The organism is Parashewanella sp. 2210YD4-3 (genome assembly GCF_056591735.1).
The window spans coordinates 57,672-115,342 of the sequence record NZ_JBWQOG010000005.1 but is presented as its reverse complement, the minus strand read 5'-3'; the positions used below and the strand labels follow the sequence as shown (position 1 = coordinate 115,342).

The 57,671-nt window shown below is 39.6% G+C and carries 46 protein-coding genes (2 of these 46 cut by a window edge); 32 read left to right on the top strand and 14 right to left on the bottom strand.

All coding sequences use genetic code 11. The annotated features are described in order from the left end of the window. The 3 genes from AC1EU0_RS09410 to AC1EU0_RS09400 form a co-directional block, all read left to right on the top strand. Nucleotides 1-7,518 carry the 3' portion of a hypothetical protein gene (locus tag AC1EU0_RS09410; protein WP_480302141.1) on the top strand. The gene continues 390 nt to the left of window position 1, outside the view, so the window shows 7,518 of its 7,908 coding nt (coding positions 391-7,908); its start codon lies beyond the left edge, outside the window; the stop codon is at nt 7,516-7,518. Between the two features lie 409 nt (nt 7,519-7,927). Next, nucleotides 7,928-8,533, top strand: a complete 606-nt coding sequence (locus AC1EU0_RS09405) for a hypothetical protein (protein WP_480302140.1) — start codon at nt 7,928-7,930, stop codon at nt 8,531-8,533. 269 nt (nt 8,534-8,802) lie between these two features. After that, the gene (locus AC1EU0_RS09400) at nt 8,803-9,123 is read left to right on the top strand and encodes a hypothetical protein (RefSeq protein WP_480302139.1); all 321 of its coding nucleotides are present in this window, start codon (nt 8,803-8,805) and stop codon (nt 9,121-9,123) included. A gap of 173 nt (nt 9,124-9,296) precedes the next feature. On the opposite strand, the gene AC1EU0_RS09395 is transcribed toward AC1EU0_RS09400, so the two are convergent. From AC1EU0_RS09395 to AC1EU0_RS09385, 3 genes are all read right to left on the bottom strand, one after another. After that, nucleotides 9,297-10,355, bottom strand: a complete 1,059-nt coding sequence (locus AC1EU0_RS09395) for a M28 family metallopeptidase (RefSeq protein ID WP_480302138.1) — start codon at nt 10,353-10,355, stop codon at nt 9,297-9,299. A 103-nt stretch (nt 10,356-10,458) separates the two neighbouring features. Beyond that, a complete protein-coding gene (locus tag AC1EU0_RS09390) occupies nt 10,459-10,974 on the bottom strand; it encodes a GNAT family N-acetyltransferase (RefSeq protein WP_480302137.1) in 516 nt (171 codons plus the stop codon). A 10-nt stretch (nt 10,975-10,984) separates the two neighbouring features. Then, entirely contained in the window at nt 10,985-11,410 is a 426-nt protein-coding gene (locus AC1EU0_RS09385) for a hypothetical protein (RefSeq protein ID WP_480302136.1), read from the bottom strand. Nucleotides 11,411-11,662: 252 nt separating this feature from the next. On the opposite strand from AC1EU0_RS09385, the gene AC1EU0_RS09380 reads away from it, so the two are divergent. Continuing rightward, nucleotides 11,663-12,520, top strand: a complete 858-nt coding sequence (locus tag AC1EU0_RS09380) for a phytanoyl-CoA dioxygenase family protein (RefSeq protein WP_480302135.1) — start codon at nt 11,663-11,665, stop codon at nt 12,518-12,520. Nucleotides 12,521-12,536: 16 nt separating this feature from the next. On the opposite strand, the gene AC1EU0_RS09375 is transcribed toward AC1EU0_RS09380, so the two are convergent. After that, nucleotides 12,537-12,770, bottom strand: coding sequence for a DUF2789 family protein (locus AC1EU0_RS09375; RefSeq protein WP_480302134.1), 234 nt, complete (start codon nt 12,768-12,770; stop codon nt 12,537-12,539). Between the two features lie 258 nt (nt 12,771-13,028). Here AC1EU0_RS09375 and AC1EU0_RS09370 point away from each other — a divergent pair, with 258 nt between their 5' ends. The 8 genes from AC1EU0_RS09370 (at nt 13,029) to AC1EU0_RS09335 (ending at nt 22,356) form a co-directional block, all read left to right on the top strand. Continuing rightward, on the top strand, nt 13,029-14,222 hold the full coding sequence (locus AC1EU0_RS09370) for an acetyl-CoA C-acyltransferase (RefSeq protein ID WP_480302133.1): 1,194 nt from the start codon (nt 13,029-13,031) through the stop codon (nt 14,220-14,222). Nucleotides 14,223-14,314: 92 nt separating this feature from the next. Then, on the top strand, nt 14,315-15,808 hold the full coding sequence (locus tag AC1EU0_RS09365) for a CoA-acylating methylmalonate-semialdehyde dehydrogenase (protein WP_480302132.1): 1,494 nt from the start codon (nt 14,315-14,317) through the stop codon (nt 15,806-15,808). A 249-nt stretch (nt 15,809-16,057) separates the two neighbouring features. After that, the gene (locus tag AC1EU0_RS09360; protein WP_480302131.1) at nt 16,058-17,215 is read left to right on the top strand and encodes an acyl-CoA dehydrogenase family protein; all 1,158 of its coding nucleotides are present in this window, start codon (nt 16,058-16,060) and stop codon (nt 17,213-17,215) included. A gap of 13 nt (nt 17,216-17,228) precedes the next feature. Next, entirely contained in the window at nt 17,229-18,002 is a 774-nt protein-coding gene (locus tag AC1EU0_RS09355) for an enoyl-CoA hydratase (RefSeq protein WP_480302130.1), read from the top strand. Beyond that, nucleotides 18,002-19,123: an enoyl-CoA hydratase/isomerase family protein gene (locus AC1EU0_RS09350; RefSeq protein WP_480302129.1), complete on the top strand. Its 1,122-nt coding sequence runs from the start codon at nt 18,002-18,004 to the stop codon at nt 19,121-19,123. The genes AC1EU0_RS09355 and AC1EU0_RS09350 overlap by 1 nt, the downstream gene beginning before the upstream one ends. A gap of 13 nt (nt 19,124-19,136) precedes the next feature. Next, a complete protein-coding gene (gene mmsB / locus AC1EU0_RS09345) occupies nt 19,137-20,033 on the top strand; it encodes a 3-hydroxyisobutyrate dehydrogenase (RefSeq protein ID WP_480302316.1) in 897 nt (298 codons plus the stop codon). 218 nt (nt 20,034-20,251) lie between these two features. Beyond that, nucleotides 20,252-21,007, top strand: coding sequence for an SDR family oxidoreductase (locus AC1EU0_RS09340; protein WP_480302128.1), 756 nt, complete (start codon nt 20,252-20,254; stop codon nt 21,005-21,007). 386 nt (nt 21,008-21,393) lie between these two features. Next, nucleotides 21,394-22,356 carry a hypothetical protein gene (locus tag AC1EU0_RS09335; RefSeq protein WP_480302127.1) on the top strand — a complete coding sequence of 321 codons (963 nt, stop codon included), beginning with the start codon at nt 21,394-21,396 and terminating at the stop codon, nt 22,354-22,356. Here AC1EU0_RS09335 and AC1EU0_RS09330 read toward each other — a convergent pair. Continuing rightward, on the bottom strand, nt 22,353-22,571 hold the full coding sequence (locus AC1EU0_RS09330; protein ID WP_480302126.1) for a DUF1289 domain-containing protein: 219 nt from the start codon (nt 22,569-22,571) through the stop codon (nt 22,353-22,355). The two genes, AC1EU0_RS09335 and AC1EU0_RS09330, sit on opposite strands and share 4 nt — an antisense overlap. A 53-nt stretch (nt 22,572-22,624) precedes the next feature. Between AC1EU0_RS09330 and AC1EU0_RS09325 the strand changes: the two genes are divergently transcribed. From AC1EU0_RS09325 to ndk, 7 genes are all read left to right on the top strand, one after another. Next, on the top strand, nt 22,625-23,848 hold the full coding sequence (locus AC1EU0_RS09325) for a methyltransferase (RefSeq protein WP_480302125.1): 1,224 nt from the start codon (nt 22,625-22,627) through the stop codon (nt 23,846-23,848). Between the two features lie 43 nt (nt 23,849-23,891). Continuing rightward, complete coding sequence (locus tag AC1EU0_RS09320) at nt 23,892-24,227, top strand: hypothetical protein (protein ID WP_480302124.1); 336 nt, start codon at nt 23,892-23,894, stop codon at nt 24,225-24,227. Nucleotides 24,228-24,250: 23 nt separating this feature from the next. After that, complete coding sequence (locus tag AC1EU0_RS09315; protein WP_480302123.1) at nt 24,251-25,300, top strand: 3-oxoacyl-ACP synthase III; 1,050 nt, start codon at nt 24,251-24,253, stop codon at nt 25,298-25,300. An 8-nt stretch (nt 25,301-25,308) separates the two neighbouring features. Beyond that, nucleotides 25,309-26,217 carry an alpha/beta fold hydrolase gene (locus AC1EU0_RS09310; RefSeq protein ID WP_480302122.1) on the top strand — a complete coding sequence of 303 codons (909 nt, stop codon included), beginning with the start codon at nt 25,309-25,311 and terminating at the stop codon, nt 26,215-26,217. 3 nt (nt 26,218-26,220) lie between these two features. Next, nucleotides 26,221-27,885: an olefin beta-lactone synthetase gene (gene oleC, locus AC1EU0_RS09305; protein WP_480302121.1), complete on the top strand. Its 1,665-nt coding sequence runs from the start codon at nt 26,221-26,223 to the stop codon at nt 27,883-27,885. Beyond that, nucleotides 27,864-28,922, top strand: a complete 1,059-nt coding sequence (oleD, locus tag AC1EU0_RS09300; protein WP_480302120.1) for a 2-alkyl-3-oxoalkanoate reductase — start codon at nt 27,864-27,866, stop codon at nt 28,920-28,922. The genes oleC and oleD overlap by 22 nt, the downstream gene beginning before the upstream one ends. Nucleotides 28,923-29,102: 180 nt before the next feature. After that, nucleotides 29,103-29,534, top strand: coding sequence for a nucleoside-diphosphate kinase (ndk, locus tag AC1EU0_RS09295; protein WP_480302119.1), 432 nt, complete (start codon nt 29,103-29,105; stop codon nt 29,532-29,534). Between the two features lie 45 nt (nt 29,535-29,579). On the opposite strand, the gene AC1EU0_RS09290 is transcribed toward ndk, so the two are convergent. The 4 genes from AC1EU0_RS09290 to AC1EU0_RS09275 form a co-directional block, all read right to left on the bottom strand. Then, nucleotides 29,580-30,977: a hypothetical protein gene (locus AC1EU0_RS09290; protein ID WP_480302118.1), complete on the bottom strand. Its 1,398-nt coding sequence runs from the start codon at nt 30,975-30,977 to the stop codon at nt 29,580-29,582. Between the two features lie 40 nt (nt 30,978-31,017). Further along, entirely contained in the window at nt 31,018-32,409 is a 1,392-nt protein-coding gene (locus AC1EU0_RS09285) for a leucine-rich repeat domain-containing protein (RefSeq protein WP_480302117.1), read from the bottom strand. A 289-nt stretch (nt 32,410-32,698) separates the two neighbouring features. After that, the gene (locus AC1EU0_RS09280) at nt 32,699-33,637 is read right to left on the bottom strand and encodes a metallophosphoesterase (protein WP_480302116.1); all 939 of its coding nucleotides are present in this window, start codon (nt 33,635-33,637) and stop codon (nt 32,699-32,701) included. 64 nt (nt 33,638-33,701) lie between these two features. Beyond that, nucleotides 33,702-34,355: an arylesterase gene (locus AC1EU0_RS09275; protein WP_480302115.1), complete on the bottom strand. Its 654-nt coding sequence runs from the start codon at nt 34,353-34,355 to the stop codon at nt 33,702-33,704. On the opposite strand from AC1EU0_RS09275, the gene AC1EU0_RS09270 reads away from it, so the two are divergent. Both AC1EU0_RS09270 and AC1EU0_RS09265 read left to right on the top strand, forming a co-directional pair. Next, complete coding sequence (locus tag AC1EU0_RS09270; RefSeq protein WP_480302114.1) at nt 34,324-35,022, top strand: ABC transporter ATP-binding protein; 699 nt, start codon at nt 34,324-34,326, stop codon at nt 35,020-35,022. The genes AC1EU0_RS09275 and AC1EU0_RS09270 overlap by 32 nt on opposite strands. Continuing rightward, nucleotides 35,022-37,484 (top strand): ABC transporter permease, encoded by a 2,463-nt coding sequence (locus AC1EU0_RS09265; RefSeq protein ID WP_480302113.1) that lies wholly within the window; start codon nt 35,022-35,024, stop codon nt 37,482-37,484. Before AC1EU0_RS09270 ends, AC1EU0_RS09265 begins: the two co-directional genes overlap by 1 nt. Before the next feature lie 10 nt (nt 37,485-37,494). Here AC1EU0_RS09265 and AC1EU0_RS09260 read toward each other — a convergent pair whose 3' ends face one another. Continuing rightward, entirely contained in the window at nt 37,495-38,388 is an 894-nt protein-coding gene (locus AC1EU0_RS09260; RefSeq protein WP_480302315.1) for a TIGR01777 family oxidoreductase, read from the bottom strand. 182 nt (nt 38,389-38,570) lie between these two features. On the opposite strand from AC1EU0_RS09260, the gene AC1EU0_RS09255 reads away from it, so the two are divergent. Together AC1EU0_RS09255 and AC1EU0_RS09250 are read left to right on the top strand one after the other, a co-directional pair. After that, on the top strand, nt 38,571-39,602 hold the full coding sequence (locus AC1EU0_RS09255) for an AI-2E family transporter (RefSeq protein ID WP_480302112.1): 1,032 nt from the start codon (nt 38,571-38,573) through the stop codon (nt 39,600-39,602). Nucleotides 39,603-39,667: 65 nt separating this feature from the next. After that, a complete protein-coding gene (locus tag AC1EU0_RS09250) occupies nt 39,668-40,450 on the top strand; it encodes a TatD family hydrolase (RefSeq protein ID WP_480302111.1) in 783 nt (260 codons plus the stop codon). A 232-nt stretch (nt 40,451-40,682) separates the two neighbouring features. Here the strand turns inward: AC1EU0_RS09250 and rsmF are convergent, their stop codons facing one another. Continuing rightward, complete coding sequence (gene rsmF, locus AC1EU0_RS09245) at nt 40,683-42,098, bottom strand: 16S rRNA (cytosine(1407)-C(5))-methyltransferase RsmF (RefSeq protein ID WP_480302110.1); 1,416 nt, start codon at nt 42,096-42,098, stop codon at nt 40,683-40,685. A 154-nt stretch (nt 42,099-42,252) separates the two neighbouring features. Between rsmF and AC1EU0_RS09240 the strand changes: the two genes are divergently transcribed. Next, entirely contained in the window at nt 42,253-42,615 is a 363-nt protein-coding gene (locus tag AC1EU0_RS09240; RefSeq protein WP_480302109.1) for a diacylglycerol kinase, read from the top strand. A 109-nt stretch (nt 42,616-42,724) separates the two neighbouring features. On the opposite strand, the gene AC1EU0_RS09235 is transcribed toward AC1EU0_RS09240, so the two are convergent. Genes AC1EU0_RS09235 through AC1EU0_RS09225 form a run of 3 tightly spaced genes read right to left on the bottom strand, consistent with a single transcriptional unit; the run spans nt 42,725 to nt 46,596 of the window. Then, nucleotides 42,725-45,340 (bottom strand): MlaD family protein, encoded by a 2,616-nt coding sequence (locus AC1EU0_RS09235; protein ID WP_480302108.1) that lies wholly within the window; start codon nt 45,338-45,340, stop codon nt 42,725-42,727. Beyond that, nucleotides 45,309-45,971 carry a paraquat-inducible protein A gene (locus AC1EU0_RS09230; RefSeq protein WP_480302107.1) on the bottom strand — a complete coding sequence of 221 codons (663 nt, stop codon included), beginning with the start codon at nt 45,969-45,971 and terminating at the stop codon, nt 45,309-45,311. The genes AC1EU0_RS09235 and AC1EU0_RS09230 overlap by 32 nt, the downstream gene beginning before the upstream one ends. Then, nucleotides 45,958-46,596, bottom strand: a complete 639-nt coding sequence (locus AC1EU0_RS09225) for a paraquat-inducible protein A (RefSeq protein ID WP_480302106.1) — start codon at nt 46,594-46,596, stop codon at nt 45,958-45,960. Before AC1EU0_RS09225 ends, AC1EU0_RS09230 begins: the two co-directional genes overlap by 14 nt. 159 nt (nt 46,597-46,755) lie before the next feature. Here AC1EU0_RS09225 and AC1EU0_RS09220 point away from each other — a divergent pair, with 159 nt between their 5' ends. The 8 genes from AC1EU0_RS09220 to AC1EU0_RS09185 all read left to right on the top strand — a co-directional run. Further along, nucleotides 46,756-47,031 carry a YebG family protein gene (locus tag AC1EU0_RS09220; RefSeq protein ID WP_480302105.1) on the top strand — a complete coding sequence of 92 codons (276 nt, stop codon included), beginning with the start codon at nt 46,756-46,758 and terminating at the stop codon, nt 47,029-47,031. Nucleotides 47,032-47,065: 34 nt separating this feature from the next. Then, nucleotides 47,066-47,524, top strand: coding sequence for a GAF domain-containing protein (locus tag AC1EU0_RS09215; RefSeq protein WP_480302104.1), 459 nt, complete (start codon nt 47,066-47,068; stop codon nt 47,522-47,524). A gap of 247 nt (nt 47,525-47,771) precedes the next feature. After that, the gene (gene proQ, locus AC1EU0_RS09210; RefSeq protein ID WP_480302103.1) at nt 47,772-48,440 is read left to right on the top strand and encodes an RNA chaperone ProQ; all 669 of its coding nucleotides are present in this window, start codon (nt 47,772-47,774) and stop codon (nt 48,438-48,440) included. A 24-nt stretch (nt 48,441-48,464) separates the two neighbouring features. Then, a complete protein-coding gene (prc, locus tag AC1EU0_RS09205; protein ID WP_480302314.1) occupies nt 48,465-50,510 on the top strand; it encodes a carboxy terminal-processing peptidase in 2,046 nt (681 codons plus the stop codon). A 132-nt stretch (nt 50,511-50,642) separates the two neighbouring features. Continuing rightward, entirely contained in the window at nt 50,643-53,195 is a 2,553-nt protein-coding gene (gene pepN, locus AC1EU0_RS09200) for an aminopeptidase N (RefSeq protein ID WP_480302102.1), read from the top strand. A gap of 10 nt (nt 53,196-53,205) precedes the next feature. After that, nucleotides 53,206-53,427, top strand: a complete 222-nt coding sequence (locus tag AC1EU0_RS09195) for a hypothetical protein (RefSeq protein ID WP_480302313.1) — start codon at nt 53,206-53,208, stop codon at nt 53,425-53,427. Between the two features lie 13 nt (nt 53,428-53,440). Then, nucleotides 53,441-53,656 carry a DUF2835 domain-containing protein gene (locus tag AC1EU0_RS09190; RefSeq protein ID WP_480302101.1) on the top strand — a complete coding sequence of 72 codons (216 nt, stop codon included), beginning with the start codon at nt 53,441-53,443 and terminating at the stop codon, nt 53,654-53,656. A gap of 355 nt (nt 53,657-54,011) precedes the next feature. Continuing rightward, a protein-coding gene (locus AC1EU0_RS09185; protein ID WP_480302100.1) for an NAD-glutamate dehydrogenase crosses the window boundary here: on the top strand, nt 54,012-57,671 show its 5' portion. 1,173 nt of this gene lie beyond the right edge of the window; the window shows 3,660 of its 4,833 coding nt (coding positions 1-3,660); the start codon lies at nt 54,012-54,014; its stop codon lies beyond the right edge, outside the window.

Below are 57,671 nucleotides of genomic sequence, written 5' to 3'. Positions count from 1 at the left end.
GCAAAAGATTTGGCCCAACCAACCTCCAGTAATGATCCTATACGTAACGATGTTTTGGCTGAACTTAACCGTCGTAATTTAGCACCAGACTTAGGTAATTCCATTGAAGACCAGGCGCATAATTTAAGTGACTATTTTAGTGGTACTGGCTCAAATTTAACGGTGATTAAGGATGAACTGCTTCAGCTTCCAAGCACTTTATCAAGTATTGATAACCTCAGAGGTATCAGTAATTTTGCAGTATTAAATAAATACCGCAAGCTCGTCGGTGATTTGCCTATGGGTCATGGCCTGAGGCACAGTAAAATTTTAAAAGAGTTTAGTAATTCTGAATTAAAAAGCCTTGCTAAAATCACTAAAAATCTAAACAGCACCTCAAAGCTTTCCGCTGTGGCAAGTACAATCCAGTCTGGAACAACTTTTGTTGGCTTTGGGTTTGGTGCTGTATCTTCTGGTCTTGGCTTTTTTGCTGCAGCGCAAAAAGCGGCTGAGGGTAATCAACAAGCAGCAGATGTGCGATATGCTGGCGCAGCCTTAGGTACTGCTAAGCTGACTTACGGTATCTATCGATTTATTGGCAGTAAAATCGCGAGTCATGTGAGCAATGATGTCGCAAAGGCACTTTTAAACCCGAAAACGGCATTGCAGGCTGGTCAAAATGCGACAGCAGGGGCTACGCATGCAGCACGATTTGTTAGTGCAGTCGGGGCTATTTTGGCAATTGGTGTTGGTGTTCATAGTTTAACCAAAAATGCCATTGCAGCAGATAATGCACGAAAAGAAGGCCAGCATGGTCAAGCCGCTATTTTAGGTGTTCAGGCTGCGCTCGATGGTGTGTCAATTGTTCTGGATGCAGCAAGTTTTGTTTTAGATTTTGTTCCCATTATCGGTACCATTATTTCTGCGGTATTGGATGTAATTAATGTTGGTGTTGGACTATTAAATACTGCCATTGGTTTCCTTATTCCACTTGCTACTGATGCTGGTGCAAGTTTTCAAACTTTCCTTAAAAGTGACGCTTTTAAAGCGCAATACGATAAGCTTGTTCAAGATCTAACCGCACAAGGGTATGACACGCTAGAGTATTCTATTGATGGTAAATCAGCTGGCATTGATCAAGATACAAAAGGCACAAATCTACGCGCATTGCGACAAGAGTTCATTACTAACCTCAGTCATGCAGCCCCTCATCTCATTAAGAATATTGCCAAAATCGATAATACCTCTGTGGGTAACCTTATTGAAGGAGGTGCAGGTAATGACTTACTTCAAGGTCGTGCGGGTAATGATATTTTAAGAGGCGGTGCTGGTAACGATATTATTGATGGTGGCGCGGGTGCTGATATTTTGGAAGGTGGAGACGGTGATGACCGCTTGATCTCAGAAATTGGCATCGATATACGAGCAGACGGTGGTGCAGGTGATGACACTCTCGTCGCTGATCAATTACCCGATTTCATGGTGTTTAATGAATGGGGCCACAAGATCTACACCCGATTACCTAAGCTTGGTTTCAAATTAGTGGGTAACCACGGTGAAGCCATATTGCGTCCTCATGGCTCTAATAGCACGATTAGCAGTGAAGATTTCAGAGTAACCACGACAAACAATCACAATATTCGGGCTCATGGACGTAATGACGATCGAGGGTTATTTTCCTTTTTGATTGAAGATTTTAATGAGCATGCAATCAATAGCAATACCACCAATCATATTAACTGGCGATTTGGCGGACGTTTACTTGATAAGCTTACGCGTATTTCTCAAGGTCGAACGGATGGTGACTTACCAGGCGTACAAGGTACTGGTACTTTAGCTGTTGCCGATCGTAGCCAGTTATTTACCTCTCATTTTGAGACGACTAATCCAACCTTGCAACACGCTGCCCTTATTAGCTGGATCAATAATAATCTTAATGTGAAAAACAAGCAGGTCTATCGCTTAAGTAAAGATGTTTTCAGTAATGGCGATGAGCTATTCGTAAAAATTCGTAACAGCCCAACCACTTATAGCGGTCATATTATTGTTAATGGCTCAATTCTCGAGAAGCTCGATTTTCAATCTTACAATGATGTCAGTGCACCTGAACTGCTTTTACTATTCCATCGCATTATTAAGGGAACGGATGTTCAAAACATTGAACACTTTATTGGCTCAGAGGAAGTCGACACCATTGTCGCCAATGCTAAAGATAATGTGATCAAAGGCAAGGGTGGAAAAGATACCTTAGATGGTAAGGCTGGAACCGATACTTATGACATCAGTGATGCCGATGTTGCGATTAAAGTCACCTTAGACGGACCTTATCAATGGTCGGTAAAACGTGATCGAACCAGTGAGCATATCGATAAAATTGCAGGTTTTGAAAATGTCATTGCAGGCAAATACGACGACATTATCGTTGGAAATTATTTACAAAACATTCTTGAAGGTGAAGCGGGTTCAGACACGCTGGAAGGAAAAAATGGCGATGACATTCTTTCTGGTGGTGAAGGTAATGACACGTTAGATGGTGGTGAAGGTTATGATATAGCCGATTTTAGTCGTAATAATCGCGATAGAAATACTGGCTGGGATATCACTCTAAAAGATGACACAAACGAAACCCATGCTTATCGTCGTCATTGGGATACAAAGCATCATTTTAGATCAAAAGGAAACGTAGCTTGGACTGAACCCTATCAGGTCTATGCACCCGTCCAAGAAGACAAGCTTATTGGCATTGAAGGACTTATTGGTGGGAACAAGGCTGATCTTTTACGCGGAAACAGTGCCAATAACCGCTTATTCGGCCGCGGTGGTGATGATCAAATTTGGGGCAATGCGGGCCACGATGTCATTTATGGTGGTAGTGGACTGGACACGCTTGATGGTGGTGCGGGCAATGATACCTTTGGTGTTAGCGTTGAGCGAGATCTTGCGCAGATTAATAGTGCAACCAAAAATTACCCATTTACGTATCTTGATGTATTCCGCGTAAATAACAATGGCAGCATCAACAATCCAGACTCTCCATTACGTTTAAAAGTAGGTGGTCGACAAGTTTTTGCCATTAATAAAGTCATTCGCACCAGCAATAATCAAGTGTCTCAGTTACAAATCGAAGTCTTGGGCAAGGTTATTACGGTAAATCGCAACGGTAGCGATAACACCAGCAGAAAGCACCCGTTACATTGGGATATTCTTAAAAACACCTTCAATTTTAATGGTCGATATATCGATCTGCCTTTTGATGGTAATAAAAATAAATCTTTGATGGTAATGTTTGAAAGCGATGGCAGCATTAAGTTTAGGTTGTTTGGTGATTTTGATTATACACGTTTAAAATCTCATAAAGCAGAAGTGGATATTGCCAGTAATACCAACAAAGTTACTGTTGTTAGAGAAAGCAATATCACCATTGATGGCAGCATTCCTAACTCACAACTGCTTAATTCAGAAGACAGAACCTTTGTAAGAAACGAAACCATTACGGGTTTTGAAAATGTTACCGGAACGAAATACAAAGACATCATTAAAGGCACCGATGGCATTAACCGTTTAAGTGGCGGTGATGGTGATGATACTTTAGAAGGGCGTAAGGGGGATGACATCCTCATCGGCGGCCGAGGACTTGATAAACTCAAAGGAGGTGCTGGATCAGATACGGCATCCTGGAGAGATTTACAAACCCCAGCAAATGGCGTCCATAGTGGTGTTTCAGCCAGCCTGTTAGTCAATCATTCTGTAATTAACAATCAAGTAGATGCGACGTTTGAAAGTATCGAAAACCTTGAGGGATCAAAATTTGATGACCATTTACAGGGTGATAATAGAGCGAACGTACTTGATGGTGGTGAGGGTAAAGACCACCTAGAGGGTCATGGAGGCAATGACACCTTTATTATTCGTGATTACTCTAAAACCAAAACGTCAGCTAATGCCTCATTAACTGTAGCGGGTGATATTATTGATGGTGGTGCAGATACCGACACTCTTGATTTCAGACTCTTTGAGCCTGAGCACGGTGTCAAAATCGATTTAACCCATAACATCATCAGAGGGCTTAAATCAGGTGATAATCAGTTAGTCTCAAGTTTTAGGAATATAGAGATCTTTAGTGGGTCACAGCATAGCGACAAGCTCTTTGGTAGTAGTGGTGCTGACACTTTCATTGGTAATGGTGGTGATGACCTTATCATCGCAGAAGGAGGTGACGATCAGCTTATTGGTGGGTTAGGTGCCGACAGCATTGATGGTGGTAAAGGTATCGATACCATTCATTACTCTGAGGCTGAGCGTACGCAAGGTGTCACTGTTCGTTTGAAAAACTACATTCTCCCATATAGCAGATTGCCAGATCCTCTCGTCAATACGGGCTTGTCAGCTGAGCAGTTTACCGATAGATATTTTGAGCAACTAAACCTAATTGCTAAGCCAAGTGATGCAGAAGATTTACTGCTAAACATTGAAAACGTTCAAGGTAGCCGTTTTGGGGATAAAATCTATGGTAGCGAAACAGCAAACACCTTAATTGGCTTAGGTGGTTCTGATTCGTTATATGGTGGCGATGGTAACGATGTGCTTACGGGTGATGGAAAGACAGGTCTTACCGATAATGATTACCTTGAAGGCGGTAAAGGTAACGATACTCTTTTTGCCACTGGTGGTACAGACGTTCTAAAAGGTGGTGTAGGTCGCGACACTTATCTGATCACGTCTAGTTCAAACGCTAGTATCATTTCTGAAGTTGATACTGGTAATCGTATTGTGTTTAGAGGGCTTAATGAATCGCAAGTAAAACTTCGTATTCAGGGTGGAAATGTAGAGTTTTTTATCACCGGAAAAGTGTTGGCTAAAATTCCGTTAAAAACGCTTGGTGGAAGCGTAAATGCTCAAGGCCGTTGGGATGAAATAGACCTTAATTTACTCGCTAGTAATCTGATAACTCGTTTTCCTGCAATTAGCTTTAGTGATGCTCAATTAACATCATCAGATTTACTTTCATACATTGTCGGTCAGTTGAGATCAACGGCTGGAAATAGTGATGGAAATACCATTCAAGGAACAGTACTTAATGATCGAATTGATGGCGGTCATGGTAATGATAAAATCACTGGTGGTAAGGGTGATGACACCCTAATCGGTAATCATGGTAATGATGCATTAGTTTCCTACGAAGGTGATGATCGCCTAGAAGGTGGGCATGGCAACGACATACTCTCAGTTGGTAATATTGACAATACTGGTCATGACTCGTTTTTTGGAGGTTCTGGTACTGATACTGCTACGTGGAACCTATTACAAGATAAGCATGTTGAAACTACCTATGCTAATGGTGCTGTTGAAGCCGTCGTGAAAAACGCTAAAGGTGAAGTTACTGGGCGTCAAACGATTCGTGAAGTCGAAAATTTCATTGGTACAGAAAAAGATGATGTACTTCGTCTTGGCGCAGAAAATAACCAGCTCGTGGGTTTGGGAGGTAACGACACTTTAGATGGCGGCTTAGGTTCTGACTTCTATTTAGTGGGTGATGGTCATGATGTAGTCCAAGATTCAGGTACTGACAGCAGTACAGATACTATTGCATTAAAGGTTGATCGTGCTGAAAAACTCTTTGTTGTTAAATCTGGAGATGACTTAAAGATTTATATTAATGACAGTGAGGCAAGCACACTTGGACAGCTTAAAAACACTATTGTATTAAAAGGTTGGGCACAAAATAAGGCTGGGATTGAAAAGCTACGTTTCAGCGACGGGAGTTTACTATCTGCGAGTGAACTTGGTGCTCTTGCTTCAGTTACTCATCTGCGCTTCGGTGGTGTAATTAATGATTCAACTGCCATAAACAGCCAGCAATCTATACCCACTCTAAGAGTAAATAGAGGTGATCAACTTACACTTGAAACGGGACCGCTAAAAATCGTTGGCTCTGAATTTTTGACAAAAGATTTAAATATTAGTTTAGGTAAGCTGAATATTGATGACGTTCAGTTTGTTCGTAATGGGGATAGTTTATTAATTCAAAACAATGGACAAAATATCGTATTACTCAGTGAATGGTTTAATACATCAACCCCATTAGGTAAGTTTAACTTAGGCAACGGTTCTAGTGTTGATGGCTCTGCCGTTAAATCAGTCGTAAGTAATCTAATAGGTAATCAATCCTTCTCGTTAGATAGCATTCCAAATGTAGCAACAGGTGGTAATGATGAACTACAAGCCAGTGGGGGCAATATTAATGGTGGTAAGGGTAACGATACATATCTATTGAATGACTTTACTGGCAATACTGTGATTGAAGATTCTGATGGTGAAAACGTTCTTAAACTCAACGGTAATTTAGCCAATCTTGTTACTTCGAAAGAAGGTGATGACCTTGTTATTATCCGTAAGGGCTCAACGGATACTGTACGTGTAAAAGGTTTTTATACGGCAGGAAGCACTTTCACATTAGATTTAGGAGAGCATCGCCGCACGGACAGTGGTCGTTTCAGTCGAAAAAATGTACGTCATGTTACGGTCGACAGTGAAAATGCGTTACGACTTGGGGCATTATCAGGAATTTCATTACAAGATATAGCCGATATTTTTGAAACCAATAGAGCTCAACTCGAGTATTCGATACTGTCACATCAAGGAGAAGGATTCGAAGGCAATCATTACAGAGTTAAAGATTTGATTGCTGTTGATGACTTTGGAAAACAGCATACTGGTAGTAATAGCTTTGTATTAAGAAATGCTGCCGTTTATACAATAGACAAAACTCAGTTGCAGAGCCATCGACATAATGTTGTTGTATATGAACATACAACTTATAGAAATGAATATGTTGCGGCCAGAAAACCGTATCAGTCAGTACATTCTGAACACTGGTTTGTACAGCCGACTTCATTCCGAGCAGGTGTTTTAGACGGAACTACTGGAAATGACGTTATACAAGTGACTAACGCTCACATGGGCTTCAACATACTTGCTGGTGAAGGTAATGATGTTGTCAAAGGCACTTTAAGGCACAGTAACCTACTGGACGGTGGTATAGGTAACGATGTTCTTATCGGTGGCGATAAAAAAGACATTCTTGTCGGCGGGCAAGGGGCTGATGAACTCACTGGTGGTAAGGGCAATGATGTATTAGTTGGTGGGGAAGGTAATGACACCTATATTTTCCATGAGAATGGTGGTCAAGATACAATTACTGATAGCCAAGGAACAGATACACTTAAGCTTGAAGGTGTAGATTTAAATCATGTTGTCTTTAGACGTACAGGGAACGATTTACGTGTGTTGGTGTTAGGAGATAATGACCACGATAAGCTCGGCAGTGTAGCTGATCAGCTAACTATTAAAGATCATTTTGGTGACAAAGCTGTTGAGCATGTTCAAGTTGGAAGCAAAGATCTACAGGCAGCTGATATCAGCAAATTGGTACAAGCTACTGCAACTTTCCTTGCTGAAAATGGTGGCAATGTAGATGCTGTTGATATTGATGATAAACGTAATGTGTTATTAAACTTGAGCGTTAATGCTTTAGGTTAATTTAACTATTTGTTTGAGGACATCCCACATAGAGGGTAAGCATTTGTGCTTACCCTCTGTATATAAGCTATTAAAATTGAGTGTGTTGGTATAAACGTCACCGGCAGCAAGCGATCCAATAAAAACAGCAACCCCTGCAATTCCACCAACAACTACTGCTCCTAAAACTAATCCTCTGCCCATTAGAATGTAAAGACAAGCTTTTACTGCGCAGCTCTTATTACAACAAGATGGTTCAGATTGAGATGTGGAGTTATGAAAGTTATTGGCTAGAGTAGAGCGTGTAGCTGAATTTATCCCTGTAAAAACGAACAAAAAAGAGCAAGATACTCTTGAAATATTTACATTCACCTTATATTCAGTTGATGCTTGTAAGATACTAATTTTAATGACGTCAATTAAGATTGAGATGATTGAAGCTTCATTTAGTACAGATACAAACCTAAATAGTGAGCACTGCCTAAAGCTTCAGAGACTAGATTGTCAGGCATATATAAATGGTGTCGGTTATCAAGTTTTCCTAACTACTGAGACCAGCATTATTCACAACTATTTACTAATGCCAAATACTTTGCTTGTAGTTTCCAAATGCCAAAAATCGAGAGATCAAGATACCAGAATGCATGACTCTATTTCTCAGTCATTATATTCACTAAATAGAACAGAACTACTTCAAATAAGTCCGTTTCTTCACGAACTAATTTCTGATCTGAAACACAGCCAACAGTTAAGTTTCACCGCGAAAGATGAAGGTTTTTTATCAGGGGAATTTGCTGTTCATCTCAAGGTAAACTTTATCATTGATAAAATTATCGAAAGAGCAGCCCAAAAATCATACGGTGCGTACTTTTCATTTCTGAAGATTCTTGAAAGCAAACAGAATTTAGCAACTGCTTGTACAAAAATGCGCCAACAATATCAAGCTGTACCTTTATCAAAAGAAATATATACAGCACATGTTCTCTGCAAAGTATTTCTATTCGAGCCACATAATTTTTTTGTAAACCCTGAGTGATTTATAGTAAGTGGATTTATAATTAAATTTACACATTTATTTTTTATAATATATAGATATATTATATTTTTTTGTTATTAGCTTGAGATTATAGAATAGCTTAAAAGTTAGTTAAATTAGTAAGTTGTCATGGTGAAAATAAATAACATTTTTTAGTCGTATTTTCAATATCAAAAGCTAGATTTTTGACCGATTTGTAAAGAGTTATAGATTTTTTACTCTACGTCTTTGTTGCTAGAATTTCACCGTTCCACAACAAGAGATAGCAAATGATAACTTTTACTTTAGACTCAATTGAGTCTGCATGTACCTTATTACAACAAGGAAGTCATTTAGAAAGGAATCTCATTTATATTAACAATGGACAAGAATTACTTCGCGTTACTGGCATCAAAGAAAAACAACAAAATTTTGAATGTGACGGGGGGGACATCTCCAGCACAGTCGGTTTTTCCATTCAACTTGAAAATAATAGAAAAATAGAAGTTTCAATTGATTCGGATAGATATGTTATTAATAATTTTCCTGATATAGCAAAACCTTGCAAGGATTTTGGGATAAATAATAAAGCGACCAGTTATATGTTTTAATAAAAGGCTCTGTTGCATTTTAGAAATGAATTACCGTAAGCAAATGCAGCAGAGTTCGTAATAGCCAGCCTATTATGGACTGTTCTAATACAGAAATACGCATAAGTAGCTGTGCTTAGAAGTTGTTATGCAGAGCAGAGCAGAGCAGAGCAGAGGTTAATATAGGCTACAAATCATTTTTGAGGCGTACTTAACAAAAACTGAGTTAATAAAGTAACATTTGATTGAATTTGTAGCTTAATGTGGGATTCCAGCTTAGGAATTAATTGCTCTGCTTGATCAAATTTAGTGTGCCAAATTTTCCCCCACTGCTTCTCTTTATTGCGGTCACAACTGGCCATGCTGCTATTATCGAAACACGTCCAGTAATCTGGGTGAGAAGTTTGAGAGTAGCCGTCTTTGCCTGATTCACCATCAATTGAAAAATTGGTTGCTTCGATATAGGCGATTGGGACACCAATACAAGCGAATGGAGAATGATCTGACCAACTGCCAGTTTCACCCTCAGGAAACTCAGGAGTTTTTGGGTGTAAATCATAGCCTCTAGCTAATTTTACACGTTTTGATTGTTTAATAAGTTCATCTCTTAACCAAGAATCAGAGGCATATTTGGAGTTATCACCACTACAGTGATAAGGCTTAGAGTGAGCACTATGGATGTATAAGTGATCACCGCCTGCCACCGTATCTAAGTTAATCATTCCAGTAATCTGATTAGGTTTGAGAGTTTCAATGTAAGCTCTAGAACCATTAAGACCGACTTCTTCTGCGCCAAATGCTACAAACTTAACGCTGTAATATGGCGTTGTTTTTTGCAGTGCTTTTGCTACTGCCAATAGGGTAGCTATACCTGATGCATTATCAGTAAAGCCTGTAGAGCCAGTATTATGTCCTATTGCATCGAAATGGGCACCAATTACTATGGTTTTAGGCGAGTTTCCTTGCTTAAATATTTCTAAGTTCATTGATGAAAGAGATTGCTTTCTGAGCTTGAAATCAAATGATTGCTCTTTTACTTGGTAACCTAACTTTTCAAATTCACTTTTTAACCAAAAAGCGGCTTGTTGCTCACCTTTGCTACCAGCGAATCTATCACCGAATTGTTTAGTCAGTGTTAGCATAGAATTCCAAGCGTAGTCATTGGCAATTACTTGAGGTGAAATGGCCATTAGTCCAGTTGCAATAACACCAACAATAGAGCCTTTTAGACTCAATTTATTTTTTATATGCATTGTACCTCTCACATGCTTTTTAGTTTTTGTTCTTGTGGGATGTTGGAGTCAATACTCCATTGGTGCGGTACAATACTACATAGTGCTTTAAAATCGAATTAATTTATAAAGTAAGCAAGTATCGATTATGAAGTACGCCATCATGATCAACTTGAGTCTGAAACTCAAAGCCGAGCTTTTGCAAGACATTAGAAGAGCCAGTATTCTGAACATCTGCATCACCTAACACTTCCTTAAAAGGTAAGTGATGTTTAGCGTAGTCAATACAAGCTTTACCGGCTTCAGTAGCAAGCCCCTTTCCCCAATATTCAGGCAATAGACGATATGCGATATCATTGGCTTGAACTCCTGGATGAGTTTCAAATTTAAAACCACAAAAGCCAATCACTTTACCTGTGGCTTTTAATTCTAAAGCCCAGCGTGCGTAACCGCGGCTTTTATAGTCAGCAAGCCACACATCTTTGATAATTTGTTCTGCGTGTTCGATAGAAGTTAACTCATCATCAGGAACAAACCGAATTACATCTGCATTACTGTTAAACTCGAAAACATCGGCTGCATCACTTAAACAAAACTCTCGAATGATTAGTCTTGGAGTTTCGGTGATTATTCTTGTCATAGTAGTCCTATTATCTTTGGTCAAGTATTATCTTGGTAACTAGCCATTTATTACTTTCTTTATTGACGGCCAATAAACGAGTATCAAACCATGGCCTATCATTTCTCGTTCCTGTCATTTTCATACGAATTTTTACTTCACCGTCCATTTTACGGAAAAAATCGATATCGACTTCTTGTACTTCAAGTTGGACATCATGAAGTGGGAGATTAAGTACATGCCGTTGAACGGCAGAAGCAATGTGGTAGTGTTCCAGTAACTGTTTCAAGTCGTGTCCGGAGAACTTTTTTGTCTCAGTTACACTCTGATCAATATAAATAGCCTTTAAAAAATGGTATGCGGCATATTCAGGGTTGTTAGAGTTATAGATAGCGCTTTCTTTGTCTGGGCTACAAGCACAGATCAAAAAGACTACAAAGATCGAGATCCATCGCATGATAAAACTAGAGCGTCCTTAGGAAAACTACCGTTATATTACATAGCGTACGTTAAGGCAATGTCCGTTTATGTGTAATTTTTGAAAAACAGAAGTTATCCACAAAACCTGTGAACAACTTTGTTGGTTACTTTTAATAACTTTTCTAAGTCGTTAATGTCGTTATGATTATAAAGCTGGTTAAAATTTGTCACCTTGGCTGTGATAGCATAGAATCTGTGTCATAGAACGAAGCAGTAATCAGAGGCCTTCATGTCATTTCAATTGTTTTCTAATTTAAGTAAGCCCGATGAGATAAAGCGATCATTTGATGATCATGGTTTTGCTGTTTTCGAAAACTTTTATTCAGCAGCAGAATGTGAAGGCTTGATCGATCGTATGCGATTTTTGGTTGAAACGGAGGATACTTCCAATTTAGGGACGTTTTTTACAATAAAAGACGATGAACATGCTGCAAACAGTTATCTATTAGACTCTGGAGATAAAATTCGCTTTTTCCTTGAAAAAACGGCTACTGACGAAGATATCAACACCAAGCAAGGTATTTTCGAAAATCTCAATAAAGTAGGGCATGCTCTACACGATATCGATCCTGTATTTGACGAGTTTTCCAGAAAGCCTGAGCTTGAAAAGTTAGTCGATATATTGGGAAATTCTAACCCTCTGTTGTTGCAATCAATGTTTATCTTTAAATCGGCTAAAGTAGGGGGGGAAGTGGTTCCTCATCAAGATGGTGCCTTTCAATATACTGAACCAGAATCGGTGATAGGATTTTGGGTTGCATTACAGGATGCCAATCTTAGTAATGGGTGTTTATTGGTTGAAGATGGAGGCCATAAAGGGCCCCTAAGACATAGGTATTTTGAACAAGACTCTAAATTTGAATCTGAACAGCTAGATGACACCCCTTTTCCTGAATTATCACTACCTCTAGAAGTAAAGCAAGGGAGTTTAATTGCTTTTCATGGTCGCTTACCCCATGGTAGCTGCGCAAATACGAGTGATAAATCCCGATACGCTTATGCAATACATATCATCAATGGTGATTGTCATTACCCAGAAGATAGTTGGTTAAAACGCAGTGATGAATTACCACTGCGAGGTTTTTGAAGCCAATGGTGAAAGATCACTTGTGCATCAACACACTCAGTTGCTCAACGATTGGTTCCCAATCTGCATCACTTGAAATCATTTCATTAAGCATGTTTGCCTGTGAGTGATTCCAACATTTTGCTTTAGCTAGTTCGACATTCTGGGGAATGGGACTATTTCTATGAATAAAACCGTTAATAGCGAATTGAGAGCCCTCTAGACCTAGTTGTTCGAATAGTGAAGAGAGGGTATGAATTGGTGCTTCCATATCAGTACCTCTAATAAAGAATGGGATTCAGCGTTTTTGCTGTTGAACAACCAATTTCTGCCTATTTCTAGTTAATGTCAACTCTAAATCACAAGGCATGTAAAACCTTAATGACATGCCAAACTACAAAAACTTCTCATCTGACCAAAAAAAACTTGCTTTACGTTAGCGTAAACGTCACATTAGTACTTAAAATTTATTAACCCTATAAGAATTTACTCTTTGCCTTTTTAAAATAGGTAGGGAGAAGGAGTTGAAATGAGTACTGAACAACTGGATCAGGATATTGTAATCGTAGCAGCAAAACGTACACCAATGGGGGGCTTCCAAGGTTCTCTGTCAAGTGTACCTTCGCCGACTTTAGGTGCTGTTGCAATCAAATCTGTGATGACTGAAACGGGTATTTCAGGTGATAAAGTTGATGAAGTACTTATGGGATGTGTACTACCAGCTGGTTTAGGTCAAGCGCCGGCTCGCCAAGCAACGCTAGGTGCTGAACTTCCGCTATCAGTAGGTGCAACGACTTTAAATAAAGTATGTGGTAGTGGTATGAAAACCGTAATGATGGCTCATGACCTAATTAAAGCAGGTAGCGCTAATATCGTTGTTGCTGGTGGTATGGAAAGCATGAGTGGCGCGCCATATTTGCTAGATAAAGCACGTGGTGGTATGCGTATGGGTCATGGCAAAGTATTAGACCACATGTTCTTAGACGGTTTAGAAGACGCCTACACTGGCGGCGCGATGGGTACTTTTGCACAAAAGACAGCAGATGAATATGGCATCACTCGTGAACAAATGGATGAGTTTGCCTTAAGTTCATTAGAGAAAGCCAATGGTGCAATTAATTCAGGTGCGTTTACAAACGAAGTAGCGGCTGTAACCGTATCAAGTCGTCGCGGCGACACAGTCGTTGATACCGACGAGCAACCAGGTAATGCTCGTCCAGACAAGATTCCTTCGCTACGTCCAGCGTTTGCTAAAGACGGTACGATTACAGCGGCTAACTCTAGTTCGATTTCTGATGGTGCTGCAGCCGTTATGGTTATGACTCGTGCTCAGGCTAAAGAATTGGGTGTACCAGTACTTGCAAAAATCTGCGCTCATTCAACTCATTCACAAGAGCCTGCAATGTTCACTACAGCTCCTGTTGGCGCAATGATGAACCTTCTTAATAAACTTGAGTGGACTAAAGACTCAGTTGACCTTTATGAAATCAACGAAGCGTTTGCAATGGTAACCATGTTGGCGGTTTCTGAACTTGGATTAGACGCTGCAAAAGTGAACGTTAATGGCGGTGCTTGTGCATTAGGTCATCCAATTGGCTGCTCAGGTACTCGTATTCTAGTATCTCTTATTCACGCACTTAAAAATCGTGGTCTTAAACGCGGTATGGCCTCATTGTGTATTGGTGGTGGTGAAGCCACGGCGATGGCTATCGAAGTTGAATAACCCATTTAAAGGCTGAGCTTTTTCGAGCTCAGCTTTTTTTATTTAAACCATAAAAATAATAAAAATACAGACATCAACAAAAGGATTGTTACATGACAACTCAAGTAAGACATTATATTGATGGTGAGTTTGTTCTAGGCGAAGGTAGTAAACAAATCTCTGTTACAAACCCTGCAAATAATGAAACCATTGCCGTTGTGAACGCAGCGACTGAATCTGAAGTATTAACAGCAATTGAAAGCGCTAAAAAAGCATTTGTTACTTGGAAGGAAATCCCTGTATCTGAACGCGCTCGCGTAATGCTTCGTTACCAACATCTTCTTAAAGAACATCACGATGAAATCGCGACGATTCTAGCTAAAGAAACGGGTAAAACCTTTGACGATGCCAAAGGTGATGTGTGGCGTGGGATCGAAGTTGCTGAGCATGCATGTAATATCGCTTCATTGTTGATGGGTGAAACGGTTGAAAACGTGGCACGCTCTATTGATACCTACAGCTACACTCAACCATTAGGTGTGTGTGCAGGTATTACGCCATTTAACTTCCCTGCAATGATCCCTTTATGGATGTTCCCTCTAGCTATTGCTTGCGGTAACACCTTCATTCTTAAGCCATCTGAACAAGATCCAATGACGCCACAGCGTCTTGTTGAGCTATTCGAAGAAGCAGGCGCGCCTAAAGGCGTATTGCAGATGGTTCATGGTGACAAAGTTGCCGTTGATGTTTTACTTGATCACCAAGACGTAAAAGCGATTTCTTTCGTAGGTTCTGTAGGAGTCGGTCAATACATTTATAAGACAGGTACTGACAATCTTAAACGTGTTCAAGCTTTTGCTGGTGCAAAAAACCACTGTGTGATCATGCCTGATGCGAACAAGCAGCAAGTGATCAACAACCTAGTTGGTGCATCTGTTGGTGCAGCTGGTCAACGTTGCATGGCCATTTCAGTTGCGATTTTTGTTGGTGAAGCGAAAGAGTGGATCCCAGAAGTTAAAGAAGCTCTAGCTAAAGTTAAGCCGGGCTTATGGGATGATAAAGATGCGGCATATGGTCCAGTGATCAGCCCACAAGCAAAAGAGCGTGTACTTAGCTTAATCGCGCAAGGTAAAGCTGAAGGCGCTAATTGTGTACTTGATGGCAGCGAATTTACCGTCGAAGGTTATGAATCAGGTAACTGGGTTGGCCCAACCGTATTTACAGATGTAACTACAGACATGACTATTTACAAAGAGGAAATCTTTGGTCCTGTACTTTGTTGTATGACGTCTGATTCACTTGATGATGCCCTTGAAGTTGTGAACAACAGCCCATACGGAAATGGTACTTCTATCTTTACTGCCAGTGGTGCAGCAGCGCGTAAATACCAGCACAAAGTTGAAGTCGGTCAAGTGGGCATTAACGTACCAATTCCTGTACCGTTACCTTTCTTCTCATTTACAGGTTGGAAGGGCAGCTTTTACGGTGACCAACATGCTTACGGTAAGCAAGCGGTTCGTTTCTATACCGAAACTAAAACCATTACTGCTCGTTGGTTCGATTCTGATATAGCATCAGGGCCGAATATGACGATTGCACTTAAGTAACCCCGAATAAAAATTAGGTAAGCTGTTTTAAGCAAATTTAAAGTGTGACAGCTTACTTAGATATAACAGTTTGATGTGTGAATTCTATTTCGCTGAATGCTGAGATAGGAGTAATAGGGCAATAAGCCAACCGTCCATTACAGGATGTAATGGTCGTTAGTACATGGACGTACGCTTCTGTTGGCGTTTGTTCTATTACTCCTTTGAATTCCCAATGCAATTGTTAAAAATAATCTTAGGAGTCTCCGCATGGATTTTAACTTAAACGAAGACCAAAGACAGTTTGCAGATTTAGCTCGTCAATTTTCTCAAGAGCAACTGGCGCCATTTGCTGCCAAATGGGACGAAGAACATCATTTTCCAAAAGACGTTATTCAACAAGCGGGTGAGCTAGGTTTTTGCTCATTGTATTCACCTGAATCAGAAGGTGGAATGGGGCTTTCACGTCTTGATGCCTCCATTATTTTTGAAGCTTTATCTGAAGGGTGTACCGCAACCACGGCTATGTTGACCATTCACAATATGGCGACTTGGATGGTAACCACTTGGGGTACAGAAGCGTTTCGTGCTAATTGGTCAGAAGATCTCACTACAGGTCAAAAGCTGGCTTCATACTGCTTAACAGAGCCAGGCTCAGGCAGTGATGCAGCATCTCTACAAACCAAAGCGGTTCGTGATGGTGATGAATATGTCATCTCTGGTTCGAAAATGTTTATTTCAGGTGCTGGAGACACTGAGCTTTTAGTCGTTATGTGTCGTACTGGCGAAGCTGGTCCTAAAGGCATTTCTGCGATTGCGATTCCTGCTGATGCTGAAGGTGTTATTTACGGTAAAGCTGAAGACAAAATGGGCTGGAATGCTCAGCCAACACGTCTAATCACTTTTGAGGAAGTGCGTGTTCCAGTCGAAAACCTTTTAGGCGAAGAAGGTCAAGGGTTTACCTTTGCCATGAAAGGACTTGATGGTGGTCGTATCAATATCGCGACTTGCTCAATTGGTACTGCGCAAGCGGCACTTGATCGTGCAACAGAATACATGAAAGAGCGTAAACAATTTGGTAAGCCATTAGCGGCTTTTCAAGCGTTGCAATTCAAACTTGCAGATATGGCTACGGAATTAGTTGCTGCTCGTCAAATGGTTCGTCTAGCTGCCTTTAAATTGGACACAAAAGATCCCGAAGCAACGGCTTATTGTGCTATGGCGAAACGTTTTGCGACTGATGTTGGCTTCCAAGTGTGCGATGCCGCACTGCAATTACACGGTGGTTATGGTTACATTCGTGAATACCCATTAGAAAGACATTTCCGTGATGTTCGTGTGCACCAAATTCTTGAAGGTACAAACGAAATCATGCGTCTTATCATCAGCCGTCGTCTATTGGACGATGCCGCATCAGAAATCCGTTAATTGAGGTTAGCTAATGTCAAATATCATTCAAAAGATCGAAGGAAATACTGCAATTCTTACTATGAGCAATCCGCCTGCAAATACGTGGACGGCGGAGAGTTTGCAAGAATTAAAAGCGGTAGTAGAGTCATTAAACGCTAACCGAGAAATTTATGCTTTAGTCATCACTGGTGAAGGCGAAAAGTTCTTCTCAGCAGGTGCAGATTTGAAATTGTTTGCTGACGGTGACAAAGGTAACGCATCTTCAATGGCGAAACACTTTGGTGAAGCATTTGAAACCTTGTCTGCATTCCGTGGTGTGTCGATTGCTGCTATCAATGGCTATTCAATGGGTGGCGGTCTAGAAGTTGCGCTAGCTTGTGATATTCGTATTGCAGAAGAACAAGCAGTAATGGCATTACCAGAAGCGACCGTTGGCTTGCTGCCTTGTGCTGGCGGAACTCAAAACCTTACTGCATTAGTGGGTGAAGGTTGGACTAAGCGTATGATCCTTTGTGGTGAACGTGTTGATGCGTTTAAAGCTGAAAAAATTGGCTTAGTTGAAGAAGTCGTCGCTAAAGGTGAAGCCCTCAATAAAGCCATTGAACTAGCAACAAATGTAGCCAAGCAAAGCCCAAGCAGTGTGGCAGTGTGTAAGCAGCTAATTCAAGCAGGTCGTATCATGCCGCGTACTCAAGCTCTTCCATTAGAGCGTGAACTTTTTGTGGGCTTATTTGACACTGAAGATCAAAAAGAAGGTGTAACTGCTTTCTTAGAGAAACGTAAAGCAGAGTGGAGAAACAAGTAATGACAAGCGAACAAGCTGTTGTCTTTCAAACTCTAGGCACAGCTTCAGGCAAACTTATTGGTATTGCTACATTAAACATGGAAAAAGCGTTAAATGCGCTAAACCTTGATATGGTTAGGGCGTTAACCAACCAATTAATGGCATGGCAGCAAGACAGTGAAGTGGCTTGTGTCGTGCTTGATGGTGCTGGTGATAAAGCCTTCTGTGCCGGAGGTGATGTTCGTGCTATCTATAAGCAATCCATTGCTAATCCGGGTGAAATCGCTTCAGAAGCTGAAACCTTTTTCTCTGAAGAATATCAATTAGATTATCTGATCCATGAGTTTGGCAAACCTTTCTTAGTCTGGGGACACGGTTTTGTCATGGGTGGCGGTGTTGGTCTAATGGCTGGCGCAAGTCACCGTGTGGTTACTGAAACCTCCCGTATAGCAATGCCAGAAATTACTATTGGCTTATACCCAGACGTTGGCGGAAGTTTTTTCCTTAACAGAATGCCGGGTAAGTCTGGTTTATTTTTAGGGCTTACGGCTTATCAGATGAATGCCGCCGATGCTTGCTATGTTGGCTTGGGCAATCATTTCTTAAACAATGATGATAAGCAACTCATGTTTGACGCTCTAGCCACATTGGATTGGTCTGATGATGTAGCACGAAATCATCTTTGGCTGGACGATATGCTCAATGAACTGAGTGTTAAAAGTCCTATAGCGAAAGGCGAGAGCACTATAGCGAATAACCAAGGCTTGATTGATAGCTTAATGAGTGGAAGCTTAGCTGACATTACGGAAAGAGCAAAACAGCTTGAAACCGACGAAAAATGGTTATCTCGTGCTATTAGTGCGTTATTGGCTGGAAGCCCGATCAGTGCTCAAATGATTTACTTGCAAACTCAACTGGATAGCAAATTGAGCCTTGCAGATATTTATCGTTGGGAATTAGTGGCTAGTGTTAATTGTTGTGCCCATGGTGACTTTTGTGAGGGGGTAAGAGCTTTATTAATAGATAAAGACAGAAACCCTCAATGGAAATATGCATCACATGATGCGGTACCGACTTCATTAATTGAAAAAATAACATCCATGCCATGGGAAGTTCATCCACTACAACAACTAGGACAATAAGGAAGGAATCATGATTAAAACCATTGCGTTTATTGGTCTTGGCAATATGGGTGGTCCAATGGCCGCTAACCTGCTAAAGGCAGGATATAGTGTTAACGTCTTTGATCTTGTACCAGAAGCCATTGCTCAGTTAGTAGAACAAGGTGCAACGGCATTTAATTCAGCAACTGATGCAGCAAAAAGTGTAGATGCTGTCGTTACTATGTTACCTGCGGGCAAACATGTTAAAAGCCTTTACCTTGGTTCTGTTGATCAAGATGGCCTGTTAGACGTTGTTAATTCAGGCACAGTATTAATTGATAGCTCAACGATTGATGCTGAAAGTGCAAAATTAGTGGCTAATCAAGCGGCAGCTAAAGGTATTGAATTTATTGATGCTCCAGTGTCAGGTGGTACTGCTGGCGCAGCAGCTGGCACATTGACGTTTATCTGTGGTGCATCCGATGCCGCGTTTGAAAAAGCTAAGCCGGTTTTAGACGCAATGGGCGCTAATATCTTCCACGCTGGCAGTGCTGGAGCAGGTCAAGTCGCTAAAATCTGTAACAACATGCTACTGTCAGTACTTATGGTTGGTACATCAGAGGCGTTACAGCTAGGTAAAGATCACGGTTTAGACGCTAAAGTACTTTCTGAAATTATGAAAGTAAGTAGTGGTGGTAACTGGACGCTAGAAAAGTATAATCCATGCCCTGACGTAATGGAGAATGTCCCATCATCAAATGACTACCAAGGTGGTTTTATGGTGGATTTGATGGTTAAAGATTTAGGTCTTTCTCAAGAAGCGGCATTATTAACAAACTCCAGTACACCAATGGGTGCATTGGCTCGAAGCTTGTATGTCAATCACGCTCGTCAAGGTAATGGGCGTCGTGATTTTTCGAGCATATTTGAACAGTTTTATAAAAAATAATTTGATATGTGAATCAAGGTAGGCTCTAGTCGTAAAGTTGCTGAGGAGCAATAGTGTAAACGCCAACAGAAGCGCACGTCCATGTGCTGACGACCGTGACATCCTGTCACGGACGGTTGCCTTATCACACTATCGCTCCTATTTGTATTGAGTGTATTTTTGTGGTTCATGTATCTAGGGTACGCCCTAGTAACAGATAAAAAAGTAAGGATCATCTAATGGATGTAAAAGGTAAGGTTGTCGTCATTACAGGCGGTGCAGGTGGTTTAGGTTTCGCAATGGCGCAATTGTTTGCTGACGCCGGAGCAAAATTAGCACTTATCGATGTTGATCAAGAAAAATTAGAAAAAGCTTGTGCGTTATTAGGTGATACTGAAGTGCAAGGTTATGCCCTTGATATTACCGATGAGGAAGATGTAGTTGCAGGTTTTCAATATATTCTAGAAGACTTAGGTCAAGTGAATGTACTGATCAACAATGCGGGTATTTTACGTGACGGTATGTTACTAAAAGCTAAAGATGGTGAAGTAACGGCACGTATGGCATTAGAGCAATTCCAGTCGGTGATCAACGTAAACCTAACTGGTTCATTCTTGTGTGGTCGTGAAGCGGCTGCTGCAATGATTACCTCAAAGCAACAAGGTGTGATCATCAATATCTCTAGCTTGGCTAAGGCGGGTAATATTGGTCAAACTAACTATGCGGCGTCTAAGGCTGGCGTTGTTGCTATGTCTGTTGGCTGGGCAAAAGAGTTAGCTCGTCATGGTATTCGCAGTGCTGCTATTGCTCCAGGTGTTATCGAAACTGAAATGACAGCCGCTATGAAGCCAGAAGCCCTTGAACGCTTAGAAAAGATGGTTCCAGTAGGGCGTTTAGGTCAGGCTGAAGAAATTGCATCGACAGCGAAATTTATTTGCGAAAACGACTACGTGAATGGTCGTGTATTTGAAATTGATGGCGGGATTCGTTTGTAATTATCCGTAATTCCTGTAGATTAGCCGAAGTTCGTAGCTTCGGCTTTTTCTTTGGTGCTGACAAAAAATAAATGCAACAGTTAGAGTGGATAGTGCAAAAAGCACTCTTGATTATTGGAATTATCGGCACTGTAGTTATGTACGGTGGTTGCACTTATTTATTTTTAAAAGGAGCACCACTTAATCTCGAAGTGTTGTTTTTATTACCTTGTCCTCTAATTTGTATCTTTTTTGGTTTGAAGTTAAACCAATTTAGAACGAAGTCCAAGCCTGCGCAGCCCTCCATGAAAGCCTAATTCTAAATTAATCTTGCTTTAGATTTATTGAATCTAACCCGCTTTTATTTAAGATCCTCTTCGTATCAAATAATTTGAGGAACCTAAGTTTTGGCTGCAAGCAATGTTTCTAGTTACATGAAGCCAGTTTTGACAAAGTTGGCATTTCAATTCGCAGAGACCCGTAACAAACAAAATCAAATATCATTAAAAGTCTACGGTCGTGAATATAAGTTGGATCTATTTATCTCTAGCCGATTAGTCAGAGTACTACATATGAACTTTCATAATGAAGGTAATGATACTGTACAAGCAGAAAAAGATTATATTGCTAAAAACCTTTTTACCTTTATAGATGGGGCTCAACAATTACTTCAGCAGCAAAGATTAAAGCAGTTTAAATCGTTACAAATAAGCGCTGAGTCTTCAATGAAGCCAACTCCGATATGCCCTGTCGCAGTACAGAGGAGCATTTCTGAACCTTTGGCCAGTGTTGGTGAAGATAGAGAAGGTACTAAACATTCAGTATTCCATATAGATATGGCAGAGTGGCGCAAACAGAAAGACGCAGATAAGACACGTAAATCAGTCTCAGAACCAACCACTCCAACTGTAACTATTACAGGTAAACCGTGTGCGCAATATGTTATTGGTTTTGGTGAGTCCCAAAAGGTAACTGATTATGATCCGTTTGATTGGAGCAATGAGCTAAACTGGGAGATTCATCAAAGGGGGAAAAATACCAATAAAACCTCCAATTCTTCTGAAGAAAGAGAAGATAGAACTCTTACTGAAGATTTAGAAGGACAGTATTCTCCACTAAGCCCTGATGATAGTAATGGGCATTCTGAATTAGGTTATTTGACCTGCAACCAACCAGCAGTGGATAGAAGTTCCGGTGAAGTTGTTGGAACGAATCCTGTAACAAGCGACGAAGACAAACAAGGTGAAAAAGAAAAACAAAAAAAAGAAGTTGAGCAGCAACCTTCTACACCTGAACTTGTTAGCAGAAAAACTGCTATTAGAAATGCGCGAAGAGAAGAAAACTTATTTAAAGGGTTAATGTTTTCTTAGTGTTCTTTTGCTTTCAACCACTTTTTACGAGACAAAATCTGAGTATTTTCTTGCCCGATAAATTCTTGTTTTCTGAGGGTGACTTTCGTTAAAATGTTGCTCTTTTTTATATCATCAAATTGCCCCCAGTTGACAATTTCAGTGATGTGGCGATAGCAGCCCATACATATATCATCGTCATTTAAACCGCAGCGAGCAACACAAGGTGATTGCATTTTTTCTTTCCTTTTTGAAAGGGATTCTAATTGAAGAGCGGCAGGAAGTTAAGTTGTTTGAACAGCATTTTTTTGAAATAAATAGGTTATTAGTTGAATCTAAAGCACTATGGCAGGTGGCGAGCTTCGAATGTGGCTCACTGCCGTGGGAGCGAGAATTTCCTGCGCTTGCCAAGGCTGTTTGGTCGTTTTCAGATGAACAAATAGAAGAATTGGATGCAGAACATCATCTGTTGGTTGAATCATTGCTGCCTGCGCTAAAGCGTGACCTTATTTCACAAGGTATAGACTGGGAGCTAGAGTATCTTCGCTTTCCGGCACTAGAACAAAGTGAAGAAACTGAGGTTAAAGAGTACCCAAGCCGACTGTCAGCAGGAGTAAAAGGGCGCAAGTGGCAACAAATAACATTATTTAGTGACTCTGTAATTAGTCAAGGCTCGTTACAGAACTCGTTTCTAGAGTGGTGTTCAGGTAAAGGTCACTTAGGTAGGTTACTTGCATTCAGAACCAATAGGTTGGTTACGAGCTTGGAGTGGCAATCAGATTTAAGCCGTCAAGGTCAGTTATTGAGTGATAAATTTAACCTCCACCATCAACATATATGTGGAGATGCTTTTAAAGAGGGTGAAAGTCTACTCAAACAGAACCAACATGCCGTAGCACTTCATGCCTGCGGAGATCTACATGTAGAACTTTTGAAACAAGCCTCTGAATTGGAAGTTAAAGCTATTACTATTGCTCCATGTTGTTATCATCTGATAAGAGGTGATGAGTACCAAGCAATATCAAAACAAGCTAAATCATGTGGCTTAAAGCTATCTAAATCTGACCTACGTTTACCGCTACAGCAAAGTGTTATTGCGAATGAGACAAAAAATAAAATGCGACTCAAAGAAATGGCATGGCGCTTAGGTTTTGATAGCTTGCAACGGCAAGTCCGTCAACGACTTACATATCTTCCCATTCCGACTATAAAGCAAGCGCAGCTTTCAGGAACATTTAAAGATTTTTGTACTTGGGCGGCGGATCAAAAACAGCTTAGCTTACCAGTAAACATAAATTTTGACCGTTTTGAACAATTGGGGGGTCATAGGCAAAAACTGACTCGAAGAATAGATTTAGTTGCCCATTTATTCAGACAAGCAATTGAGTATTGGTTATTGTTAGATCGATGTTTATTTTTGCAGGATCAGGGTTATGAAGTGGAACTGTCTGAGTTTTGCCATTTTGATGTAACACCTAGGAACAAATTAATCCGAGCAAATGTTAGGGCGTGATGATCTTTCGTGATTGTTTTTGCAGCGATAAATTGGTTGCCTTATGCAAGGCAGAGTTTGTGAGGTGTGGTTATTACCGACATACAAAGCTGTCGTTACTTCGTTTCCACATAAACAAACGATAACGCAGCAGCTCTCTGTTTCAAAGAAAGTACCAATTTACACTGTCTTCGATGCTTTTGAGCACTTCCTGTTCTGTGTTGTGATCAGCTTACTTAGATGGCTAAGCTTCACAGCTCACGCCTTGAACATAAAGTGCTCAAATAGCACAAAATTCAATCCTGAAAGTTCAACACGTCCTATGATTTTGCTCAATAAAGACAAAAAGCATGAGTTTATATTGCAACTGGACGTAATTCTTGATGAAATGTTGCGCTAGTTTTAATGGAACAAAATAATTGCATGAAATACTCCCGGGTTTTTATTAATAGCCTGGCTTACGAATTGGCTCCAGTTGTTGTTTCGAGTAACGAATTGGAATCTCGGTTAGCCCCTTTATATCAAAAATTTCGCATCCCGATTGGTCAGTTAACAGCTTTAACTGGTATTGCTGAACGTCGCTGGTGGCCTAAAGAACATCGTTTGTCAGATGGTGCGATTTCGGCTGCTCATAAGGCTATTGATGAAACAGGAATTAATGTAAATGATCTGGGTGCCGTGGTATACACTGGCGTATGTCGAGATCAGCACGAGCCTGCCACAGCTTGTCGCATTGCTGCCAATATTGGTGTAAGCCAAGATACTGCGGTTTACGATATCAGTAATGCATGTTTAGGTGTGTTATCAGGTATTTTAGATATTGCAAATCGTATTGAGCTTGGACAAATAAAAGCAGGAATGGTGGTATCGTGTGAATCGGCGAGAGATATTGTCGATGCAACCATTGACCACATGCTCAATGAACCCACTATGCAGAATTTTGCTCAGTCACTAGCAACCTTAACTGGTGGCTCAGGCGCGATTGCCGTAATTCTTACTGATGGTAGCTTACCGCTTAAAAATGAACGTCAACATCAATTATTAGGCGCTTCACACTTGTCAGCACCTGAACATCATCAATTATGTCAGTGGGGCTTACAAGAGAAAGGTCAGTACTTATATCGTGAATTTATGAAAACGGATGCTGTAGCCTTGTTAAAAGAAGGGGTTGAGCTTGCAAAACACACTTGGGAACATTTCTTAACACAAGGTGATTGGTTAGCTGAGCAAGTTGATAAAGTAATATGCCACCAAGTCGGCGCTTCTAACCGTAAGCAAGTATTAAGTGCCTTAAATATTTCACCAGAAAAAGAGTTTCCCACTTACCAAAAGCTTGGCAATATGGGAACGGTATCATTACCAGTCTCAGCCGCTTTAGCGCATGAGCAGGGGTTCTTGAAAAAAGGTGATAAAGTCAGCTTTCTGGGAATTGGTAGCGGCTTAAATTGTATGATGTTGGGTTTAAAATGGTAGGAAATAAAATGCTAGAACAATTGCTGCCATTTAAAGGGCACTACTTTGAACGAAATGGCTTAAAACAGCACTATTTAAACCAAGGGGAAGGTGAGCCAGTGGTTATGGTTCATGGCAATCCTAGTTGGTGTTATTACTATCGAAACCTTGTTTCTGAGCTGCAAAAAACGCATCAGTGTATCGTGCCTGATCATATTGGGTGTGGGTTATCTGATAAGCCAAACGATACCGATTATGACTATACCTTAAGTCAACGTATTGATGATCTTGAAGCTTTGCTAGATCATTTGGATGTTAAAAAAGACATCACCTTAGTGGTTCACGATTGGGGCGGAATGATAGGAATGGGTTATGCTGCTCGTTATCCTGATCGTATAAAACGTATTGTATTGTTGAATACTGCCGCGTTCCATCTTCCTAAAAGCAAGATGTTTCCCGTTCCATTATGGATTTGTCGAAATACTTTGTTAGGTACGCTACTCGTTCGTGGTTTTAATGCGTTTTCTAGTATTGCTTCATACGTTGGCGTTAAACGTAAACCTATGCCTAAAGCTGTACGTGAAGCTTATGTCGCACCTTTTAATAGCTGGGATAACCGTATTTCGACTTTGCGATTTGTGCAAGATATTCCTTTGTCACCGTCAGATCGTAACTATGATTTGGTTTCAGAGATTGCAGCAAGTTTAAGTCATTTCTCTCATTTGCCTATTATGGTGTGTTGGGGACATAAAGACTTTGTCTTTGATAAGCATTTTTTAAAGCAGTGGAAGCAGCACTTCCCTGAAGCGATTTATCACGAATTTCATGATTGTGGTCACTATATCCTTGAAGATGCCAGTGATGAAGTCGTTGGTCACATTTCACAATTTATGAAACCTTCTGAGCCAACAACGGCCAGTGAGTCAGAAGCGGCCTAAGCTATGAATTTATGCCGACATTTACAAAAGGCTGCCATTGAGCAGCCTAATGCTCTGGCAGTAGCTGTACAGCAATACCAAAAAGGCGAGTATAATTACCAAGAACTGAACTTCTCTCAGCTTCATCAATATAGTGATTTAATTGCTACTGCTCTAGCTGATTTTGGTATTGTTCGCGGTATGAAAGCCGTGCTTATGGTGACGCCAAGTTTAGAGTTTTTCCAACTCACTTTTGCATTATTTAAAGCTGGAATAATTCCAGTAATTGTGGATCCGGGAATGGGGCTGAAAAACCTCAAGCAATGTTTTGCTGAAGCTAAACCTGATGCATTTATAGGTATAGAAAAGGCTCACATTGCACGCAAGCTGTTGGGGTGGGGAAAAGGTGACGTTAAGCATTGTATTAACGTTGATATTCCAGTCGCCAGTCCTAAGTTATCAGGGCTTAAATCATTCTTCACTTCAAGTACTAATTTATCCAGTTTATTAGCGAATCAAGGCTCACGAAAGCCGTTTGATATGATCGAGTTAGATGCTGATGAAATGTGCGCCATCCTATTTACCAGTGGTAGCACAGGTGTGCCCAAAGGTGTGGTGTATAGTCATAGAATGTTTGAAGGGCAAATTAAAGCCTTAAAAAATGATTATGGCATCAAATATGGTGAGAAAGATTTAGCTACCTTTCCTTTGTTCTCACTGTTTGGGCCAGCATTGGGTATGGCTTCTATTGTGCCCGATATGGATGCCAGCAAACCAATTACTGCTGAACCAAAGCACTTATTTAAAGCCGTTGAGGATTACCAGTGCACTAATATGTTTGTGAATCCAGCTTTAGTTAACAAGCTGGGGGTAGCTGGTGAAACGCTGAGTCAAAAACTTCCGTCTGTAAAACGAGTTATTTCGGCTGGTGCACCTGTGACTATTGAAGCGATAAAGCGATTCAGCAAAATGCTAAATAGTGGCGTCCCTGTCTTGAATTCATATGGTGCGACAGAATCATTACCTGCCTCAATGTTACCTAGTGATGAATTATTTAAAACACAAGACAAAACTAACAATGGTGCTGGTATTTGTGTTGGTCGTCCAATCTCTGGTATGCAGATCAAAATAATTGATATCACTGAACAAGATATTATTGATTTCACAAAAGCAGACGAACTAGGCGTTAACCAAATAGGTGAGATTGTCGTTAATGCTGAGGTTGTAAGCCAAAGTTATTATCGACGTGAAAGTGCAACTCAAGCCTCTAAAATTCAAGATGGTGATAAAGTCTGGCACCGAATGGGAGACTTGGGTTATATAGATGCAGAAGGTAAGCTTTGGATGTGTGGTCGTAAAGCACATAGAGTCGATACTGAGAGCAAACGTTATTATTCCATTCCGTGTGAAAGAATATTCAATACTCACCCCAGTGTGAAGCGGTCAGCACTGGTTGGTGTGAAAGTTCAAGGTAAAATTATTCCTCTCGTCTGCCTTGAATTAAAAGAAGAGCAGGGTTGTCACAACAGTAAACTCATTTATGCAGAGTTAACAAAACTAGCTGAACAACATGAGCAGACTCAAGGCATCATCGATTTCTTGCCACATCCGGATTTTCCCGTTGATGTAAGACATAACGCAAAAATATTCAGAGAAAAGTTAGCTATATGGGCGCAAAAACAACGATGATACATCTTCACCAACTTGAGAACTCTGCGATTGAAAAGCTAGCAACTAAGATAAACCATGCTTTTGTTACAGGTGCAGGTGGTTTTTTAGGTAAAGCCATTTGTTTGCGCCTTATCCATGCAGGGATAAAGGTTACTGGTTTTGCGAGAGGAAATTACCCAGAGCTTGAAGCAATGGGTGTTAGCATGATTCAAGGTGATCTGGCTAACTTGAAATCGGTCGAATCAGCGATTAAAGGGTGTGATCTTGTCTTTCATGTTGCATCAAAGGCGGGAGTTTGGGGAGGTAAAGAAAGCTACTTTAATCCCAATGTAAAAGGCACCGAAAACGTAATTAAAGCTAGCATGTTGAACGGTATCGAATACATCGTTTATACAAGTACACCTAGTGTGACCTTTGATGGTCACGATGAAAATGGCATAAATGAATCGGCCCCATATGCTTCGCAGTTTATGAATTTTTATGGCTTGTCTAAATCGATTGCCGAGCAAACAGTTTTAAGTGCCAATGATGCAAATCTAAAAACAGTGGCTATTCGACCACACCTCATTTGGGGGCCGAATGATCCTCACTTAGTACCTAGAGTTATTGATCGTGGCAGAGCTGGACGTTTAAAGTTGGTAGGAAAACAAGATAAGCTCGTAGATACGATATACATCGATAATGCCGCTTATAGCCATATTCTTGCTGCAATTGCGTTAACGGAAGAAGACTCTAAATGTGCAGGTAAAGCATATTTTGTTAGCAATGACGAGCCAGTCACTATGGCAAGTATGCTTAATCAAATTTTGGCTTGTGTGCAATTGCCACCTGTAACCAAACGTGTTCCTGTTGCAGTTGCCTATGCCGCAGGTGCAATTTTGGAATCTGTTTATAAGCTACTGAATAAACAGGGTGAACCTATAATGACACGTTTTGTTGCCAAACAACTGTCATGTTCTCACTATTATGACATCACTGCTGCCAAGCGTGATTTAGGTTACCAGCCGATAATTTCTATTGCAGAAGGTATGAAGCGATTAAAGCAGAGTTTGTAAACTTACCTTAATCTCACTGTATTATCATTGGTAAATGCTATGTGAACTTAACCTCTGCACTTATTCGGTATCTGGGTAGAAATTTGGTAAGTAAAAACTGTGATAAAGGTAGGATTCTAGCAATAAATCTCGTATAATCCGCGCGAATTATAAAACATTGCTAATTACAGGAAGCTTAAGATGGCAATCGAACGTACTTTTTCTATCGTAAAACCAGACGCTGTTTCTAAGAACAAAATCGGTGAAATCTACAGCCGTTTCGAAGAAGCTGGTTTAAAAGTTATTGCAGCTAAAATGTTGCACCTAACTAAAGAACAAGCTGAAGGCTTCTATGCTGAGCACAGCGAGCGTCCTTTCTTTGGTGCTCTTGTTGAGTTCATGACTTCTGGTCCTATCATGGTTCAAGTTTTAGAAGGCGAAAACGCTGTTCTAGCACACCGTGATATTCTTGGTGCTACTAACCCTGCTGAAGCTGCTGAAGGTACTATCCGTAAAGACTTCGCAAACAGCATCGATGAAAATGCAGCACACGGTTCAGATTCTATCGAATCAGCAGCTCGTGAAGTAGCTTACTTCTTCAGCCCTGAGGAAATCTGCCCACGCACTCGTTAATGTTAACGATGTTGTGAGTTGTAAACCCGCCATTGAGCGGGTTTTTTATTTGCATTCATTCAGGCTATTTTCACAAGTGCCATTATCACCTAACAGTTTTACATAACCCGTTTGTTTGGTTAGATGACATACGGCTGTACAATCTAGTAAATTGGTGTTGTCTTGAATGATAAAGTGTAAGTTTTGTAGGTCAGGAGGAAATGCTACGTTTTCAAAGCCTGCTAATGATGTGAGATCATTATTGGCTTCAATTAGTACGTTGTTTTGTACTTGGAGCAAATTCGACATACTACCAATCGTTTTTAAGCTGTTATTACCTTGTATCGTTAAATCACCTTCAACTTTAATAATGCCTTCTAAGCCGCTAAGAGATGGCAGTGAAGAATTGTTTATTATCAGTAAATTACCACTATATCCATTTCCTGCTTGTACACTCAAGATATGAGCTAATCCGGTAAGAGAAAAGAAGTTAGCGTTATTCTCAATAACGATACTATTCACTGATCCAACGACCTGAGCTAGACTGTCAATGTTGCGCAAGGATGGGTTGCTCACCAAAAGTATTCCGTTGAACTTGAGAATATGGTTCATACCAGATAATGATTCTAGGCTTTGATTGCTTTGGATGTTGATATCAAGAATAGAATGAATTGAATTTAGTCCATTGAAACTAACTAATTTTGAATTGTTTTTAATGGTTAATGAGCCAATATCAGTAACATTTTCGAATCCCGTAAAGTCTGCTAACACAGGGTTTCTTGACATTTCAAACTCATTCACAATATGTTTGATTTGTTCAGCACCTTTAAAATTCACCAAGCCCTGATTATTGTTTATGTGTATGAATCCAATTGTTTCGAGTTTGTCTAATCCTTCAAAATTTTTTAAGTTCATATTATCTTCAACAATAAACTTCATGACCCAGCTTAGCGAGTTAAGTCCCTCCAAGGATGGCAGTTTATTATTTCCTGTAATAGTCATTTCACTGGTTTTTTGTAAATTGTTCAAACCCTTGAGTGACATTAATTCAGGATTTGATTGTATCTGTACCTGCTCTGTAGAAGTTAATGCCTGTAATCCATCTAAAGATGTGAGATGAGTATTCTGAATATGCATCAAGCCAACTAACTTTTGTATTTGTGACAATCCTTTTAGACTGATGATTGGAGATGAGTCTGCAGTGGGGTTAGAGAAGTTGCTGTCTTGTTCTTGAATAATCAAGGTTCCAAAAAATTGGCTGCAACCTTTGTATTTTGATGCGAAGCTGTCAATTTCTGTCTGATTTGTAATGACTTCTTCAGTACGATCAACATTGCCTAATGTGCATAAGCTCTCGTACAACTTTGATTGTGAGTTTAATGAAGCTTTCTTTGTATGAGCTAAAACCGATTGAGGGTTCAATATTATTAATACAGTGCAAATGATTAATACTGATACTTTCATGACTTTACCTACAGGTTTGATGATAATTTTTAGTTAAGCTTCATTTACATGAATTAAGGCTGTCTTGGCAGGCTCCATTATCGCCCTGAAGTTGCACATATCCTTGTTGTTTTGAAAGGGTACAGATTGCACTACAATCGGATAAATTACTGTTGTCTTGTAGTGTGAAGTGAGTGTTAGTTGGGTCGGGTGGTAATCCCATATTTTCGAATCCAGACAGTGATGTTAAAGCATTATTTTTTATGATTTGTATATTGCTTTGTATTTGAAGTAAGTGTGACAAACTCTTTAATGAGTCTAAGTCATCATTATTTTGTATTGTGATAACTCCCTCTACTTTTAATATATTCTCTAAGCCACTCAATGACGTTAAAGATGGATTATTTTTTATCGTTAATGCGCCTATGTAATTATTGCCTTTCTGTATGCTTAAAATACGATTTAATCCTGTAAGGGATGAAAGTTGCTGATTTTGTTCAATGTCGAGGTTATTAATGTTTCCGATCACTTGAGAAAACTCGTCTAAATTTTTAAGCGAAGGGTTATTGATTACTTTTAAGCTTTGGAAGTTTTTAAACTTAGTTAAGCCAGAAAAAGACGATAATTTAGAATTGTTACTAACTTGTATGTCATTGATTGTGTTTAGTTCATCTAAATCTGAGAAATCCTGTAATTGTGGGTTGTTATCTAGGGAAAGTGACTCTATGTAGCTCAGTTTTTCTAACCCCTTAAAGTTAGTAAAGTTTGAATTTTTTAATATAAACGTTTTGACGCTGGACAACTTATTCAGTCCTTCAAAGCTTTTCAAAGAAATATTGGAATCAATATTGAGTTGATAACCGATTGAGTTTAGAGAGTCTAAGCCTTCTAAGGACTGTAAGCTATTGTTTTTATCGATGTATAAACCATTTACCCAAGTTAGTTTATTCAAGCTCTTAATGCTTGTCAGATTAGGATTTGAATAAATCTTTAAAACGGTGTTTTCACTCATGTTCTCTAATCCATCTAGAGAAGTAAGATTTGGGTTATCATGTATTTCCAACCATCCGGTGGCGGTTAAATTTTCCAAGCCTTTCAAACTAGTCAGTGCTGTATTGTAAATATAGGTATAAGCAGGCAGTTCATGGATTTGAGCTAGGCCGTTCAGGTTTGTTATTTGGTCAGAATTGTCTTGCGTCGTTGTAAAGTTATTACTACTGCCAATAATGAATAGTTGCCCCACTATGCTCGTACAACCACCATATCTTTGAGAAAAGGTATCCACATCGTGTTGTGTGCGGAGAATTTCCCGTAAGCCATTGAAGTCACAACTTCCGGATTCTTGTGCTTTTGAGTATTTGTAATTTTGTATAAAAGTGTCCGAGTGTGCGAAAGCATTTTGTATAGGAATTAGTGCTGTTGAAAGATATAAAAAAAGTGACAATATGCGCATAGAATTACCTCAATTAGAATTTGAGATTGCCAATAGGGCAATTCTACTCCGCCAAGATAACTGGTCTTGGACTAAAAAAATATAATATAGAATGTAAGCTGCTGGATCAGCAGGATTAATATTATGTGTGATTTGAACTAATTGAAATGGAACAATAGTGTGAGCGTCAACTGAAACACTCACCCATGTGCTGACGACTGTGATCTCCTATCGCGGAAAGTTGTCTTTTCACACTATTGCTCTCCTTTGTATGAGCTTAGTATTTCTGTCATTCACACATAGTATTTTATTAATCAGCACAAGCCTCTATTGGCTGGCTAGATAATAAGGGCTTGATTGAAAAACGAGTGGGGCTTTCTGTATCTATCGAAACAAGTGCCATATCGATAAACCTGTAATCACCCGGTGCATTGAAATGCCATAAGCCTGACTTACGTTGTGAAAAGCAAAATTCACCCGTATCACCGTGGGCAAGCATTAGAGGGTAATCTAGAGTTCTAGCAAGTTTGTCGAGTTGCTCTCTGTAGGCCTTAAAGCCATCACAACTTTGGTTTTTGCCTAAAATGCAATCGTTTCTTGATGGTGGCTTTTGATAAATATCGGCTTGCATAAATATGACGGCAGCTCTTTGTTTTTGTTTTAACTGTTGCTCCAACCATTCAAAGTTGTTTTTATCTCTTTGAGCAGCAAGGCGTCTGGCCTTACTAGCATTGGACTTTAAAATGTTATCCCGACCGTTATTAGTGCCAGCAACGTGCAGAGTAATGAATTTTACGTCGTTGACTTCCCATACTTGATTTTCTTTTTGTATAGTTTGCCTTTGAAACTTGGGTAGTTTTACTTCGTGTTGAGCAAAGTTTTCAATAACGTATTCAAGTCGTTCTAATTCATCATAGCTTGGGTTTAAGTTTGGTCTATCACAATCGGTCCATTCATTATCACCAGGGGTATAAATGAATGGTTTTGAGCTAACTTGGCTGATCAGTTGGAAGTTTGTTTGTAATAGTTCATTGGTACATGGTTGTCCGCCTGCTTTGATATCACCAATATGGATAATAAAATCATGCTTCACATGAATTAATCGCTGAGCAAATTCACCATTAGGTTGTTTAAGTAAAGCTTGCTCATGTTGGGAATAAGGGGTGTCACCAAACACAACAAAATCGACAGTGTTAGATAGTGCCGGAGCAGATAACAAAAAGGCAGTTGCAAGTATTTTCGAGTACATAAGAAATTTTTAAAATTATAATTATTGGTAAAATAGCTAAGGAAAGTGACAAGATAAAGACGCTCTATTTGAGCGCTTTTTCTATCCAAGGTTTTACAAAATCAACAATTTTAGATTGTGCTTTTTGATTAGGGTGAATACCATCTCGCTGCATTAGCTGTGGATTAGGGGCAATTTCTGTCATAAAAAATGGCATCAGCATAATATCTTCATTATCTGCAATCTTATGGTAAACCGCATTAAAGCTTTTGCTGTATCTTGGTCCGTAGTTAGGTGGCACCATCACTTCACTCATCAGGACTTTTGCCCCTGAACGCTCAGATAATGTGATCAATTTTGTAAGATTTGATTTCAGTTTCTTAGTGGAAAAACCTCTTAGTCCATCATTGCCACCTAACTCTATAAGAACCAGATCTGGTTGGCTAGATTTTAATACGGAAGGCAGTCGACGCAGTCCACCAGCAGTGGTTTCGCCACTTACAGAGGCGTTGATGATCGTATGTTGCGGCAATTCAACTTTAAGTTTTTCTACCCAACCTTCGTTTTTATCCATTCCGTAACTAGCGCTCAAGCTATCTCCCAAGATTAATACCGTAGCGGCGTGAACCGGAAGGGTTGCAAATATCGTAGTAAATATTGCTAATATAGCGACAGAGACTTTAAGACGAGAGAATAAGGATTTAGCCTTGAGTGAAAGTGTAGAGAACAAACCAGCCATAAAAGTTGTTAACCTCGAAAAATCAGTAAAAACACAAGAAGGAATGCTGACTATCCTCAAGGGCATTGACCTCGAAGTCAAGCATGGTGAAAGTATAGCCATTGTCGGTCCATCAGGTGCAGGTAAATCTAGTCTACTCGGATTGCTTGCGGCACTTGATAATCCAACATCGGGTGAAGTCTATCTTGATGGTGTGGGCCTATCTAAGTTGAATGAAGAACAAAAAGCGGCACTGAGAAAAGAAAAAGTAAGTTTCATTTTTCAATCTTTCATGTTGGTCGATACGCTTACGGCTCTAGAAAATGTTATGTTGCCTGCGGAGCTTTCTGGAATTCCTAACGCTAAAGAAAAATCATTAGCCATGCTTGAAAAGGTCGGGTTGTCCCATCGTCTTAATCATCTCCCTAAACAATTGTCTGGCGGCGAACAGCAAAGGGTGGCGATTGCTCGGGCATTTATTTGTGAGCCTAAGGTTTTGTTCGCCGATGAGCCTACCGGTAATTTAGATGAAGCTAACGGCAGTAAAGTTGAGCAAATGTTGTTTGAGCTGAACCAAGAAAGTGATACCACTTTAGTTATTGTTACTCATGACATGGATCTCGCACGCAAGTGCCAACGTCAACTGACCATGCATGATGGTTCTCTTGTTGAAGAGCAGGTGGCTTAATGGAATTGAATTTAGCTTGGCGCTTGTTTAAGCGCGAACTTTTACAAGGGCAGTTGGTTCTCATTTTATTAGCCATTACTTTAGCTGTATTGTCAGTAAGTGGTTTGTCACGAGTGAGTGAACGGCTGCAAACGGCGATTTCTGGTGAGGCGAGCAAGTTTATAGCGGCAGATAGAATCATTGATTCCCCAGAAAAGCTTACACCTGAAATTTTACAAAAATCTACTGAGCTAGGTCTAAAATATGCCACCAATCTAGAGTTTAACTCTATGGTGTATTCTGGTGATGAACTGCAATTAGTTGAGGTTAAAGCGGTATCAGATACTTATCCTTTAAAGGGTAATATTGAGCTTACTACTGGTGAAACGCATCAATTACCTCCGCTCGGTTCTGTTTGGTATGAAACTCGTTTAGCAGGTCTTTTAGGTAATCCTAAGCAAATTGAAGTTGGTGTTGCGACTTTCAAAATGGATAAAGCTATTTCGCGCTTACCAGACGCTGGTTTTAATCCGTTTGCTTCTTCTCCTGTAGTATTAATGCGAATGGAAGATGTCGCTAAAACTCAAATCGTTCAGCCTGGAAGTCGACTCGATTACCGATATCAATTTACTGGAACGCCTGATCAATTAAAAGCATTTGAGAATTATGTCACACCAAAACTTCTGACGACTCAGCGTTGGCGTGATGTTGAAAGTGGTGATTCGCCATTAGCAGGTGCAATTAAACGAGCTGAGCGCTTCTTGTTGCTTGCGAGTCTACTTGGTATTGCTTTGGCTTGTACTGCTATTGGCATCGCAGCGCAGCGTTATTGTCAGCGGCATTATGATGTTGTGGCGATGCTAAAAACTTTTGGCTCTAGCGCTAAACAAATCCGCTTTATATTCACCTTTCATTTATTGTTTGTATCTGTTTTAGGTGTGATTTTAGGCCTGTTTGGTGGTTGGGTGTTAGATATTGGATTAACCCAATTCTTGCCTGAAAATATTGCCGCTTATGATCCTTCTATTTGGCGACCGGTTATTCTAGGTGTAGTGACAGGGCTATTGAGTGCATTTATGTTCTCTGTATACCCATTAATGCGCCTTTTGAAAATCCCTCCATTAAGAGTTCTTCAGCGTCAATTAGAAAGTCATACCATTGGGCAATGGTTCAATATCGTATTAAGCCTGCTTGCCCTTGGATTATTAGGTTTTTTGTATTCTAAAAGTCTTACTCTGACTTTGATTGTGATGGCGAGTGTCGTGATGCTTGCTGCGCTTATACTGGTTGTTGGGTTTTTCATGATCCGTTTAGGTCATAGTTCAGGCTTAAAAATCAGTAATCCGGTTCAGTTAGCATTTGCAGGGTTAAGACGAAGAGCCAAACAGAATGCAGTGCAATTGGTCGGCTTTAGTAGCGCATTGGTTCTGTTGCTTATTATCTTTGCATTACGTCAAGACTTATTGAATGAATGGCAGCAACAATTACCTAAAGAAGCACCTAACTACTTCTTAGTGAATATTGCTCCTGAGGATTCGAAACCTCTAGAGGATTTTTTTACGGAAAAAGGAGTGAAAGCGACCGATATTTACCCTGTTATTCGCGGACGGATGAGTGCGATTGATGGTGAAAAAGTAGTGACTCGTAAACAGCAAGATACAGGTGAAGAAGGGCGTTTGGGAATCACTCGTGAGCTGAATTTAACTTGGCGAGATTCACTTCCTCCAAATAATGAAATTTTATCTGGTGAATTTAATCATCAAGCCAACGAAGTATCCGTTGAGTCTGAAGTTGCTGAACGTCTTAATTTAAAATTGGGTGATACAGTTACGTTTATGATTGAGAATCAGCCCGTAACAGCCAAAGTCACCAGTCTACGAAAAGTGCATTGGGAAACCTTACAACCAAACTTCTATTTTATCTTTTCGAAACAAGCCTTGGGTGCGTTTGACTACACATCAATTGCCAGCTTTTATTTGGATCAAAATAAAACCAGCAATAATGAGCTAATCATTCAATTGATAAAACAATTTCCAACGGTTTCTATCATTGATGTTGGCGCTATGGTTGGGCAATTGAGAGAGATTATCGACCAAGTTTCATTGTCGTTAACATTGGTACTGGTGTTAGTTGTTTTAGCGAGTGCGCTCGTGCTTTTAGCACAAACAGAAGCGGGGATGGCAAGTCGTCGACGAGAGTTGGCGGTTCTTCGTACATTTGGCGGTTCGGGTTGGTTATTAAGACTCTCAACATTTTTCGAATTTGCGTTATTAGGAGCCATTTCTGGCTTATTGGCGGTGTGGGTTACGGAGTTTGCTCTATACCTACTTAAAACCCAAGTTTTTGAGTTAACGACTTACATGCATTGGAATTGGTGGTGGTTAGCACCACTTTCAGGAGCGGTAGTCGTCGCCAGCTTAGGTTTATGGCGTTGCTGGCATCTATTATCTAAAAGCTGTTCAAGTTTGTTAAAAGAGGGTTAATCACCCTCTATTATTGAAAAATTTGTGCCATGGCTGAGTCTATTGTTGGATAGCTAAATTCAAAGTTATTATCCAATAATCGCTGAGGGACAACATATTGTCCTTCAGTTAATAAATCAGCCATTTCACCAAACATCTTTTCAACAACAAATCTCGGTAAAGGAAATAATGCTGGTCGATGTAAGGCTTTAGCTAATTCTTTTGAAAATAGCTTATTACTCACCGGATTTGGCGCGGTAGCGTTATAAACTCCTGAACATGATTGGTTATTCATTAGGTGCTGAATAATCCGGATTAAATCGCGGCGGTGAATCCAACTCATTCCTTGTTCACCTGAGGCAATTTTTCCACCAAGACCTAATTTAAAGCTGGGGAGCATTCGTTGAAGTGCGCCTCCCTTACTATCGAGTACGACTCCGATCCGCATAATACACACTCGAGTACACTCTGTTTGAGCTAATAAGGCTAGTCTTTCCCATTCTTGGCAAAGATGATGGGTAAACTCATTATGTGGAACTGAGTGCTCATCTAGTGGAGTTGCTTTATGTCGCCCATAAAAACCGACAGCAGACGCACTAATAAGTGTTTGAGGAGGATTATCACTTTTTTGAAAAAGCTCAACCAGTTTTGCTGTAACATCCCATCGACTATGGCACAGTTTTGCTTTTTGCTCTTGTGTCCAAGTTGATTCAGCAATGGGCTCTCCAGCTAAATTGATCACAACATCAAATTTATCTAGATTTTTAAATTGCTCTAAATTGAGAACGAAACGAGGGATATCACCTAACTTAGCTTTAGCCTTATTAAGGTTTCGAGTTAATACCGTTATTTTGTGTTCGGTGCATAAAAGGGGCACCAATGCCTGACCAATAAAGCCAGTTCCGCCTGTAATTAAAATTTTCATCATGCCTCAATACGACTGAATTCAAGACAAGAAACGCCAGTCCGATGGCGAACTTATAGAAATCCGAATGTAAATTGTAGCGTATATCTATAAGTATGGTGATTGTAAAAAATAAAATAATGATTAATTTTTGAAATTTTGTTTACAATGATCAACTTGAAAATTGATATGGAATAAATGGAATGAATCGATTTGAACAAAATACCACGGCGCTAAAGACCTTTGTATTATTGGCTAGCTTAGTTGTGGTATTAGCCGGTATTAAAACCGCAAGCTCCATAGTTGTCCCATTTGTTTTATCTATATTCATTGCCATTATTTGTAATCCTGCCATTGTTTGGATGTCAAAGTGGCGGGTGCCGAAATGGCTTTCAGTCATTTTATTAATTATTTCTATATTGCTCGCTGGCATGTGGTTAGCAAGCGTAGTTGGCAGTTCTATTAATGAGTTTTCAAAACAGTTACCACAGTATAGAGACCAGCTCATTGACCAATTTAGTTGGGTAATTGAATTACTACAAAAATACAATATTCAGGTATCAAAGACACAGATCCTAAATTATTTTGATCCTGGTGTCGCCCTGTCTATGACCACAAATATGTTATCTGGTCTTGGCAATGTCATGGCAAATATATTTCTGATCCTTTTGACAGTGGTATTTATGCTGTTCGAAGCCAGTTCCTTTTCAAAGCGAATTCACTTTGCCCTTGATGATCCTGAAATGCGTTTGCAGCAAATTGATAAATTCTTACATTCTGTGAACCAGTATATGGTGATCAAAACGTTAGTGAGTCTAGCAACTGGTACAGTGGTGGGACTAGGTCTTTATTTTATTGGTGTTGATTACGCCATGTTGTGGGCTGTTGTGGCTTTTTTGTTTAACTATATTCCTAATATCGGATCAATTATTGCTGCTATTCCTTCTATTTCTCTTGCTTTAATTCAATTAGGTCCCACTGCAGCAGGCGGCGTGGCAGCACTTTACATCGCTACCAATATGGTTATGGGCAATATTGTTGAGCCTAAATTTCTTGGTAAAGGGTTAGGGCTGTCGACTCTTGTTGTGTTTTTATCGTTAATTTTTTGGGGATGGTTACTTGGTTCTGTGGGTATGTTGTTATCGGTTCCATTAACTATGATTGTTAAAATTGGCCTAGAATCTAGTGATACAGGTCGTTGGTTAGCGGTATTGTTATCCGATGACGTGGATTAAATTTGACCTCAAAATTCCACAACTGTATGCTTGCGCCGTTTTAAACTTTGAAGGAAACCTCTGTAGTGTTAATTGATTCACATTGCCATATAGATAGACTTAAAGCAGCCCCTGATGATGCGAGTTTGCAACAAATAATGAATGCTGCAAAAGCCCGTGATGTAGAGTACATGCTTTGTGTTAATGTGCGTCAAAATGAATTTTCAGCCATGAAAGAAAAAGTGAAAGCATTCCCTAATGTATTTCTTTCAGCAGGTGTTCATCCTTTAGACGTCGATTCAGGTTTAGATTCAGATCAGTTATTAATTTCTGCTCAAGATGAGCGAGTCGTTGCTGTTGGTGAAACAGGCTTGGATTATTTTTATGCCGCAGAAACTAAATCTCAGCAGCAACAATGTTTTGAAAAGCAAATCGATCTGGCATTACAAGTTAATAAGCCACTTATTATTCATACTCGTGATGCAAGGGAAGACACCTTAAATATGCTTAAATCAGGCAACGCCGATAAAGTAGGTGGGGTTTTACATTGTTTCACTGAAAGTTGGGAAATGGCGAAAGCAGCCATTGATCTTGGTTTTTATATTTCAGTTTCTGGCATTGTGACTTTTAAAAATGCTGGTGAGTTAAGAAGTGTTATCCGCAAAGTCCCTAAAGACCGTTTAATGGTAGAAACGGACTCTCCATATTTGGCACCAGTTCCACATAGAGGTAAAGAAAACCAACCGGCATTTGTACGTGATGTGGCTGAATTCGTGGCTGAATTACGCGGCGAAAAATATCAAGAACTAGTAGAGTATACTGGCGAGAATTTCTTTAATCTTTTCAAAGATGCTAAAAAGTTAGTTTAAACTGAATTCACTTACTGCTTGTTTTTCAAACATCATAGAATAAAAAAAAGCCCAATCCATATAGAATTGGGCGTTGGGAAATGGCTCTTTCGAGCCGTGCGCTACGCGGTTTTCGATGGCAGAATTTCTACCATCGAGAATTCCGATATTGTAATCCTAGAACAAATAAAAACATTTGCACAATAAATAAACATTAACAAAATTTTTCAGTTTATTCATATATGTCAAGAACCTAGAGTTTTACTGCATTGTCTCTAACTAAATCTCTAGGTAAATTATTTTTTAATTTTGTTCCAAGGTGCTTAATTAATCCCAACGGCACTTTATTACGACAAATAATTTTCTCTCCTTGAGGTTTAGTTACCTGTTCTAATTGAATGTCACGTCCTTTCAGATATTCTTCTGCTTGTTGTTCATTAGCATTTATCGCATCACTTTGGTATCGGTACAAAACCGAAATTACTTCATGAGTTATTTTTAAATGTTTGCCTTTTTGTTCAGCTAGTTTCAAACCAATACGCTGAAAGCGAATTTGCCCAATATAAGATTTTATTGCTTTTGGAAAAAGCCAATACTGATTATCTCTAGCAACTAGATATAACGATGCTGGAATTGAAATTGAGTAATTTGCTGATAACCAATCAGTAATTTCTTTTTCTTGTTTGATCGATAGCTCTTTAAATGGAAAGTTTTTATTTATTTTGGGTTCAGGTTGGCTTCTAGTCACGGATTTAGTTTTACGAATCTTGGCGACAAAGAATCCCTCACTGTCGAATATTTGTGGCCAAATATGTAAAAATCCTTCGCTTGTGGTGGCTTTATTGGCACCATCAAATAGATCGGACAGAGAAATAAATTCAACTGCATCTCCAAAAGTCTCTTTCAAAAACAAACAAACTTGTTGGTTTTCTTCTTGGCTTAATGTGCAAGTGGAATAGATCAAACTACCGTTAACTTTAAGTGCTTCAAATGCCGATGCTATTAACTGCTTTTGTTTGGTTGCAATTGAATGAACATCTTCTAAGCGCCAATCTTTTAATGCATTGCTATCTTTGCGAACCGTGCCTTCACCACCACAGGGAGCATCTAATAAAATAGCGTCAAATGCTTCAAATAAATACTGGCCGAAGACCTCGGCATCGAAGTGTGTAATGGCGGCATTGTGCACTCCCATCCGTACTAAATTTGCATGAAGCATTTTAACACGGCTTGACGAGTATTCATTAGCAATCAAGAGCCCCTGATTATTCATTAGTGCAGCAATCTGTGTTGTCTTGGAGCCAGGTGCTGCAGCCATATCGAGCACACTGTCAAAGTTCGAACCTGAATCAAATAAGGCAGTAGGAGGTAACATTGAGCTTGCCTCTTGAATATAAAATAGCCCTTGCAAGTGTTCGATACTATTTCCAATGTCTTGGTGCGGTGGGGTTGTGAGCCAAAATCCTTCTTCACACCACGGAATAGATGTTAAGCACCATCCTTTGTTTAACATTAAATCATGAAAATCAGAAACAGTAATTTTTAAAGTATTAACACGTACAGAAAGCCTCAGAGGTTTATTGTTGAAAGCAAGGAACTCATCGAGAGATAAATGGCAGGGAAGCTGTTGGCGAATGTGTTCGATGAAATTTTCGCTGATTTTATTCATTTGTCAAAGCCGTGTTAAAAGCAAAATTATACCATGAACTAATTATCAGGTAGCGATAACGATAACCTAATTTATTTAATATTTTTCTAGTCTTAAGCTATTATTTTTTAGTTATTGGCATTCACTCTCGAAATTAGCCAGATAAGGTACTGTAATGGATTATTCAAAAAAACCTAAAGGTATTAGGCGCATTTATCTTGCATTCGGAAATTCACTTCGAGCTTTAATTTGGTTAGCTAGAAATGAAGCTGCGTTTAGACAAGAGTTAATTTTAGCCGTAGTTTTATTTACATTGACCTTTACCCTTAATGTGTCATGGGGAGAGCGCTTGATTTTGTGGTCATCCTTATTGTTTGTGTTGTTTGCCGAAATCGTTAACACCGCCATTGAATCTGTCGTTGATAGAATAGGTTATGAGCATCATGATTTGTCTGGACTTGCAAAAGATTTGGGATCTTTAGCTGTGATGATTAGCTTTGTCATCGCGATTTTTTGTTGGATAAATGTGATTTTTTGAATTAGAAAATGGAAAAGTTAACTATTACATAAATAATGTCTACTAAGATGAACAGTTTGAAATACTTGAAGATTACAAACTGTTCAATCTAAAGGCCGCCAAACTCAAATTACTTAAATTGCCACTTTAACCAACTTGATCTTGACTCTGGATATAATCTAAAAGATTCACTTTCTGCTAATGCATTATCTGCGGTAGTTAATTGCTCTGTAGCCACTGAAATACCACCTGCTAGAATATTTTCAAATGAGCCTGTACTGAGGTGAACTCCAGAAAAAAGCCCTGCGTCAATTTTAATCCCCGACTGTTCCCAAAAACGGCTAGATGTATTTATAAATTGACGATATTTAGCGTTAATGTGAGCTTTGATACGAACATGGTTGCCATCCACAGCCAATTGATAACTATCAACTTTGCCTATTTTTATACCTCTAAAATAGATTCCAGTGCCAACTTGAATTGAACCAAGCTGTGATTTAACTAATACGATAGCAGCAGCGCCCTTTGGAGTTAAAGACAAAGCTTCCTTAGAGAGCTCACCACTAAATAAATGGGTCGATTGACTTGATTGCCCAGGAACAGCACTTACATAGGCGCCAGAGATTAACGTTTCTGGTGATTTAATGCCTGCCAGAGAAATTTGAGCATCAACAATATAGTATTTAGTATCTTTACGTTTGAACTGTTTTGCGAATCTAGAATAGAGGAAAGCTGTAGCAGTAATGGTGTTTAAGTCTTCATTGAGACGAACGGCCTCCACTGAACCTATAGGGTGATTTTGGTACTTAATTGCCGCACCTTTGGCAAGTCTTGTACCCGTTCGAAATATTATTTCAATTGGAGTTGCTTGCGCCATTGCCAACTCTTTGTTGGCATAAAGAGGCTTGCGTTTAAGTTTTGAAGCACGCTCTGCTAATCCTAGACTTATACTACCTTTTAGAGCACCTTGAAGTGGTGCTACATCGAGCTTTATGCCAGAAAGGTTAGCATCAACTGACAAAGCACTATTCCTCCAAAAAACTGTTTTGCTATTGATTAAGCTATTGAACTTCTTCTGAATCGCCAATTTAATGTCAAACTGATCGTTTTGCTTTGTCCAACGCACATTTTCAACAAAACCGATTTGCATTTTTTTATAATATATCGGAGAGCCAGACTGCAAATCTGCAGCATCGGAGCTATCAAGAGTGATATATCGATACTGGTGTTTATTAGCTGCTTTTTGAGCTTCTTCCTGAGAAGCGAAAAGGTTAAATTGACTTACGAACTTATTTGAGCTTTTTAAATCTGTTTCTAAATTAATGGATCCTGAAATGGCTGAGGGTAAGTCAGAAGTTTTTACTGAAACATTGTCGAGTGATGCTTTTACCTCAAGGGCAGATTGAGGTACAAAATAATGCCCAGACTTGAGTAGTGGTTTGAATTCAGGATAAATTTCAGCAGAAATATTTACCTGCTGAAAGTTTTTGCTAAGGCTTACAGAAGATACTTTGCCTATTTTCACATTACGATATTTTATCGCTGCATTTTCTTTCAATCCAAAGTTCTGAGAGCTTACTATTTCAATCTTGATGCTTTTTTGCTTTGCTATTTCAGGCGTAGAAGTTAATAAAGGGTATCTTAGTTTACTAGGTCCTGTTCCAGGGAAAAACTCGACAACAGGGCCTGTTATTAAACGCTCAGGATGTTTAAATTCGGAAAGGGATAAATCTGCACCAGCTAGCCAAAATTTAGCACTTGCAGTAAGTAGATTCGCATATTGATATTTAATACGAGCACCTAGCTCAACACCTTTGTTAGTAATTTTTTTGTCACTAATTTGGCCAATTGCTACACCACGATAAACAATCATGCTGCCCTTACTTAAACCATGAGAATCATCACTCGTTAAAGTGAAGGACTTTCCTCCAAGAGCTTCTTCTTTTGAATCAAATAAATTGTATATATGACCAGATTCAGCTAAAGAGCTATCTTTAGGCGAGCTGAAAGTAATACCACCTTCAATCAGTGACGCAAGGCTTTCTGCTTCAAGTTTTATACCAGCCAGTGACGCATCAAGTTTTAGTCCTGAGATATTCCAAAATTTTGAATCTTGTTTAATTAAATCGGTGAACCGTTTTTGAATAAATACGCTGATTGATACTCTATCTGCATTATCCAATCGGTAACTCACTACTTTTCCGACGGGGATCTGACGATAGAAGATATGTGCACCGATATCGATAGAGCCTAAATCTTCAGCGTAAAGGGTTAATAGCATACCTTCACTTGCAGGCATTTGTGGTGGTGCTTCAGGCACAGCTTCAAAATCAGTTCGTTTGGCTCCATTACCTGGCTTTAAAGCAATATAATTACCCGAGAATAAGGTATCTAAGCCTTCGATTTTGGTGATGCTTGCTTTAGGGCTAACCAGCCAAAATTGGGTTTTGTCTTTCAGGAAAGGTTGACCTCGGTAATTCATATTTACCGTTACGATGACGCCTTTTCGTTGTTCATCAATGGCGATGTCAGTGACGTGACCAACATTAACGCCTTGGTAGTTAACGAGTGTCTTACCAATCTGAATTCCAGTAGCCGTTGGGAAGTGAATTGTGATTTCTTCACCTGCATCCTTGATGCCTTTTACTATAAGCCAAGCGCCAAGTAATAAAGCAACAGCAGGCAGAAGCCAGACTGGTGAGAATAATTTCTTTTTAACTATTTTTGGTGGTTCTGTTTGAGTCATGCTTGTTTTCCATTCGATCCCAAAGGAGTCGTGTATCCAATACTTTTGCAGCTAATTGAGTGAATAAAATCACCAAGGCGAAAGGGGTGGCTGCGATCCCTGGCTTTGCGTCTAAGAGTTGACCCATATTAACCAGTGCTACAGTGAGCGATATAACGCACAAATCAAGCATAGACCAACGGCCAATCCATTCAATAATATGAAATCCTTTCATCAAAAAGCGTTTTGATAAAGGTAAGTTAAAACTGATTGCAGATAAATAAGTCGCTAAGCCAATAATTTTTAACCAAGGAACAAGAATACTTGCAATAAAAAGAATGATTGCAATAGGAATCATACCAAGGTGAATGGTGTGTAAAATCCCAGAGAAAATAGTATCGTGAGTTTCTCTACCTTGCTTAGTAATGATACTAATAGGATAGATGTTGGCTGGGATCAGTAGAATTGCTGCTGTTATCAAAAAAGCCCAAGATTTTTGTAAGCTGGATTCATCACGTATGGCTAATTCGCTGTCACAACGAGGGCAGTGTTCAAGCTCGTCTGGGCAAACCATTTTACATTTTGGACAGCTCAATAAGTTTAAATGATTACCTTGTGCCATTTCATGATAAGACGGCTTATTGGGATTCATGTAATTGCTCCCACATGTAATCAATATTGTATTCACGCTGTAAAAATAACATTAGGACAAATAGCATCACATAGCAAAAAGTGCCGACACCCATATAAATATCTGCAAAATCTCCCAAATTAAAAGCGGTGACAAACATGCTGATAACATAGATCTCAGGCATTGAAAATTGCTTAATAAATAGGTGTTTTTTTAATATAGAGCGAAAATACTTCCGCATTATGGGCTTATGAAGACCATGTTTAACTATCAAAACTTGCAACAGTATTGAAACCAATAATGCTGCTGGCGCTACAATCGCACCCAATGCCACTGCAATCCCGACAATATAATAGCCTTGATTGATAACAGAGTATGCACCTTCCCATACAGTTGAAGTCCTGATGCTGCCAAAAAAATGAAGCTCAAGAACGGGGTAAAAATTAGCAGGAATATATAAAAGCAGCGCGGTAATGCATAACGCTAAGACACCATTTATAGTGCAAAACGGTTTGGCGTATAGGGCACTATGGCAGCGAGGGCAAAGGGCTCTAACATTGGCAGGCAGGGCATGGCGGTTGACTGCAACATCGCAAGAGTTACACAAAATTATAGATTGCAGCTTAGGCGTATCAGAGTCGCTCACCTGTAATTATCCAACTAACAGTAAATTCCAATGGCTTAATAATAACAAAGATTTCTAAATAGGGAGTAAGTAAATCGTAACAACTTTTTTATCAAAGGTTGCAATAATCTCAAGGTTTTGCGACTCTATTACTGTTTATAAATACAGTGTGAGGAAATCATGGCCGTAATTACTCAGTTTGTGGTGATTAGAGAAGGTGTTGAAAAAATGACGTTTACGACAAAAAAAGAAGCTGATGCATACGATAAAATGTTGGATATAGCCGACAGTCTTGTGCCTTTTCTAGAAAATTCCAAAATTGAGATGGAAGAAAAATCCTTCGAAGATATGGCTTACTATTTAGCTTCTAATAAAGATGATTTACTATCTCTGCTTAAAGGCGTTGCAGCAACAAAGTCGCCTGTGAAAAAAGCCGAAAAGAAAAAAGCGGCGTAATATCAATTAGTAGATAAAATCAGTAGAGATAAGTATGAAATCAGAGTTTTATGACATCCTGAATCGACAAGTATTAGCTTTGTTTGAAGGTGAGACCAACCAAGTCGCAGCTATGGCGAACTTCTCAGCATTATTAAACGAACACCTTGAAACGATCAATTGGGTTGGTTTTTACCTAATAGAAAATGAGCAATTAGTATTAGGCCCTTTTCAAGGAAAAGTTGCGTGCGTAAGAATTCCACTTGGGCGAGGTGTTTGCGGTACAGCAGCTGCGGAAAATGTTACGCAACGTATTGCTGACGTTCATCAATTTGAAGGTCATATCGCTTGTGATTCTGCCAGTAATTCCGAAATTGTTATTCCTTTTAGAAAAGGAAATGAGGTAGTAGGAGTATTAGATATTGATAGTCCGATATTTTCTCGTTTCGATGAAGAAGACCAAAAAGGCCTAGAGTTATTGTTAAAAAGCCTAGAATCTTGCCTATTCGAATAAAAAATATTCGCAATTTAATAAATCATGGTCGCAATTGTTCAGATGCACCTTATAATAGGCGGCTTGCTTGGGTAGTTCTCAAAAGTTAGCCAAGGCAAATGAATAACAGTTTTATGCTTTATGATTACAGCTAATGATCTGAAATATAATCATAAAGTTTATTGAACAGTAAGCTTTAAGATAAACGACCTAGGCCGATTTACATAGATAATATGCGGCTAATGTCCTTGTAAACGTGGAAGTTATAATGGAATCAACAGATAAGTTGACCGACACAAATGCCATTTTGGCTTATTTATACGAGACTTTTCCTCAGTGTTTTATCGCTGAAGGTGAAGCAAAGCCATTAAAAATTGGTTTATTTCAAGATTTAGCTGAAAAACTGGCGGAAGAGTCAAAAATCAGTAAGACTCAATTAAGAGTTGCTTTACGTCGCTATACCAGTAGCTGGCGTTACCTAAAAAGCATTAAGCAAGGTGCAGTTCGCGTTGACCTTGATGGAAATGCTTGTGGTGAGTTAGAAGAGCAGCACATTGAGCATGCGCAAAAGACGCTTAAAGAAAGCCAAGAGCGTGCGAAAGAAAGACGCAAACAACGTGAAGCTAAAGCTGCAGAGCAGGGCGGTGATAGCGCAGACAAAAAAGCAGGTCCTAGAAATAATACTAAACGTCCGAGAAAAGATCGTAACTTAAAACAAGTTCAATCTAAATCGAGCCGTCCAAATAAAAAAGCAGAACCAGCGGTTAACTTAGTTCAGGCTGAACTTAGTCAACTTGCAAAAGAACAACGTGTCAATGTTAAGTTAGGGAAGTCTCCAGTTAAGGGAACCATTTCTGACATAAATAAAGATGATGTGACTGTTCATCTTGACAGTGGTTTAACGGTGAAAGTGAAAGCCGAACATATTTTGCTGTAACAGAAACAAAGGAGTAACTTGTTGATGCGGAAAATTAAACTGGCCATGACGTTGGCCGCCCTGTTGGTCGGATTTAATGTTGGAGCAACAACTCCTAAAATTCAACTCAACGAGTTACCTCAGTTAAAGCAAGAACCCCAGCATAAAGTGGCGAGCAAGCGAATAACGGATTTGTTCCTTCGCTCTCATTATCATCATTTTGTACTCAATGATGCTTTTTCAGATAAAGTTTTCGATCGCTACTTATCGTACCTAGATTCTCGTCGTAATGTGTTAACCCAGAAAGATGTTGATGGTTTTCAGCAATACCAAGACAACTTTGATGACATGTTGAAAAGCGGAGATTTAAGCGAAGCTTATAAAATGTACGACGTTACACAAGAACGTCGCTATGATGCCTTAGTTTATGCTTTATCCTTGCTTGATGTAAAAAAACCTTTTAACTTCGAAAAAACCAACGATAAATATGTATTTGATCGTGAAGATGCTCCTTGGCCTAAGACCGAAAGCGAGATTCATGAACTTTGGCGTGAAAGAGTAAAATTCGATGCGCTAAATTTGTCGATGACTGACAAAAAGTGGCCAGAAATTGTTAAGGTTTTAACAAAGCGTTATAACAATGCATTAAAACGTCTCTCACAAACCAATAGTGAAGACGTATTCCAAATGCTAATGAACGCATTTGCACGAACTGTCGAGCCTCATACCAGCTACCTTTCTCCAAGAAACGCTGAGCGTTTTCAGCAAGAAATGAATTTAAGTCTTGAGGGCATTGGAGCTGTATTACAACAAGACGATGATTACACTGTGATTCGAAGCTTGGTAAAAGGTGGACCTGCATCTAAGAGCGGCAAGCTGGCTGACGGTGACAAAATCATTGGTGTTGGTCAAGACGGTGAAAAGATTATTGATGTGATCGGTTGGCGTCTAGATGACGTTGTCGACAAGATCAAAGGCCCTAAGGGTAGTAAAGTTACCCTGCAAATCTTACAGAAAAAAGCAGGATCTAACGCAAAGCCTATCGAAGTGACTATTACTCGGGACAAAATTCGTTTAGAAGATCGCGCAGCCAGCTCTAAAGTTATTAAAGGTGATGCTCCTCAATTTAAAAATCGTAAGGTTGGTGTTATCACTATCCCAGGTTTTTATATGAATCTTTCTCGTGATGTTGCGAAAGAAATCGCTAAGCTCAAGAAAGAAAAAATTGAAGGCATCATTATCGACCTACGTGATAATGGCGGTGGTGCTCTAACTGAAGCTACCTTATTAACGGGCTTGTTTATCGAAATGGGACCCGTTGTACAGGTTCGTTATGCAAATGGCAAAGTCGTTGAGAACCGTGATAATGATGGTGTGACTTTATATGATGGCCCTCTGACAGTACTTATCAATCGTAACAGTGCTTCAGCATCTGAAATTTTTGCAGCGGCGCTTCAAGATTATGGTCGTGCTTTAATTGTGGGTGAATCTAGCTTCGGTAAAGGTACGGTGCAGCAACATCGTGGATTATCTCGTATCTACGATATGTATCAAAAGCCGATTGGTCACGTACAATATACTATTGCTAAATTTTACCGTATCAATGGTGGCAGCACTCAATTGAAAGGTGTGACACCTGATATTATGTACCCAAGTGCCTTAAAGCCAGGTGAATACGGTGAATCGAAAGAAGATAATGCGTTACCTTGGGATCAAGTACCTGTTGCTAATTATAACAAGGTGAATGATATTACCCCTAAAATCATAGAAGATTTAAAAGGTAAATATCAACAGCGTATCAAGGGTAATGTCGAGTTCGAATATATCCGTCAAGATATTGCTGAGTTTCGTAAACATCGTGATGAAAAGAGTGTTTCTCTTGTTGAGTCTGAGCGTGAAGCTCAGCAAAAGGAAGATGATGCTAAGGCTTTAAAACGTGCCAACGAAAGACGTGTTGCGCAAGGTAAAAAGCCAGTCAAAGATTTAGACGAATTAGCTAAGTTAGATGAAAAAGATGAATTGCCAGATGTGCTTCTTGAGCAAACAGCAGATATCACACTTGATTTGGTCGATGACTTAAAAAAGCCATAAGTCCAATGTTCTAACTGTTCAAAAACGCGCTTCGGCGCGTTTTTTGGATTTAATCGAATCAAATCATCAACAATAATTAGGTTCACGTATACTCGTGAACTTCAAATAACATTAAACACAAAGAGGGTAGTCATGTCAGAACTTCAGGCTAAGTACCTAAAAGATTATCAAGAATCAGATTTTACAATAAATCACTTATCGTTAGACTTTCAGTTGAATATCCCAACCACAGAAGTGGTTGCCATAAGTCAGGTCGAAAGACAATCAAAACAAGCAACGGAATTAGTGCTAGTCGGCGAGGATTTAGAATTAATCAGTGTTAAAGTAAATGGTCAGCCTGCTTCTCACCAAGTTAAAGATAAACAGCTATACATTCAAGCAGATCTAGATAACTTTGAACTTGAAATCATTACCCATATTAAACCAGCTGAAAATACAGCGCTCGAAGGTTTATATATGTCTGATGGCGCATATTGTACTCAATGTGAGGCTGAAGGTTTCCGTCGTATTACCTATTATCTTGATCGTCCTGATGTTCTGGCCAAATTTGATGTTAGAGTCGAAGCTGATAAAACTGAATTTCCATTTTTATTAAGTAACGGTAACCTAATTTCAAGAGGTGATGCTGAAAACGGTCGTCATTATGCGACTTGGCAAGATCCATTCCCAAAACCAAGTTATCTTTTTGCATTAGTGGCGGGTGATTTTGATTTACTCGAAGATCAGTTTACTACTCGCTCAGGCCGTGATGTAAAGCTTCAAGTATTCGTTGATAAAGGCAACCTGCATAAAGCTCACCATGCTATGGCATCGCTTCAAAAATCCATGAAATGGGATGAAGAGCGATTTGATCTCGAATACGATTTAGACATTTACATGATTGTTGCTGTTGATTTTTTCAACATGGGCGCAATGGAAAACAAAGGGCTGAACGTTTTCAATACCAAGTATGTGTTAGCTGATAAAGAAAGTGCCACCGATGATGATTATCATGGTATCGAGTCTGTAATTGGCCATGAGTATTTCCACAATTGGACAGGAAACCGTGTTACTTGCCGTGACTGGTTCCAGTTGAGCTTAAAAGAAGGCTTGACAGTTTTCCGTGATCAAGAGTTTAGCTCTGATGTTGGTTCTCGCCCTGTTAATCGTATCCAAGCCATTCAAGTTATTCGTAATCATCAGTTTGCGGAAGATGCTGGCCCAATGGCTCACCCTATACGACCAGAATCTGTTATTGAAATGAACAACTTCTATACGGTAACTGTGTACAACAAAGGTGCTGAAGTGATCCGCATGATGCACACCTTACTTGGAGAAAAGAACTTCCAAGCAGGCATGAAACTATATTTTGAGCGTCATGATGGTCAAGCAGTAACTTGCGATGACTTCGTTTCTGCAATGGAAGATGCTTCTGGTGTTGAGCTTCAGCAATTCCGTTTATGGTATAGCCAAGCGGGTACGCCAAGTGTTGCCGTTTCGGAAAACTTTGAAGACGGCCGCTATCAATTAACCTTAACTCAGTCTCGTCCTGAGATTACGGGTAATAATGATTTACCAATGCATATTCCGTTTGATGTTGAGTTATTAGACGTAGATGGGAAGAGTATTACCTCAAAAGTATTGAATTTCACTGAACGGCAACAGACGTTTACTTTTGATGGATTAACTCAAAAACCTGTAGTATCTCTTTTGCAAGATTTTTCAGCTCCCGTAAAACTTGAATACCAATACGAAGATGAACACCTAGCTCATTTAATGCGTTATGCAAGTAGCGAAGTTGCGCGTTGGGAAGCATCGGTATCTTTATTTAGTAAATCGGTATGGGACAATGTAAAAGCGTTAGTTGCTGGTAAAACCATGCAACTGAGCGATATTGTTAAAGATGCTTTCAAGGGCGTTATTCTCGACAAAAATTTAGATGAAGAACTGATTGCAGAAATCATGTCAGTACCATCTATAAGTGCTTTGGTTGAGCAAACTGAAAGCGTAGACTTAGATGCGCTCATTACAGCTCGCTGTTTTGTAAAAGATGAGCTGGCATTAGCTTGTGAAGATGAGACACTGGCTCGTTATCACGCTTCAAAAGACAAAGATATTGCCAGTGCTCGAGCGTTGAAAAATGAGTGTTTGTCTTGGGCATGTATTGCAAATGAGGAGCATGAAGCTTTAGTGGATTCTCAATATAGATCTGCTACTAATATGACAGATTCTTTAGGTGCACTTAAAGTGGCAAGCGACCTAAATCTTTCAAATAGAGAAAGCTTAATGACAGATTTTGAGAACAAGTGGGTTGATACGCCATTAGTCATGGATAAATGGTTCACTTTACAAGCGACTCAAGATTCTGAGCAAGTGATTGATAAAATAAAAGCGTTAACGAGCCATAAAGCGTTTACTTTTAATAATCCTAATCGTGTTCGTTCACTTATTGGAAGTTTTGCAGCAGGAAACATTAAGCATTTCCACAAATCTGATGGTAGTGGTTATCAATATTTAACTGATGTTTTAAAAAAAATGAATACCATTAATCCACAAGTGGCGGCTCGAATCATTACTCCGTTAATTCAATTTTCAAAGTTTGATCTTGCGCGTCAGCAAAATATCAAAGAAAGCTTACAAGAGTTGATAGAATTGCCTGACTTGTCAAAAGATCTGTATGAAAAAGTTTCTAGAGCTTTATCTTAATTAAGCTTAGATTAATTGTTCTTATTTTAGGCCAAGTTTTCTTGGCCTTTTTTGTAAGTTAGATCTTGTTCCCAACAATACTCCGCTGGGGAGCTTGCAATGGGCAGATTCTATTTTTCAGATTTACACTGATTCTTATGGGGAAAACCCACTTATTATTCGTGGAGCTAGAGCACAAGTTACAGCTCGTGGAGTTTATTCTGATTTGTTAAGATTGGCTGAAAATACATAGCTATCGTGTCAACATGGAATTCACATTTTCAATCTCTGTATCAGCAAAACAATACTTGGCTTTTTATCAAGGAGCAGCAACCCATGTTGAGGTGATTGATGATACGGGTCGTCATCTTCAAATAAATGCGCGTTATTTTAGATCTTTCGTGACTGTTTCTGGAATACAAGGGCGGTTTAAATTAACCTTGGATTCTAACGGCAGTTTTATTGAATTAAATCGTCTCTGATAATCACTATTTACTAAGGATCTAAAAATATTTCTTATTTTGTTGGAACTCATAATTATTTTTATTGTGAAATCTTATGTTCGGGGTGCTAACTAGGTAAGTTATTGCTGGGTTTCCAGTATCGCTAGTCAGGCAAATTGCATATAAAATCCGTTTTTTTGCTTGTTTGCTCAAAACTTGTGATCCACTCCACAAATAACCCTAATCTTAGTGTACCTTCATCACAAATTTTCCTCGAAATGTGTCGCAATAAGTAATAAACTTCGCCATTAAGTAAAGATGATTTACTTCGGATTTTTTTTCCGCATCCTAATCATAATAAAGCGCTGCCATAGACGCCTAAGGAAACAGCAAAATGGCTTTGAAAGATGCAATGCCTTCAGTATTACTTGAAAATGTAATCAGTTTGATTCACTCCAAAGTCCCTCATTCACAAGCGAAACAAGTTGAACAGTTTGCCAATCACCTTTATGCCCACATGTCTAAAGACGATTTGCATGCCCGTAACGATAGTGATCTATACGGTGCAGTTCTAAGTTTGTGGAATGCTCTTAACAAGACTTCTGTTGGAGATACTCATTTACGAGTGTTTAATCCGAACCAGTCAAAGCACGGCTGGCAATCTACTCATTCTATTATCGAAATCATTCTACCTGATATGCCATTTTTGGTTGATTCGGTAGGTATGCTTTTAAATCGTATGGATATTACTGTTCATATGATGCTTCACACGCCTTTGGCAATCGAACGTGGTGAAAAAGTTGTACGTGATATCAGTCAAATTGATTCAAACAACGAAAATAACGAAAAAATCGCGGTATTCTTAATTGAAATTGATAGCCAAACAAGTGAACAAGAAATTCTTGCTCTGAAAAAAGAAATTGAGACAGTTCTAATTGATGTTGAGGCGGCTGTAAAAGATTGGCAGCCAATGACTAATAAATTAGACAGCATTATTAAAGAATTGCCGACTAGACCATATCCGGGAAGCAAGCCAGATTTAGATGAAGCGGTTCGTTTCTTAGACTATCTCAAAAACCATCAGTTTACTCTGCTTGGATATCGCCGTTATACCTTAAGTGCAGTTCAAGGTGATTTAGAACTAACCGCAGAAATGGATTCAAGTCTTGGTTTAATGAACAAGCCTGGTCAAGAAAAGCCAAAAGGCCTTTTGCTTTCTACTTTCTCTGAAGCTGCACGTAAAGAAGCACTTGATGATAAACTGCTGATCCTTACTAAAACCAATAGCAAGAGTCGTGTTCACCGCCCAGCTTATATTGATTACGTCGGAATTAAACGTTACGACGAATCAGGTAAAGTGATTGGTGAAGATAGATTTATTGGTCTGTACGCTTCTACGTTATATAACCGTAGCCCTCGCGAAATCCCAATGTTGAATGAGAAAGTAACTCGAGTGCTTAAAAGCTCTGGTCTGGTTCCTCGTTCACATGACTATAAAAATCTTCTAAACATTCTTGAGAACCTTCCACGTGATGAAATTATTCAAGCGCGTGAAGCTGAACTTGCTTCAGTGGCTCAGGGTGTTCTTGAAATGCAAGACAGAGATAAACTTAAGCTATTCGTTCGTAAAGACGGCTTTGGTCGCTTCTTGTCTTGCATGGTCTATGTATCAAAAGACAGATATAACACTAAATTGCGTCAAGATACTCAACGCATCTTGGCTCAACATCTGAAAAGTAAAGAAGAAGTACAATTTACTACCTACTTCTCTGAATCAACGTTAGCGAGAACACATTATATCGTTAAAGTTGATAACAACAATATGGATGTCAACGTGGCAGCAATTGAAAGAAACCTCATCGAGGCAGCTCGCTCATGGGAAGATAAATTACAAGCGGCATTAAATGGTTCTTTAGGTGAAGAGCAGGGCAATGCTTTAAATAAGCGTTATTTAAATGCATTTCAACCAAGCTATAAGGAAGATGTACTTCCTAGTTCAGCTGTAGTTGATCTACAACTACTAGAAGCACTTTCTGCTGAAAATCAGCTTGGTATGTTGTTCTATCAGCCTCAAGAAGCGGCACTGAATGACAATAAAGTACGTTTAAAGCTGTTCCACAAAGATGAACCAATTCATCTTTCTGATGTGTTGCCAATGCTTGAAAACTTCGGTCTGCGTGTTATTAACGAGCGTCCATACGAAGTTAAAACAACAGATGGTGCAACTTACTGGATCCTTGACTTCCTAATGACAGTTCAAGGCGCGGCGACTGAAAATCTAGCCGATAGCCAAGATCGCTTCCAAGATGCATTAGCACAGGTGTGGAAGAAGAAATTAGAAGACGATGGTTTTAACCGCTTAGTACTTTCTTCTAACTTAAATGGTCGTGAAGTTTCTGTTGTACGTGCGTATGCTAAGTATATGCGTCAAATCGATGCAACTTTCTCTCAGTCTTACATTGAAGAAACGTTCACTCGCTATCCGTTTATTGCTGAACTATTGGTGAAAATGTTCATCCGTAAGTTCAACCCTAAGTTGAAAACTCGTACTCTTGATAAGTTTGTTGAACAAATCAACTTACGTTTGGATGAAGTTTCGAGCTTGGATGATGACCGTATTATTCGTCGTTATTTAGACTTAATTAATGCGACTCTTCGTACTAACTTCTACCAAGAAAAAGACGGGCAGCCAAAAGATTATATTTCGTTCAAGTTTGAGCCAAACTTGATCCCAGAAATGCCAAAGCCTTTACCTCATTATGAAATCTTCGTTTATTCAACTCGTATAGAAGGCGTTCACCTACGTGGTGGTAAAGTTGCTCGTGGTGGTTTACGTTGGTCAGACCGTCGTGAAGACTTCCGTACTGAGGTATTAGGTCTTGTTAAAGCACAGCAAGTTAAAAACACCGTAATTGTACCTGTTGGTGCTAAAGGTGGCTTCGTATGTAAGCAGCTTCCATCTGAGCGTGATGCATTCTTTGCTGAAGGGCAAGCTTGTTACCGTATGTTTATCCGTGGTCTACTCGATATCACTGATAACATTGTGAATGGTGACATTGTTCCTCCAGCTGACGTTGTTCGTCATGATGAAGATGATCCATATTTAGTCGTTGCTGCCGATAAAGGTACAGCTACTTTCTCCGATATCGCTAACTCAATCTCTGAAGAATATAACTTCTGGTTAGGTGATGCCTTTGCTTCTGGTGGTTCTAACGGTTATGACCACAAAAAAATGGGTATTACAGCCCGTGGTGCATGGGAATCTGTTAAACGTCACTTCCGTGAGTTTGGTGTCGACTGCCAAACTACCGACTTCACTTGTGTTGCAGTAGGTGATATGGCTGGTGATGTATTTGGTAACGGTATGTTGCTGTCTCGCCACATTCGCTTGCAAGCGGCGTTCAACCATATGCATATCTTTATCGATCCAACCCCGGATTCTGAGACGAGCTATGTAGAGCGTGAGCGTTTGTTCAACCTTCCTCGTTCTACTTGGGAAGATTACAACGCTGAGTTGATTTCAAAAGGTGGTGGCATTTTCTCTCGTCACGCGAAATCAATTCCACTGTCTGCTGAAATGCAGCAAATGTTGGATACAACAAAGACCTGCATGACGCCAAACGAGCTACTTAAGTCACTACTTAAGATGCCAGTTGACCTAATTTGGAACGGTGGTATCGGTACTTACGTAAAAGCGACTAAAGAAACTCATGCAGAAGTGGGTGATCGTGCAAATGATGCGATTCGTGTAAATGGTGATGAAGTTCGTGCCAAGGTAATCGGCGAGGGTGGTAACTTAGGTTGTACTCAGCTTGGTCGTATCGAATATACGGCTAATGGTGGTCGTATGAACACCGACTTCGTTGATAATGTGGGTGGTGTAGACTGCTCGGATAACGAAGTAAACATCAAAATCCTACTTAACTCTTTAGTTGCGGATGGTGAGTTAACGGTTAAACAACGTAACCGTGTTCTTGAAGAAATGACCGAAGAAGTAAGTGAAATCGTACTTCAGGACTGTCAAGATCAGACCCGTTCTATCACAGTCACCCAA

Coding starts and splice junctions, on each gene's coding strand:
- AC1EU0_RS09405 (WP_480302140.1), top strand. CDS start 7,928: ATGATTGAAGCTTCATTTAGTACAGATACAAACCTAAATAGTGAGCAC.
- AC1EU0_RS09400 (WP_480302139.1), top strand. CDS start 8,803: ATGATAACTTTTACTTTAGACTCAATTGAGTCTGCATGTACCTTATTA.
- AC1EU0_RS09395 (WP_480302138.1), bottom strand. CDS start 10,355: ATGCATATAAAAAATAAATTGAGTCTAAAAGGCTCTATTGTTGGTGTT.
- AC1EU0_RS09390 (WP_480302137.1), bottom strand. CDS start 10,974: ATGACAAGAATAATCACCGAAACTCCAAGACTAATCATTCGAGAGTTT.
- AC1EU0_RS09385 (WP_480302136.1), bottom strand. CDS start 11,410: ATGCGATGGATCTCGATCTTTGTAGTCTTTTTGATCTGTGCTTGTAGC.
- AC1EU0_RS09380 (WP_480302135.1), top strand. CDS start 11,663: ATGTCATTTCAATTGTTTTCTAATTTAAGTAAGCCCGATGAGATAAAG.
- AC1EU0_RS09375 (WP_480302134.1), bottom strand. CDS start 12,770: ATGGAAGCACCAATTCATACCCTCTCTTCACTATTCGAACAACTAGGT.
- AC1EU0_RS09370 (WP_480302133.1), top strand. CDS start 13,029: ATGAGTACTGAACAACTGGATCAGGATATTGTAATCGTAGCAGCAAAA.
- AC1EU0_RS09365 (WP_480302132.1), top strand. CDS start 14,315: ATGACAACTCAAGTAAGACATTATATTGATGGTGAGTTTGTTCTAGGC.
- AC1EU0_RS09360 (WP_480302131.1), top strand. CDS start 16,058: ATGGATTTTAACTTAAACGAAGACCAAAGACAGTTTGCAGATTTAGCT.
- AC1EU0_RS09355 (WP_480302130.1), top strand. CDS start 17,229: ATGTCAAATATCATTCAAAAGATCGAAGGAAATACTGCAATTCTTACT.
- AC1EU0_RS09350 (WP_480302129.1), top strand. CDS start 18,002: ATGACAAGCGAACAAGCTGTTGTCTTTCAAACTCTAGGCACAGCTTCA.
- AC1EU0_RS09340 (WP_480302128.1), top strand. CDS start 20,252: ATGGATGTAAAAGGTAAGGTTGTCGTCATTACAGGCGGTGCAGGTGGT.
- AC1EU0_RS09330 (WP_480302126.1), bottom strand. CDS start 22,571: ATGCAATCACCTTGTGTTGCTCGCTGCGGTTTAAATGACGATGATATA.
- AC1EU0_RS09320 (WP_480302124.1), top strand. CDS start 23,892: ATGCAAGGCAGAGTTTGTGAGGTGTGGTTATTACCGACATACAAAGCT.
- AC1EU0_RS09315 (WP_480302123.1), top strand. CDS start 24,251: ATGAAATACTCCCGGGTTTTTATTAATAGCCTGGCTTACGAATTGGCT.
- AC1EU0_RS09310 (WP_480302122.1), top strand. CDS start 25,309: ATGCTAGAACAATTGCTGCCATTTAAAGGGCACTACTTTGAACGAAAT.
- oleC (WP_480302121.1), top strand. CDS start 26,221: ATGAATTTATGCCGACATTTACAAAAGGCTGCCATTGAGCAGCCTAAT.
- oleD (WP_480302120.1), top strand. CDS start 27,864: ATGGGCGCAAAAACAACGATGATACATCTTCACCAACTTGAGAACTCT.
- ndk (WP_480302119.1), top strand. CDS start 29,103: ATGGCAATCGAACGTACTTTTTCTATCGTAAAACCAGACGCTGTTTCT.
- AC1EU0_RS09290 (WP_480302118.1), bottom strand. CDS start 30,977: ATGAAAGTATCAGTATTAATCATTTGCACTGTATTAATAATATTGAAC.
- AC1EU0_RS09285 (WP_480302117.1), bottom strand. CDS start 32,409: ATGCGCATATTGTCACTTTTTTTATATCTTTCAACAGCACTAATTCCT.
- AC1EU0_RS09280 (WP_480302116.1), bottom strand. CDS start 33,637: ATGTACTCGAAAATACTTGCAACTGCCTTTTTGTTATCTGCTCCGGCA.
- AC1EU0_RS09275 (WP_480302115.1), bottom strand. CDS start 34,355: ATGGCTGGTTTGTTCTCTACACTTTCACTCAAGGCTAAATCCTTATTC.
- AC1EU0_RS09265 (WP_480302113.1), top strand. CDS start 35,022: ATGGAATTGAATTTAGCTTGGCGCTTGTTTAAGCGCGAACTTTTACAA.
- AC1EU0_RS09260 (WP_480302315.1), bottom strand. CDS start 38,388: ATGAAAATTTTAATTACAGGCGGAACTGGCTTTATTGGTCAGGCATTG.
- AC1EU0_RS09255 (WP_480302112.1), top strand. CDS start 38,571: ATGAATCGATTTGAACAAAATACCACGGCGCTAAAGACCTTTGTATTA.
- rsmF (WP_480302110.1), bottom strand. CDS start 42,098: ATGAATAAAATCAGCGAAAATTTCATCGAACACATTCGCCAACAGCTT.
- AC1EU0_RS09240 (WP_480302109.1), top strand. CDS start 42,253: ATGGATTATTCAAAAAAACCTAAAGGTATTAGGCGCATTTATCTTGCA.
- AC1EU0_RS09235 (WP_480302108.1), bottom strand. CDS start 45,340: ATGACTCAAACAGAACCACCAAAAATAGTTAAAAAGAAATTATTCTCA.
- AC1EU0_RS09230 (WP_480302107.1), bottom strand. CDS start 45,971: ATGAATCCCAATAAGCCGTCTTATCATGAAATGGCACAAGGTAATCAT.
- AC1EU0_RS09220 (WP_480302105.1), top strand. CDS start 46,756: ATGGCCGTAATTACTCAGTTTGTGGTGATTAGAGAAGGTGTTGAAAAA.
- AC1EU0_RS09215 (WP_480302104.1), top strand. CDS start 47,066: ATGAAATCAGAGTTTTATGACATCCTGAATCGACAAGTATTAGCTTTG.
- proQ (WP_480302103.1), top strand. CDS start 47,772: ATGGAATCAACAGATAAGTTGACCGACACAAATGCCATTTTGGCTTAT.
- prc (WP_480302314.1), top strand. CDS start 48,465: ATGCGGAAAATTAAACTGGCCATGACGTTGGCCGCCCTGTTGGTCGGA.
- pepN (WP_480302102.1), top strand. CDS start 50,643: ATGTCAGAACTTCAGGCTAAGTACCTAAAAGATTATCAAGAATCAGAT.
- AC1EU0_RS09190 (WP_480302101.1), top strand. CDS start 53,441: ATGGAATTCACATTTTCAATCTCTGTATCAGCAAAACAATACTTGGCT.